Origin of the sequence: Amycolatopsis sp. A133, from assembly GCF_031082405.1 — a bacterium.
Classification (GTDB): Bacteria; Actinomycetota; Actinomycetes; order Mycobacteriales; family Pseudonocardiaceae; genus Amycolatopsis.
In genome coordinates, this window is record NZ_JAVHJU010000036.1 from 313,791 (window position 1) to 370,983 (window position 57,193).

50 protein-coding genes (1 of these 50 running past the window's edge) are annotated in these 57,193 nt (G+C 71.3%); 28 read left to right on the top strand and 22 right to left on the bottom strand.

Annotation, left to right across the window (positions count from 1 at the left end):
* The first annotated feature begins 229 nt into the window (after nt 1-229).
* Complete coding sequence (locus Q5425_RS24310; protein WP_308674598.1) at nt 230-4,111, top strand: carbohydrate-binding protein; 3,882 nt, start codon at nt 230-232, stop codon at nt 4,109-4,111.
* Nucleotides 4,112-4,163: 52 nt separating this feature from the next.
* Here Q5425_RS24310 and xylA read toward each other — a convergent pair whose 3' ends face one another.
* Entirely contained in the window at nt 4,164-5,312 is a 1,149-nt protein-coding gene (gene xylA / locus Q5425_RS24315; protein WP_308674599.1) for a xylose isomerase, read from the bottom strand.
* A gap of 98 nt (nt 5,313-5,410) precedes the next feature.
* Between xylA and Q5425_RS24320 the strand changes: the two genes are divergently transcribed.
* Entirely contained in the window at nt 5,411-6,574 is a 1,164-nt protein-coding gene (locus tag Q5425_RS24320; protein WP_308674600.1) for an ROK family transcriptional regulator, read from the top strand.
* Here Q5425_RS24320 and Q5425_RS24325 read toward each other — a convergent pair.
* Nucleotides 6,562-7,959: a discoidin domain-containing protein gene (locus tag Q5425_RS24325; RefSeq protein ID WP_308674601.1), complete on the bottom strand. Its 1,398-nt coding sequence runs from the start codon at nt 7,957-7,959 to the stop codon at nt 6,562-6,564. The genes Q5425_RS24320 and Q5425_RS24325 overlap by 13 nt on opposite strands.
* A gap of 168 nt (nt 7,960-8,127) precedes the next feature.
* A complete protein-coding gene (locus tag Q5425_RS24330; protein ID WP_308674602.1) occupies nt 8,128-11,361 on the bottom strand; it encodes a S8 family serine peptidase in 3,234 nt (1,077 codons plus the stop codon).
* 236 nt (nt 11,362-11,597) lie between these two features.
* Here Q5425_RS24330 and Q5425_RS24335 point away from each other — a divergent pair, with 236 nt between their 5' ends.
* The 5 genes from Q5425_RS24335 to Q5425_RS24355 all read left to right on the top strand — a co-directional run bounded on the left by Q5425_RS24335 (nt 11,598) and on the right by Q5425_RS24355 (nt 18,990).
* Nucleotides 11,598-12,218 carry a TetR family transcriptional regulator gene (locus tag Q5425_RS24335; protein ID WP_308674603.1) on the top strand — a complete coding sequence of 207 codons (621 nt, stop codon included), beginning with the start codon at nt 11,598-11,600 and terminating at the stop codon, nt 12,216-12,218.
* Nucleotides 12,219-12,220: 2 nt separating this feature from the next.
* Nucleotides 12,221-13,129, top strand: a complete 909-nt coding sequence (locus tag Q5425_RS24340) for an ABC transporter ATP-binding protein (protein WP_308674738.1) — start codon at nt 12,221-12,223, stop codon at nt 13,127-13,129.
* Entirely contained in the window at nt 13,126-14,688 is a 1,563-nt protein-coding gene (locus Q5425_RS24345) for an ABC transporter permease (protein WP_308674604.1), read from the top strand. The genes Q5425_RS24340 and Q5425_RS24345 overlap by 4 nt, the downstream gene beginning before the upstream one ends.
* A 424-nt stretch (nt 14,689-15,112) precedes the next feature.
* Complete coding sequence (locus Q5425_RS24350) at nt 15,113-16,561, top strand: amidohydrolase family protein (protein WP_308674605.1); 1,449 nt, start codon at nt 15,113-15,115, stop codon at nt 16,559-16,561.
* 77 nt (nt 16,562-16,638) lie between these two features.
* Nucleotides 16,639-18,990 carry a GH92 family glycosyl hydrolase gene (locus tag Q5425_RS24355; RefSeq protein ID WP_308674606.1) on the top strand — a complete coding sequence of 784 codons (2,352 nt, stop codon included), beginning with the start codon at nt 16,639-16,641 and terminating at the stop codon, nt 18,988-18,990.
* A 42-nt stretch (nt 18,991-19,032) separates the two neighbouring features.
* On the opposite strand, the gene Q5425_RS24360 is transcribed toward Q5425_RS24355, so the two are convergent.
* Nucleotides 19,033-20,403 carry an MFS transporter gene (locus Q5425_RS24360; protein ID WP_308674607.1) on the bottom strand — a complete coding sequence of 457 codons (1,371 nt, stop codon included), beginning with the start codon at nt 20,401-20,403 and terminating at the stop codon, nt 19,033-19,035.
* 125 nt (nt 20,404-20,528) lie between these two features.
* On the opposite strand from Q5425_RS24360, the gene Q5425_RS24365 reads away from it, so the two are divergent.
* A complete protein-coding gene (locus Q5425_RS24365) occupies nt 20,529-21,119 on the top strand; it encodes a TetR/AcrR family transcriptional regulator (protein WP_308674608.1) in 591 nt (196 codons plus the stop codon).
* On the opposite strand, the gene Q5425_RS24370 is transcribed toward Q5425_RS24365, so the two are convergent.
* Together Q5425_RS24370 and Q5425_RS24375 are read right to left on the bottom strand one after the other, a co-directional pair.
* Nucleotides 21,093-21,257: a DUF397 domain-containing protein gene (locus Q5425_RS24370; RefSeq protein WP_308674609.1), complete on the bottom strand. Its 165-nt coding sequence runs from the start codon at nt 21,255-21,257 to the stop codon at nt 21,093-21,095. The genes Q5425_RS24365 and Q5425_RS24370 overlap by 27 nt on opposite strands.
* Nucleotides 21,258-21,269: 12 nt before the next feature.
* Nucleotides 21,270-22,103, bottom strand: a complete 834-nt coding sequence (locus Q5425_RS24375; protein ID WP_308674610.1) for a helix-turn-helix transcriptional regulator — start codon at nt 22,101-22,103, stop codon at nt 21,270-21,272.
* Nucleotides 22,104-22,181: 78 nt separating this feature from the next.
* Here Q5425_RS24375 and Q5425_RS24380 point away from each other — a divergent pair, with 78 nt between their 5' ends.
* Genes Q5425_RS24380 through Q5425_RS24390 form a run of 3 tightly spaced genes read left to right on the top strand, consistent with a single transcriptional unit; the run spans nt 22,182 to nt 23,286 of the window.
* Nucleotides 22,182-22,376: a zinc finger protein gene (locus Q5425_RS24380; protein ID WP_308674611.1), complete on the top strand. Its 195-nt coding sequence runs from the start codon at nt 22,182-22,184 to the stop codon at nt 22,374-22,376.
* On the top strand, nt 22,358-22,786 hold the full coding sequence (locus tag Q5425_RS24385) for a hypothetical protein (protein WP_308674612.1): 429 nt from the start codon (nt 22,358-22,360) through the stop codon (nt 22,784-22,786). Before Q5425_RS24380 ends, Q5425_RS24385 begins: the two co-directional genes overlap by 19 nt.
* A gap of 26 nt (nt 22,787-22,812) precedes the next feature.
* Nucleotides 22,813-23,286, top strand: coding sequence for a DUF2127 domain-containing protein (locus Q5425_RS24390; RefSeq protein ID WP_308674613.1), 474 nt, complete (start codon nt 22,813-22,815; stop codon nt 23,284-23,286).
* A 3-nt stretch (nt 23,287-23,289) separates the two neighbouring features.
* Here Q5425_RS24390 and Q5425_RS24395 read toward each other — a convergent pair whose 3' ends face one another.
* Nucleotides 23,290-24,003 (bottom strand): serine/threonine protein phosphatase, encoded by a 714-nt coding sequence (locus Q5425_RS24395; RefSeq protein ID WP_308674614.1) that lies wholly within the window; start codon nt 24,001-24,003, stop codon nt 23,290-23,292.
* A 113-nt stretch (nt 24,004-24,116) separates the two neighbouring features.
* On the opposite strand from Q5425_RS24395, the gene Q5425_RS24400 reads away from it, so the two are divergent.
* Nucleotides 24,117-24,851 carry an AfsR/SARP family transcriptional regulator gene (locus tag Q5425_RS24400; protein WP_308674615.1) on the top strand — a complete coding sequence of 245 codons (735 nt, stop codon included), beginning with the start codon at nt 24,117-24,119 and terminating at the stop codon, nt 24,849-24,851.
* Here Q5425_RS24400 and Q5425_RS24405 read toward each other — a convergent pair.
* The 7 genes from Q5425_RS24405 to Q5425_RS24435 all read right to left on the bottom strand — a co-directional run bounded on the left by Q5425_RS24405 (nt 24,839) and on the right by Q5425_RS24435 (nt 31,202).
* Complete coding sequence (locus Q5425_RS24405; protein ID WP_308674616.1) at nt 24,839-25,585, bottom strand: hypothetical protein; 747 nt, start codon at nt 25,583-25,585, stop codon at nt 24,839-24,841. The two genes, Q5425_RS24400 and Q5425_RS24405, sit on opposite strands and share 13 nt — an antisense overlap.
* Before the next feature lie 142 nt (nt 25,586-25,727).
* The gene (locus Q5425_RS24410) at nt 25,728-27,575 is read right to left on the bottom strand and encodes a glycosyltransferase family 39 protein (RefSeq protein ID WP_308674617.1); all 1,848 of its coding nucleotides are present in this window, start codon (nt 27,573-27,575) and stop codon (nt 25,728-25,730) included.
* On the bottom strand, nt 27,575-28,831 hold the full coding sequence (locus Q5425_RS24415) for a bifunctional glycosyltransferase family 2/GtrA family protein (RefSeq protein ID WP_308674618.1): 1,257 nt from the start codon (nt 28,829-28,831) through the stop codon (nt 27,575-27,577). Before Q5425_RS24415 ends, Q5425_RS24410 begins: the two co-directional genes overlap by 1 nt.
* A gap of 94 nt (nt 28,832-28,925) precedes the next feature.
* Entirely contained in the window at nt 28,926-29,549 is a 624-nt protein-coding gene (locus Q5425_RS24420; protein WP_308674619.1) for a hypothetical protein, read from the bottom strand.
* Complete coding sequence (locus Q5425_RS24425; protein ID WP_308674620.1) at nt 29,546-29,818, bottom strand: hypothetical protein; 273 nt, start codon at nt 29,816-29,818, stop codon at nt 29,546-29,548. The genes Q5425_RS24420 and Q5425_RS24425 overlap by 4 nt, the downstream gene beginning before the upstream one ends.
* An 80-nt stretch (nt 29,819-29,898) precedes the next feature.
* Nucleotides 29,899-30,561, bottom strand: a complete 663-nt coding sequence (locus Q5425_RS24430; protein WP_308674621.1) for a Crp/Fnr family transcriptional regulator — start codon at nt 30,559-30,561, stop codon at nt 29,899-29,901.
* A 20-nt stretch (nt 30,562-30,581) separates the two neighbouring features.
* On the bottom strand, nt 30,582-31,202 hold the full coding sequence (locus Q5425_RS24435; RefSeq protein WP_308674622.1) for a hypothetical protein: 621 nt from the start codon (nt 31,200-31,202) through the stop codon (nt 30,582-30,584).
* A gap of 236 nt (nt 31,203-31,438) precedes the next feature.
* On the opposite strand from Q5425_RS24435, the gene Q5425_RS24440 reads away from it, so the two are divergent.
* Both Q5425_RS24440 and Q5425_RS24445 read left to right on the top strand, forming a co-directional pair.
* On the top strand, nt 31,439-32,506 hold the full coding sequence (locus Q5425_RS24440; RefSeq protein ID WP_308674623.1) for a helix-turn-helix domain-containing protein: 1,068 nt from the start codon (nt 31,439-31,441) through the stop codon (nt 32,504-32,506).
* Nucleotides 32,503-33,681, top strand: a complete 1,179-nt coding sequence (locus tag Q5425_RS24445) for a hypothetical protein (protein ID WP_308674624.1) — start codon at nt 32,503-32,505, stop codon at nt 33,679-33,681. The genes Q5425_RS24440 and Q5425_RS24445 overlap by 4 nt, the downstream gene beginning before the upstream one ends.
* On the opposite strand, the gene Q5425_RS24450 is transcribed toward Q5425_RS24445, so the two are convergent.
* From Q5425_RS24450 to Q5425_RS24460, 3 genes are all read right to left on the bottom strand, one after another.
* Nucleotides 33,626-34,183: a GNAT family N-acetyltransferase gene (locus tag Q5425_RS24450; protein WP_308674625.1), complete on the bottom strand. Its 558-nt coding sequence runs from the start codon at nt 34,181-34,183 to the stop codon at nt 33,626-33,628. The genes Q5425_RS24445 and Q5425_RS24450 overlap by 56 nt on opposite strands.
* Before the next feature lie 109 nt (nt 34,184-34,292).
* A complete protein-coding gene (locus Q5425_RS24455; RefSeq protein ID WP_308674626.1) occupies nt 34,293-36,137 on the bottom strand; it encodes a glycosyltransferase family 39 protein in 1,845 nt (614 codons plus the stop codon).
* A gap of 148 nt (nt 36,138-36,285) precedes the next feature.
* Entirely contained in the window at nt 36,286-37,824 is a 1,539-nt protein-coding gene (locus Q5425_RS24460; RefSeq protein ID WP_308674627.1) for a HAMP domain-containing sensor histidine kinase, read from the bottom strand.
* Nucleotides 37,825-38,000: 176 nt separating this feature from the next.
* Between Q5425_RS24460 and Q5425_RS24465 the strand changes: the two genes are divergently transcribed.
* Entirely contained in the window at nt 38,001-38,555 is a 555-nt protein-coding gene (locus Q5425_RS24465; RefSeq protein ID WP_308674628.1) for a hypothetical protein, read from the top strand.
* 111 nt (nt 38,556-38,666) lie between these two features.
* On the opposite strand, the gene Q5425_RS24470 is transcribed toward Q5425_RS24465, so the two are convergent.
* A complete protein-coding gene (locus tag Q5425_RS24470) occupies nt 38,667-40,775 on the bottom strand; it encodes a fatty acid desaturase (protein WP_308674629.1) in 2,109 nt (702 codons plus the stop codon).
* A 138-nt stretch (nt 40,776-40,913) separates the two neighbouring features.
* Here Q5425_RS24470 and Q5425_RS24475 point away from each other — a divergent pair, with 138 nt between their 5' ends.
* The 7 genes from Q5425_RS24475 to Q5425_RS24505 all read left to right on the top strand — a co-directional run bounded on the left by Q5425_RS24475 (nt 40,914) and on the right by Q5425_RS24505 (nt 47,406).
* A complete protein-coding gene (locus tag Q5425_RS24475; protein ID WP_308674630.1) occupies nt 40,914-41,504 on the top strand; it encodes a TetR family transcriptional regulator in 591 nt (196 codons plus the stop codon).
* Nucleotides 41,505-41,633: 129 nt separating this feature from the next.
* Nucleotides 41,634-43,025, top strand: a complete 1,392-nt coding sequence (gene tig, locus Q5425_RS24480; RefSeq protein WP_308674631.1) for a trigger factor — start codon at nt 41,634-41,636, stop codon at nt 43,023-43,025.
* Between the two features lie 138 nt (nt 43,026-43,163).
* On the top strand, nt 43,164-43,769 hold the full coding sequence (locus Q5425_RS24485; RefSeq protein ID WP_308674632.1) for an ATP-dependent Clp protease proteolytic subunit: 606 nt from the start codon (nt 43,164-43,166) through the stop codon (nt 43,767-43,769).
* A 25-nt stretch (nt 43,770-43,794) separates the two neighbouring features.
* Entirely contained in the window at nt 43,795-44,448 is a 654-nt protein-coding gene (locus tag Q5425_RS24490; protein ID WP_308674633.1) for an ATP-dependent Clp protease proteolytic subunit, read from the top strand.
* Nucleotides 44,449-44,676: 228 nt separating this feature from the next.
* Nucleotides 44,677-45,972: an ATP-dependent Clp protease ATP-binding subunit ClpX gene (gene clpX / locus Q5425_RS24495; RefSeq protein ID WP_004562779.1), complete on the top strand. Its 1,296-nt coding sequence runs from the start codon at nt 44,677-44,679 to the stop codon at nt 45,970-45,972.
* Nucleotides 45,973-46,022: 50 nt separating this feature from the next.
* Complete coding sequence (locus Q5425_RS24500; protein WP_308674634.1) at nt 46,023-46,433, top strand: hypothetical protein; 411 nt, start codon at nt 46,023-46,025, stop codon at nt 46,431-46,433.
* Between the two features lie 52 nt (nt 46,434-46,485).
* Nucleotides 46,486-47,406: an anti-sigma factor RsbA family regulatory protein gene (locus tag Q5425_RS24505; protein WP_308674635.1), complete on the top strand. Its 921-nt coding sequence runs from the start codon at nt 46,486-46,488 to the stop codon at nt 47,404-47,406.
* 33 nt (nt 47,407-47,439) lie between these two features.
* On the opposite strand, the gene Q5425_RS24510 is transcribed toward Q5425_RS24505, so the two are convergent.
* Nucleotides 47,440-48,393, bottom strand: a complete 954-nt coding sequence (locus Q5425_RS24510) for an alpha/beta hydrolase-fold protein (RefSeq protein ID WP_308674636.1) — start codon at nt 48,391-48,393, stop codon at nt 47,440-47,442.
* Nucleotides 48,394-48,470: 77 nt separating this feature from the next.
* A complete protein-coding gene (locus Q5425_RS24515; protein WP_308674637.1) occupies nt 48,471-49,178 on the bottom strand; it encodes a TetR/AcrR family transcriptional regulator in 708 nt (235 codons plus the stop codon).
* Nucleotides 49,179-49,248: 70 nt separating this feature from the next.
* Between Q5425_RS24515 and Q5425_RS24520 the strand changes: the two genes are divergently transcribed.
* On the top strand, nt 49,249-50,688 hold the full coding sequence (locus tag Q5425_RS24520) for a carotenoid oxygenase family protein (RefSeq protein ID WP_308674638.1): 1,440 nt from the start codon (nt 49,249-49,251) through the stop codon (nt 50,686-50,688).
* Here the strand turns inward: Q5425_RS24520 and fdhD are convergent.
* Complete coding sequence (gene fdhD / locus Q5425_RS24525; protein ID WP_308674639.1) at nt 50,685-51,509, bottom strand: formate dehydrogenase accessory sulfurtransferase FdhD; 825 nt, start codon at nt 51,507-51,509, stop codon at nt 50,685-50,687. The genes Q5425_RS24520 and fdhD overlap by 4 nt on opposite strands.
* A gap of 102 nt (nt 51,510-51,611) precedes the next feature.
* Between fdhD and Q5425_RS24530 the strand changes: the two genes are divergently transcribed.
* The 5 genes from Q5425_RS24530 (at nt 51,612) to Q5425_RS24550 (ending at nt 56,152) form a co-directional block, all read left to right on the top strand.
* Complete coding sequence (locus Q5425_RS24530) at nt 51,612-52,967, top strand: OFA family MFS transporter (RefSeq protein ID WP_308674640.1); 1,356 nt, start codon at nt 51,612-51,614, stop codon at nt 52,965-52,967.
* Nucleotides 52,967-53,092, top strand: a complete 126-nt coding sequence (locus Q5425_RS24535; protein WP_308674641.1) for a hypothetical protein — start codon at nt 52,967-52,969, stop codon at nt 53,090-53,092. The genes Q5425_RS24530 and Q5425_RS24535 overlap by 1 nt, the downstream gene beginning before the upstream one ends.
* On the top strand, nt 53,089-53,841 hold the full coding sequence (locus tag Q5425_RS24540; protein ID WP_308674642.1) for an SDR family oxidoreductase: 753 nt from the start codon (nt 53,089-53,091) through the stop codon (nt 53,839-53,841). Before Q5425_RS24535 ends, Q5425_RS24540 begins: the two co-directional genes overlap by 4 nt.
* Nucleotides 53,842-53,889: 48 nt before the next feature.
* Nucleotides 53,890-55,299, top strand: a complete 1,410-nt coding sequence (locus Q5425_RS24545) for an LCP family protein (RefSeq protein ID WP_308674643.1) — start codon at nt 53,890-53,892, stop codon at nt 55,297-55,299.
* A gap of 271 nt (nt 55,300-55,570) precedes the next feature.
* On the top strand, nt 55,571-56,152 hold the full coding sequence (locus Q5425_RS24550; protein ID WP_308674644.1) for a hypothetical protein: 582 nt from the start codon (nt 55,571-55,573) through the stop codon (nt 56,150-56,152).
* Here Q5425_RS24550 and Q5425_RS24555 read toward each other — a convergent pair.
* Nucleotides 56,143-57,193, bottom strand: the final stretch of a protein-coding gene (locus Q5425_RS24555; RefSeq protein ID WP_308674645.1) for an FdhF/YdeP family oxidoreductase. The gene runs 1,274 nt beyond the window's last position; only the last 1,051 of its 2,325 coding nucleotides appear in the window; the start codon falls outside the window, past its right edge; its stop codon occupies nt 56,143-56,145. The two genes, Q5425_RS24550 and Q5425_RS24555, sit on opposite strands and share 10 nt — an antisense overlap.

Genomic DNA, 57,193 nt, shown 5'->3' on the forward strand with positions numbered 1-57,193 from the left:
GTTGAGTTTGGTGTTCCCGACCCCCGACGACACGATGGAGTTCGGGCGGGCGCTCGGCCGCGTGCTGCGCGCGGTAAGGCGGGTTAGAACCCGCCTTACCACTCACGACAAGCCGCGGCAGACCATGAAACTTCTGTTCAACGGGTGACCGCCAGCCCCGTCGGAAGGTGATCGAAACCGGCTTCGCGCCACTCCGGGGCGAAGCACGCTCAAATCAGGAAGGATCCGCATGTCTCCGTCCCCACCGAAGTGGGCGAGGCTGTTCGGCACCGCGCTCCTGGGCGCCGGCCTCCTGCTCACCCTCGACACCCCGGCCCGCGCGGACATCCCACCCGCGGACTACCAGCAGGTCGCCCTCGCGACCGGCGCGGCCGAGCTGGGCGGCGAGGCGATGTCGCTCGCCGTGCTGCCGGACCGCTCGGTCGTGCACACCTCCCGCGACGGCACCGTCCGCGTCACCACCGCGGCCGGTGCGACGTCGATCGCGGGCAAGCTGAACGTCTACACCCACGACGAGGAAGGCCTCCAAGGCGTCGCCGCCGACCCCGGGTTCGCGGCGAACCGGTACATCTGGCTGTACTACTCGCCGCGGCTGTCCACACCGGACGGTGACGCGCCGACCGACGGTACCGAGGCGGACTTCGCGCCATTCAAGGGTGAGCTGCACCTGTCCCGGTTCGTCTTGAAGACCGACAACACGCTCGACCTGGCCGGCGAGAAGGTCGTGCTGAAGGTCGCCAACGACCGCGGCCAGTGCTGCCACGTCGGCGGCGACATCGACTTCGACGCCGCCGGCAACCTGTACCTGACGACCGGTGACGACACCAACCCGTTCTCCTCGGACAGCTACTCGCCGATCGACGAACGGACCACGCGCAACCCGCAGTTCGACGCGCAGCGCTCGTCCGGCAACACGAACGACCTGCGCGGCAAGCTGCTGCGCATCCACCCGCAGGCCGACGGGACCTACACGATCCCGCCGGGGAACCTCTTCGCGCCGGGCACCGCGAACACGCGGCCGGAGATCTACGCGATGGGCTTCCGCAACCCGTTCCGGATGAGTGTCGACAAACCGACCGGCGTCGTCTACCTCGGCGACTACGGCCCGGACGCCGGCACGACCGATCCGAACCGCGGGCCGCAGGGCCAGGTCGAATTCGACCGCATCACCGGGCCGGGCAACTTCGGCTGGCCGTACTGCACCGGCTCGAACACGACGACCGAGACGTACAACCACTACACGTTCCCGAGCGGGCCCTCGGGCGCGAAGTACGACTGCGCCGGCGGGCCGGTCAACTCCTCGTTCCGCAACACCGGCCTCGCGAAGCTGCCGGTGCCGAAGCCCGCGTGGATCAAGTACGCCGGTGACGAAGGCTCGCCGCCGGAGTTCGGCAGCGGCTCGGAGTCGCCGATGGGCGGGCCGGTGTACCGGTACGACGCCGCTTCGACGTCCACGGTGAAGTTTCCGCAGTCGTTGGACGGCAAGTACTTCGCGGGGGAGTACGGGCGGAAGTGGATCAAGGCGGTCACCGTCAACGGCGACGGCACCCGCGGGCCGATCGAGGACTTCCCGTGGACCGGAACGCAGGTCATGGACATGGCCTTCGGCCCGGACGGTGCTCTCTACGTCCTCGACTACGGCACCGGGGACGACAACCAGGCGCTCTACCGGATCGAGTACCTGGCCGGCACCAACCGCAACCCGGTCGCGAAGGCCGCGGCCGACAAGACGTCCGGACCCAATCCCTTGACGGTGAACTTCTCGTCCGCCGGCAGCGCCGATCCCGAGGGCGGGGCGCTGAGCTACCGGTGGAACTTCGGCGACGGAGCCACGTCGACGTCGGCGAACCCCGCGCACACCTACACCACGAACGGAACGTACTCGCCGACGCTCACCGTCTCCGACCCGGAGGGCCTGACCGGCACCGCGAGCCTCGTGGTGACGGTCGGGAACACGGCGCCTTCCGTCGCCCTCGCTTCCCCGATCGACGGACAGCTGTTCTCCTTCGGTGACACCGTGCCCTTCCAGGTGACGGGCAGCGATCCGGAGGACGGGCCGCTGGACTGCTCGAAGGTCAAGGTCACCTACCTGCTGGGCCACGACAGCCACGAGCACCAGATCACGCAGGCGACCGGGTGCTCCGGCTCGATCGCGATCCCGGTCGACGGTGAGCACGACGCCGCGGCGAACGTCTACGGCGTCTTCGACGCGCAGTACACCGACAAGGGCGGCCTGACCTCGCACAGCGTCCGCAAACTGCAGCCGCGGCACCGCCAAGGCGAGCACTTCGCGGCGCAGTCGGGGGTTCAGCTCGCCAGTCACGGCGCGGCGGAGGGCGGCCGGACGGTCGGGTACACCGACGACGGCGACTGGATCTCGTTCACGCCGTACGCGCTGGGCAACGCCACGGCGATCAGCGCGCGGGTGTCGTCCGGCGGGCCCGGCGGGACCCTGGAGGTGCGGGCGGGCTCGCCCACCGGCACGGTGCTCGGCTCGGCGGCCGTCGCCAACACCGGGGACTGGGACACGTTCCAGACCGTCACGGCGAACCTGGCGAACCGGCCGGCCGGGACGACGGCGCTGTACCTGGTGTTCAAGGGCGTGACCGGGCAGGGGAACCTGTTCGACCTCGACGCGTTCACGTTCACCACGGCGGCGCAGGCGGGCGCGATCGAGGGCGAGTCGTTCACGTCGGGCTCCGGCGTGCAGATCGCGCCGCACGCCGCGGCGAGCGGCGGCAGCACCCTCGGCTACCTCGAGGACGGCGACTGGGCCGGGTACGCCTCGGTGAGCACGGCGGGCGCGCGGACCTTCACCGCGCGGGTTTCGTCGGCGGGCGCCGGCGGGACGATCGAAATCCGGTCCGGTTCGGCGACCGGGACGCTGCTGGGGTCGGTGGCCGTGCCGTCGACCGGGGACTGGGAGACGTTCCGGGACGTGACGGCGTCGGTGTCGAGTGGCTCCGGACCGCTGTTCCTGGTGTTCCACGGTGGTGCCGGCTCCCTGTTCGACGTCGATTCCTTTACGCTGGGCGGTATGCCGACCCACGTGGACCCGTCGTACGACGTGCTGGTGTTCTCGAAGACGGCGGGCTTCCGCCACGATTCGATCCCGGCGGGGATCCAGGCGATCCGGGAACTGGGTGCCGCGAACGGCTTCACCGTGACGGCGACCGAGGACGCGTCGGTGTTCACCGCTGCTTCACTGGCGTCCTATGAGGCGGTCGTGTTCCTTTCCACCACGGGCGACGTCCTGGACGCCACGCAGCAGGCGGCGTTCCAGTCCTACGTGGAGGGTGGCGGCGGCTACCTCGGCATCCACGCGGCGGCCGACACCGAGTACGACTGGCCGTGGTACGGGCAGCTGGTCGGCGCGTGGTTCAAGAGCCACCCGGCGATCCAGCAGGCCCGGTTCGTGACGGAGGACGCCACCCACCCGGCGACGGCGCACCTGCCGCCGGTGTGGACCCGCGCGGACGAGCTGTACAACTACCGCACGAACCCGCGCGGCAGTGTGCACGTGCTCCAGACGCTGGACGAGTCGAGCTACGCCGGCGGCGAGATGGGGGCGGACCACCCGATCACGTGGTGCCACCCGCAGGGCAGCGGCCGGGCGTTCTACACCGGGCTCGGCCACACGATCGAGTCGTACTCGGACCCGGTGTTCCGGGCCGAGCTGCTGGGCGCGATCCGCTACGCCGCGGGTGCGGCCCCGGCCTCGTGCGGTGTGCCGTCCGCGTCCACTGTGGAGGGTGAGGCGTTCACGTCGGGTTCGGGTGTGCAGGTGGCGGAGCACGCCCCGGCGAGCGGCGGCCGGACGCTGGGCTACATCGAGGACGGTGACTGGGCCGGCTACGCGTCGGTGAGCACCGCGGGCATCACGCGGTTCAGCGCGGTGGTGTCGTCGGCGGGAGCGGGCGGCACGATCGAGATCCGCGACGGCTCGGCTTCGGGTGCGCTGCTGGGCACGGTGACGGTGCCGAACACGGGTGGCTGGGAGACGTTCCGGACGGTCTCGGCTGCGGTCACCTCGGGCTCCGGCCCGCTCCACCTGGTCTTCCGGGGCGGTGCGGGTTCCCTGTTCGACATCGACACGCTGACGGTGTCGTAAGCCCGGGAGGCCACATTGAGGGACGTCCAGTCCCTCAATGTGGCCTCCGCGGTCAGCGCACGCCGAGGAGGTGCTCCAGGGCGAGCTGGTTCAGCCGCGTGAAGTGGTAGCCGCGCTCGGCCGCCGCGTCGAGGTCGAACTCGTCGTTCAGCACGTCGTCGAACGTCTCGCCCGGCGCCAGCGTCGGCGTCGAGAGGTCCGGCACCCGCGACGCCGCCAGCGCCTCCGCGACCTCGGGGTCCTCGCGGTACTTGCGCGCCTTCTCCTTGAGGATCAGGTACGTCCGCATGTTCGCCGCCGCCGACACCCACACGTCGGCCGAGTCTTCGGTGCGCAGCGGCTTGTAGTCGAAGTGCCGCGGGCCGTCGTAGCCGCCGTTCTCCAGCAGGTCGACCAGGAAGAACGCGCTCTTCAGGTCGCCGTGGCCGAAGATCAGGTCCTGGTCGTACTTCGGGCCGTGCTGGCCGTTGAGGTCGATGTGGAACAGCTTGCCCTGCCACAGCGCCTGCGAAATGCCGTGCACGAAGTTGAGCCCGGCCATCTGCTCGTGCCCGACCTCCGGGTTCAACCCGAACATCTCCGGCCGCGCGAGCTGGGAGATGAAGCCCAGCGCGTGCCCGATCGTCGGCAGCAGGATGTCGCCGCGCGGCTCGTTCGGCTTCGGCTCGAGCGCGAACCGCAGCGAGTAGCCCTTCTCGACGACGTAGTCGGCGAGCAGGTCGAGGCCCTCCTTGTACCGGGCCAGTGCCGCGCGGACGTCCTTCGCGGCGTCGGACTCGGCGCCTTCACGGCCACCCCAGACGACGTAGGTTTCCGCGCCGAGCTCGGCCGCCAGGTCGATGTTCCGGCGCACCTTCCGCAGCGCGTACCGCCGGACGTCGCGGTCGTTGCTGGTCAGGCCGCCGTCCTTGAACACCGGGTGGGTGAACAGGTTGGTCGTCGCCATCGGCACCTTCAGGCCGGTCTCGGCGAGCGCCTTGCGGAACCGCTCGATCGCCCGGTCGCGGTCCGGCTCGGTGGCCAGCAGGTCGTCGTCGTGGAAGGTCACGCCGTAGGCGCCCAGCTCGGCCAGCCGGTGCACGCTCTCCACCGGGTCGAGCGGCGCCCGCGTCGCGACCCCGAACGGGTCGTTCGCGGGCCAGCCCACGGTCCAGAGGCCGAAGGTGAACTTGTCGGCCGGCTGGGGAGCGTAGTCGCTCATGACTGTCCCTTCATTTAGTTCACGTTGTAGACTAAATATGCGCCGCGGGGGTCCCCGGCGTCAAGGGGCCGGGTTACAGTGCTTCGCGGGAGGACACGATGACGCAGGCCGTGCGGCACGAAGAGATGCGCGCCCGCAACCTCGAGGTCGTGCTGGGCGCGGTCAGCCGCGGCGGCCCGCTCACCCGGGCCGCGCTCGCCGAGGTCACCGGGCTCACCAAGTCCACGGTCTCGAAGCTCGTCGGCGACCTGGTGGACGCGGGCCTGCTCGCCGAAACCGGGCCCGCCCGGGCCGGCGAACGCGGCCGGCCGGGCGTGGCGGTCGTGCTCAGCGGGGCGCGGGTGGCGTCGCTGGGGCTGGAGATCAACGTCGACTACCTCGCGGTGCGCGTGCTCGACCTCACCGGCGCGGTCCGGTTCGCCGCCCGCCGCGAGCGCGACAACCGCGGCTCGCGGCCGAAGAAGGTCCTCGGGGAGCTGCAGGACCTCGCGGTGGAGGCGCTCGCCGAGACCCACCGGCTCGGGCTCGAGGCGGCGGGCGCGGTGCTGGCGGTGTCCGGCCCGGTCGGCGACGGCGTCCTGTTCAGCGCCCCCAACCTCGGCTGGCAGGACGTCCGCCCGGCCGACCTGCTGCGGCTGCCGGTCCCGGTCGAGCTGGACAACGAGGCGAACCTCGCGGCGCTCGGCGAGCTCTGGTACGGCGACGGCGAACGCGACTTCCTGTACGTGTCCGGCGAAATCGGCATCGGCGCCGGCCTGGTCGTCAACGGCGTGCTGTTCTCCGGTGCGACGGGCCTGGCCGGCGAGCTGGGGCACGTGGTCGTGACCCCGGAGGGAGCGCCGTGCCGCTGCGGCGGCCGCGGCTGCCTGGAAACCTACGCCGGGCAGGAAGCCTTGCTGGCGGCGGGGAACGCCGCTTCGGTGCCGGCTTTGCTGAGCGCTCTCGAACGGGGTGACGGGACGGCGCTGGCGGCGTGCACGGCAGCCGGGCGGGCCCTCGGCGTCGCCCTGACGTCCGCGGTGAACCTGCTGGACCTCGACCGGATCGTCCTGGGCGGGATCTTCACGCAGCTGTACCCGTGGCTGTCGGAGCCGGTGTCGGAGGTGCTGACCACCCGGCTCGGCGGGCTGCGGGGCACGCCTCCGGTGCTCACGGCGTCCCGCCTGGGCGGCGACGCGGCCACCCTCGGCGCGGCCGGCCGGGTCGTGCACCGGGTGCTGGCCGATCCGGCACCGTTCGTCACCCGGGCTCAGGAGGCGTAGGCCGCCACTTCGGACACTTGACCCGCCGGCCACCCGGTGTTGCCGGTGAACGTCAGCCGCAGGTACCGGTCCGCCGAGGACACCGGGATCGTGACCGTGTTCCCGGTCGCCGGGTCGAACACGTACTGCGCGGGACCGCCACCGTTCACGCCGATCGTCTGCGTTCGGCGGCCCCACGACGGCGGTAGCGCGAGCACCACCCGGCCGACCGCGGCCGGTGCGCCGAAATCCACCGTCAAGGTCTGCGGGAAAGCGTTGTTCGAGCTCTCCCAGTAGCTGGAGACGTTCCCGTCGACGGCGTTCCCCGCCGGGTACCCGCCCTGCGCGCCGCTCGCGGTGACCGCCTTGCCCTGCGCCAGGTTGACCGGGGCGGGCGGTGGACCGCCGAGCTGCGCCGCCCAGTACCGCGTCCGGTCCAGGTAGGCGGTCTCCGAAGCCGCTCCCGAAGTCCCGTAGGCGCCGGAGAACGTCTCGTACGACCCGGAAGGCGGCGAAGAGCGGGCCGGTTCGATGACCGACCCTTCGTGCCACTCGTTGAACGACGTCACCGAAACCCAGTCGGCCCCGGAAGAAAGCGCGTTCTGCCATTCCCGGTCGTAGGTGGCCCCGCCCTCACGGGACAGCGTCGGCGTCGTGTTCCCCGGCACCGCGCGGTCGTCCACGTACCCCGGACCCACCGAAGGCGCCCAGACCAGCCCGTTCGCCTCGCAGAACGCGCCCGCCTCGCGCCAGCCCGGCGCGGTCGCCCCGGCTATCGCGTCGTAGGTGTACATCCCGCCGAAGTGCGCGACCTTGCTCGTGTCCGTGGTCTGCGCCAGCACGATCGCCGACGAGCGCACCTGGTCGAGGGCCGTCCAGTCGGTGATCCGCAGGCTTTCGAAGACGTAGAACGCGCCGCGGCCGCCCTCGCGGTAGAACGCCGGGCTCGAGCCGTACCGCCCCAGGAGGTAGTTCACGTCGGCCACGGTGGACGCCGCGGTCCGTCCGCCGTACGGCTCCAGGTGCCACGCGACCTTGATCCCGTGCCGGGCCGCGGCTTCGAGCACCCCGGCGGCCAGACCGTCCTCATAGGACCCCTGACCCCACCAGCTGTAGACGATCACCCCGGCACCGGACTGCTCGATCCACCGCATGTGCTGCTCCACAGCCCCGGCGAAGTCCCCGGAGTCGTATGCGCCGAGCACCGGGTAGAAGTTCGCGCCGACGTCGGCCGGCGGCGTGTGCCCGCCCTGCGCCCAGTGCCGGTAGCCGGTGGAACTGCCGCCGTACCACGGGTAGTAGAAGAGGTGGGTGCGGCTCGAAAGCGCCGCGGCGGCGTGCGCGACACCCGGGAAAGCGGCCGCCAGCAAGAGAAGCGCGGCGAAGAACGTCGAAATCCGTCGCATCGGGACTCCTCGGTGGGGTCGAAGTGTTCCAGACCATACGGACACCGCCCGAACGAGGGCAACACTTCACCGGATATCCGCAAACTTGCGTCGGAAACCCACCAGGACCTCCGTCGGGGAAACGAAAACCGCCCCGGGCGCACCCGGGGCGGTTTCCGTTGAGCGGGACTAGCTCACCGCGAGGATCTGCACCAGCGAGGAGCCGACCGTGACCCCGGTGTCGGTCTGCACGGTCAGCTGACCGCGCAGGGTCCGGCCCGCGGCCGGGACGGCGGTGGCCGTCACCGTCGCCGGCACGGTCCACGAGCTGCCCGACGCCCGCAGCGCGTTCGCGTCGGTCACCGCGACCGAACCGAACGCCGGGTTGGTGAACACGTCGAGGTAGTCGTACTCCGTGGTGCCGGCCGGCACCGCGTAGCCGTCGACCAGCGCGAGCCAGGTACCCGCGGCCGGGTTGGCGATGGTCACCGACTCCTCGGAGTCACCGTCCGCGCTCTGCCCGGCGACCACGCACGACCCGGTCGTGCAGTTGTACAGCACCAGGTCCAGGTCGGCGCCGACGTCGGACGTCTTGCCGATGGTGACCGTCAGCGCCGTCGAGCCCGGCGTCACCGGGATCTGGTACTGCTGCTGCGTGCCCTCGGCGATCGACGGCCGCTGTGTCTTGGCGCTGCCCAGCGTCGCCCCGGTGAGCTTGCCGGTGAACGCGCCGAGCGTGTTCTGCACGGTGTAGGACCGCGCGATCGGCGTGTTCAGCGTGGCCGAGGCGATGGTGTCCGGGTTCGGCGAGATCGCCGTGCCCAGCACCGCGGCCGACAGCTTGTACGGCGCTTCGGCCACATCGGACGTCCGCCGCGCTTCGACGGTGATCTCCCACACGCCCGGCAACGGGTTGGCGATGGTGCGGCTGGTCGGCGTGCCACCCGGGCAGCCGGCCCCCGCGTCGGGCAGGTAGCAGTACGTCGTGGAAGTGCTCGCCTCGGCCGGGACGCCGGTCGGGTCGTAGCGCAGGAACCGCACCTGGCCCTTGCCCGGGGCGCCGCCGCCGGCGTCCAGGTCCACCTTCAGCGCGCTGGCGCCCTGCGGCACCCGCACGAAGTAGCTGGTCGCCTGGTTGCGGGCGGCCTTGCCCGAGACGTCGACCTGGAAACCCTTGCCGGCGACGAACTCCTGCGGCGCGAAGACCGTGTTCAGGGTCTGCACGTCGATGCCGATGGTCAGCGGGTTGTCCAGGTAGAGCAGGGCCGAGTGGACCCCGGTGCTCTTCGGGTTGACCTTCACGTCGAACTTCACCGGCGTGTTCAGCGGCAGCGCCACCGTCGAACCGGAGGAGAACGTCCCGTCGTTGCCGACCCACCGCACGAAGTACGGCACCGGGTGCGCCGAACCCGTGGTGCGGGTGATCGTGTAGGTGCGGGTGTAGGCCTTGCCCGTGGTCACGCCTTCGCGGTCGTGGATGCCCACGCCCGTGTTCGGCTTGGCCAGCAGGCCCGACAGCGCCGTGTGCACCTCGACCGACGTCGAGACGGTGTCCGGCTTCGGGTTGAGCGAAAGCGCGACGAACGCGGCGGGCACGTTGAACAGGCCCGATCCCTGGGCGTACGCGCCGATGCCCGGCACGAACCGCGCGGTCGACTTGATCGCCGCGCGCAGCTGCGCCACCGGCGGCCGCTGTCCCTTGTGCGTCGCCTTGTACGCGCTCACCAGCAGTGCCGCCGCGCCGGTCGCCTGCGGCGCCGCCATCGACGTGCCCTGCAGCATCGCGTAGCCGGCGGGCAGGGGGTACGTGCCGGCCACCGGGGTCGGCACCTCCCACCGCGGGACGGTGGCGATCGCCGCGCCGGGCGCGATGATGTCCGGCTTGAAGCCGCCGTCCTCACGCGGGCCGCGCGAGGAGAACGGGTGCATCGACTCGGGGTTCTTGGTGACCGAGCCGTAGTTCGACAGCCAGGTCTCCTTGGTGATGTACGAGCCGACCGAGATCGCGTCCGTGGCCACCGACGGGTCGCCGACGGTGTTCGCCCCGGCACCACTGTTGCCGGCCGAGATGAAGATCTGGACGTTGTACTCGGCGATCGTGCGGTTGTAGAGCTCCGCACGGGCGTTGTTGCCGTCGTTGAGGGCCGGCAGGCCGCCGATCGAGATGTTGATGACGTCGGCGCCGTGGCTCGCGGCGTAGACGACACCGTCGATCAGGCCGGACGAGGTGCAGCCGGCACTGGTGAGGCAGACCTTGACCGCCAGGACCTTCGCGCCCGGAGCCGCGCCGTCCATCTTGCCGCCGAACAGGTCGTTGCCGGCGGCGATACCGGCGACGTGCGAGCCGTGCTCCGCACCGGCGATGCCGATGCCGACGAAGCCCGGCTTGTCGGTCTGGACCACGAAGGCCATCCGCTCGGCGATGTCGGTCGCCGGGTTGTCGGTGCCGAAGAAGCCGACGTCGTACTTCTTGTTGTAGTCGGTCATCGGCTTCTCGTCGGTGAAGTCGCCGTTGCCGTTGAGGTCGACCCGGACCTCCTTGGTGGCGGGGTCGAGCAGCACGCCCCAGGAGTCGGCGCGGTCGCCGTCGCGGTTGAGGTCACCGCCGGTCTCGCTGTCCGCGGCGCCCAGGTCGCCGGCGGTCTCGCCGAACAGGCCGAAGGTGTACGGGCCACCGGTCGCCGGGGCCGTCCAGGTCTTGCCGTTCGAGGTGAAGGTGCCGGTGTAGGTCTGGGTGGACTGCTTGACCCAGGTGCCGTCGCCGGAGTTGGTGGCGTTGGCGTTGTACCAGTCGACGATCTTGCGTTCGCCGTGGCTGGTGGTGGCCAGCGCCGGGGAGTCGAGGTCGACGCCGGAGTCGAGCACCGCGACCGTGGTGTCCTTGCCGTCCCAGTTGGGCAGGACCTGGCCGAACTGCGCCGCGTAGGTGTCCCCGGTCGGCAGGTACGGGTTGACGCGCGGGGTGTCCTTGCCCGGGGCCGGCTGCGGCAGCGGCGTGGCCGCGCCGTCGGGCTTCGGGTCGTCGCGCACGATGAGCCCGTCGACGTCGACGGCGTTCACCGACTTGAGCTTCGCGGCCTTCTCGGCCTTGGCGGTGGGGATGCTGACCTTGACGTAGTCCAGCTTGGTGTCGGTGGACTGGACGACCCCGCCGAGGGCCTTGAGCTCGTTCACGGCGGTGCCGGTCTGGCCCTTTTCCGCGGCGATCAGCAGCGTGACGTCGGGCTTCCCGGCCTTCTCGGCTTCGGCGACGAGCGCGCGGTCGTGCTCGTCGAGGGTCTTGCCGTCGGCCGCGCCGTTGGTCGGCGGGGCCTGCTGGGCGGAGGCCACCGGGACGGCCACGCCGAGGACGGAGGCGCCGAGTGCGGTGGCGAGGACGGTGATCCCGGCCCGCCGTCTCCAGCGCGATCTGTGCTGTGTCACTGAAACGACCCTTCGTGAAGATGTGCGTCCGTGCAGTACACAGGGTGGGATCTTCCGCAGCAATAAGACAGTTAGCCCATAAACCGCAATTGGTTGCGAGCCAAATGGCCTAATGCACTGCCCGGTTAGGCCGTCGCCGGATGCGGAGCTTTCACGTGAAAGCTCCGCCTTGCTACACGTGCGTGTAGTGGGCTATATTCCTGTGTAGTCGACTACACGTACGTATAGGACTGGTGATGAACGCCGAAGACCTCACCGCCCGCGCCCGGATCCGGGACGCCGCCATCCGGCTGTTCACCGAACGCGGCATGGAAAAGACGTCGATCCTGGACATCGCCGAGGAAGCCGGCGTGTCCGGCGGCCTGATCCGGCACCACTTCGGCTCCAAGGACGGCCTGCGCGAGGCCTGCGACACCCACGTCCACGACGAACTGCTGAAGTTCAAGCTGGAGGCGCTCGAGAAGGGCACCGGGACCACCGGCTTCCTGCCGACGTTCGACCCGCGCCAGCTGCTGCTGCGGCGTTACCTGGGCCGGGCCATGATCGACGGCTCGGCGGCCGCGGCCCGGCAGTTCGCCGAGGTCGTCGACGAGACCGAGGCGTACCTCCGCGCCGCGGACGCCGGGGGGCCCGATCCGCGCGCCGCCGCGGCCGCGCTCGTCGCGATGACCGGCGGCCTCTTCGTCTTCCACGGCCCGATGGCCGACGTGCTCGGCGAGACGCCGAACACCCACGAGGCCACCCTGCGGATCATGGCGGCCGCCGGGTACCTGCTGACCCACCCACCCGCCGCGCCCGAGCTGCTGGACAAGGCGCGCGCCGCTCTGTCCGAAATGGACACCGAAGGAAAGGGATGACGATGGCCGAAGCGATCACCGCCGACGGCCTCACCAAGGCGTTCGGTGCGGCGAAAGCCCTCGACGGGCTCGACCTGACCGTCCACACCGGCGAGGTGCACGGCTTCCTCGGGCCCAACGGCGCCGGCAAGACCACCACGATCCGCGTCCTGCTGGGGCTGATGCGGGCCGACGGCGGCCGCGCCACCCTGCTCGGCGGCGACCCCTGGACCGACGCCACGGAGCTGCACCGGCGCCTCGCGTACGTGCCCGGCGACGTCACCCTCTGGCCGAACCTCACCGGCGGCGAGGTCATCGACCTGCTCGGCCGGCTGCGCGGCGGCCTCGACACCGTTCGCCGCGCGGAGCTGATCGAGCGCTTCGACCTCGACCCGCGCAAGAAGGGCCGGACGTACTCCAAGGGCAACCGGCAGAAGGTCGCGCTCGTCGCGGCGCTGGCGTCCGAGGTGGAACTGCTGGTCCTCGACGAGCCGACGTCCGGCCTCGATCCGCTGATGGAGGAGGTGTTCCGGGAAGTCGTCGACGAGGAGCGGCACCGCGGCGACCGGACGGTGCTGCTGTCTTCGCACATCCTCTCCGAGGTCGAGGCGCTGTGCGACCGCGTCACGATCATCCGGGCCGGCCGCACGGTCGAGTCCGGCACCCTGGACGAGCTGCGCCACCTGGGCCGGATCACGATCGACGCGTCGCTCGCGCACGTGCCGGCGGACCTGGCGGTGCTGCCGGGCGTCCACGACCTGAGCTCGTCCGGCTCGCACGTCCACCTGTCCGTCGACCAGACCGCGCTCGACGACGTGATGCGGCACCTCGCCAAGGCCGGGCTGCGGAGCCTGGTGAGCCGCCCGCCGACACTCGAAGAGCTGTTCCTGCGCCACTACCGGCAGGGCGAACCGGCCGGAGCGGCGCGATGAGGGGCACCGGGGCGCTGCTGCGGCTGGTGCTGCGCCGCGACCGGCTGCTCATGCCGATCTGGATCCTCGGCCTCACGCTCGCGCCGGTCGGTTACCTGTCGTCGATCGATGCGGCGTACCCGGATGCCGCGTCACGGCAGCACTTCTACGACCTCAACGCTTCGAGCGCGACCTTCGTGGTCCGCAACGGCCCGCTGTACGGTTCGTCGGCCGGCAACCTGCTGGCCTGGCAGTGCGGGTTCGTCCCGGTGGTCGCCGGGTTGATCGCGCTGCTCACCGTGGTCCGGCACACCCGCACCGAGGAGGAAGCGGGACGCCGCGAGCTCACCGGCGCCACCGTCGTCGGCCGGCACGCGGGGCTGGCCGCGGCGGTGCTCGCCGCCTGCGGTGCGTGCCTGGTGTTCGGTCTGCTGGCCGGGATCGGGATCGCCGCGCAGGGCGTCCCGGTGGCGGGCGCGCTGGCGCTGGGAGCGGGGTTCGCGTTGGCAGGCTGGGTGTTCGCCGGGGTCGGCGCTGTCGCCGCCCAGCTCACCTGGGGTGCGGGTGGCGCGCGGGGGATCGGCATCGGTGCGTTGGTGCTGGCGTTCCTGCTGCGCGCGGCGGGGGACAGTAGCGCCTCGGCGGGCGGGCTGGTGTGGCTGTCGCCGATCGGCTGGGCCCACCGGCTGCGGCCGTTCGCGGGGGAGCAGTGGTGGGTGCTCGCGCTGGGCGTCTTCGCGACCGCGGCGCTGGTGGCCGTGGCCGTCGCCCTGTCGGCCCGCCGGGACCTCGGTGCGGCGCTGCTGCCGGCGCGGCCGGGCCGGGCGACGGCGAAGGCGTCGTTGCGGTCGCCGCTGGCGCTGGCCTGGCGGCTGCAGCGGGGGACGCTGCTGGTCTGGACCGTCTGCCTCGGGCTCGTCGGGTTGCTGATGGGCGGGGTGGCGCAGAACGTCGCGGACATGATGCGGGACAACCGCGCGGTCGCGGACGTGTTCTCCCGCGTGGGCGGCGGTGGCGCGGTGACGGAGGCGTACCTGGCGGGGACGATCACGTTGTTCGGCTTGGCGGCGGCGGGTTACGCGGTGCAGGCGACGCTGAAGCTGCGCGCTGAAGAGGCGGCGGGCCGGGCGGAACCGGTTCTGGCGACGGCGGTCGGCCGCCTCGGCTGGGCGCTGGCCCACCTGACGTTCGCCGTGGTGGGTTCGGCGGTCGTGCTGGCGGTCACGGGCTGGGCGACGGGCCTGGCGTACGGCTCGGGCTTCGGCCTGGTCCCGGCGGCGCTGGCCCAGCTACCGGCGGTGTGGGTCTTGGCGGGCCTGGCGGTTTCCCTGGTCGGCTTCCTCCCGCGTTTCGCGGCGGGGGCTTGGGGTCTGCTGGCGGCGTTCCTGCTGCTGTCGCTGGTGGGATCGGCGTTGCAGTGGAACGACGCGGTGCTGGGGATCTCCCCGTTCCAGCACCTGCCGAGGCTACCGGGCGGAACGTTCTCACCGGCACCGGCCCTGTGGCTGGTTCTGATAGCGGCGATCGCCGGAGCGGGCGGCCTGCTTGCGTTGCGGCGCCGCGACATGCCAGTGGGCTGACCACCAACGGGACAACGGCCGGTTCGCGGCGCACCGGCGGGAATGCCGGCGACTTGACCACCCAACGACACACACCCGCGGGTTGCGCGGCACAAGACGCCGGCGACCTGACCGCCCAACGCGACCACAGCCGGGGGTCCAGGGGGCTTGCCCCCTGGCGGGGGCCTGGGGGTTCGACCCCCAGGAGACACCGCGAGGCGAGGCCCGGTGCGCGCTTTCCGCGCACAGACCTCACCCCGAGCATCGCGAGCGGCAACCGAGGGAGTCGAACCCTGCGCGGCTTGTGAAGGCGGCGCCCATGGACCGGCCCTGACCCTTCGGCGGGCGACGGCTGCCATCTTCTGCAACGGTAGCTGGTACCCGGGTATTTCCCATCTCAAGCCGTGCTTCACCCGGACGGGGTCGGGCTGGCATGGTGGTGCGCATGGATGATCTCCTGCTGCGCCGCGTCCGGCCGGGTCTCGGTGGTGACCTCGCCGATGTGCGGGTGAACGACGGGCGGGTCACGTCGATCACCGAACCGGGTTCCGGCGGGTTCGCCGCGCGCGTGGTCGACGGGCACGGCGGGACGCTGCTGCCGGGGCTGGTCGACGCGCACGTCCACGTCCTGCAGTGGGCGACGTTCCGGCGGCGCATCCCGCTGGATGCGGCGCGTTCGGCGGCGGAGGCGATCGAGTTGCTGCTCGCGCACCTGCTGGCGACGCCGGCGCCGCAGGCGGAACTCGTTGTGGGCGCGGGGTTCCGCGATGGGCTGTGGCCGGACCGGCCGCACAAGGACATGCTGCAGCGGGCGCTGCCCGGGCGGGCGGTCGCGTTGTTCGGCGCGGACCTGCACACGCTCTGGCTGAGTCCCGCGGCGCTGAAGCTGATCGGCCGCGAGCACCCGACGGGTGTGCTCCTGGAGGGCGACTGCATGAGCGCGACGGCCCAGTTGCCGACGGCGGCGATCGACGTCCAGGACCGGTGGGTGGCGGAAGCGGTTTCCGCGGCGGCCGCGCGGGGCGTGACGCAGATCGTCGACTACGAGTACGCGGACACGGTGGCGGACTGGACGCGCCGGGGTGCCCCGCCCGCGCGGATCTCGTGCGTGATCGCGAAGCACCTCCTGGACCAGACCATCGAGCGCGGCCACCGCACGGGTGACGTCCTGCCGGATTCCGGCGGGCTGCTGACGGTCGGGCCGTTCAAGCTCTTCGTGGACGGGTCGCTCAACACCCGCACGGCCTACTGCCACGACCCGTACCCTGGCGTGGATTCGCCGGGGTCGCTGGAACTGCCGCCGTCTTCGCTGGTTCCCTTGATGGAACGGGCTTTCGCGCACGGGCTGCTCCCGGCGGTGCACGCGATCGGCGACCGGGCGAACACGATCGCGCTGGACGCGTTCGAGGAGGTCGGCTGTCCCGGCCGCATCGAGCACGCGCAGCTGCTTTCCCCGGCCGACGTCCCCCGGTTCGCTTCCCTCGGGGTGATCGCGGCGGTCCAGCCGTCGCACCAGCCCGACGACCGGGACGTCGCGGACCGCCACTGGCACGGGCGCACTTCGCGGGCGTTCCCCTACCGCTCGCTGCTGGAGTCCGGTGCCCGTCTCGAGTTCGGTTCGGACGCCCCGGTGGCCCCGCTGGACCCGTGGGACGGAATCGCGTCGGCGATTTCGCGCACGGACGACGACCGCCCGCCGTGGCACCCGGAGCAGGCGATCCCGTTCACCGACGCGCTGGCGGCTTCGTCGGGTGGCCGTCGCGCGGTGGCGGTGGGCGACGTCGCGGACCTGATGGTGACGGCGGCGGACCCAGCCGTCCTGTCGCCCGCGGACCTGCGCAACCTCCCGGTGACGGCGACGATCCTCGACGGTCGCGTCACGCACCAGGTCTGATCTGGGGGCTTGATTTGTCCACCGGACAACGGAAAAGATCCCACCGTGCATGTGACAACGTTGTCAGGAGGACACGGATGAGACGGTTCACCTCACCAAGGCGGACGCGCGTCCTGGCCACCCTGCTTGCGGGAGCCACGACGATGGCGCTCGCCACCCCCGCCGAAGCCCACAGCGGCCCCCGGTTCGCCGACGACCCCACGACCCTCGTCGACACCTCGATCGGCAACAACGGCGACGGCACCACCTTCCCCGGCGCCACCACGCCCTTCGGGATGGTCCAGCTCAGCCCGGACACCCAGCTGAAGAAGTACGCGTCCTACGACTACGCGCAGGACACCACCCTCGGCTTCAGCCACACCCACCTCTCCGGCGTCGGCTGCCAGACGATGGGCAACTTCCGCTTCATGCCCACCACCGGCGCCGTCACCACGAGCGACCCCGCGAAGTACGGCGCCAAGTTCAGCCACGCCGACGAGACCCGCCAACCCGGCTACTACGGGGTCGAGCTCGCGAACGGCATCGGCGCCGAGCTGACCGCCACCCAGCGCACCGGCCAGCACCGCTACACCTTCCCGAGCGGCGCGACCAGCGAAAACGTCCTCATCGAGGTCGGCGAGAGCAACGGCTACACCTACGCCGGTGACGTCCACGTCGTCGGCGACGACACCGTCGAGGGCTGGCTGCAGGGCGGCAACTTCTGCTGGGAGACGCAGAAGGAGCGTTACAAGGTCTTCTTCAGCGCCAAGTTCGACCGCAAGTTCACCAGCTTCGGCACCTGGACCGACAGCAAGCTGACGCCGAACCAGCGTGACGCGAAGCTCGGTAGCCAGCGCACGGGCGCCTGGCTCACCTTCGGCACCGACAAGAAGCAGGTCGGCGCCTCGGTCGGCCTCTCCTACACCTCGATCGACGGGGCGCGGCTCAACCGCGGCGCCGAGCAGCCCAAGTCGTTCGACAAGGCGCGCAAGGCCGCCCACGACACCTGGCGCGACGAGCTGAACCGCATGCGCGTCGCCGGCGGGACCACCGCCGACCAGCGGACCTACTACAGCGCGCTGTACCGGTCGCTGCTGCACCCGTCCGTCGGCTCCGATGTGGACGGTTCCTACCGCGGCTTCGACGACGCCGTCCACCGCAGCCGCGACACCTACTACCAGATGTTCTCGCTGTGGGACACCTACCGCTCGCAGAACCAGCTGGTCGCGCTGCTGCACCCGGACAAGGCCGCGGACATGACCAAGTCCGTCCTCAAGATCTACCAGGACGGCGGCTGGGTGCCGCGCTGGGCGCTCGCCGGCGGCGAGACGAACGTGATGAGCGGCGACCCCGTGACACCGTGGGTGGTCGACAACTACCGGCGTGGCCTGCTCGACGACCGGACCGCACGTCAGTTGTTCGACGCGTTGTGGCGCAACGCCAACGAGGTGCCGCAGGACCAGTCGATCTTCCGCGGCCGCGACGGCAACCCGACCTACGTGAAGAACGGCTGGATCGGCTACCAGGACCTGCCCGGCTACACCTACGGTGACACGCGCCAGGCCGGTTCGGCGACGCTCGAGTACGCCCTCGCCGACTGCGCGCTGTCCACCATGGCTTCCGGGCTGGGCTACGGCGACAAGGCGGCCACCCTGCGGACCCGCTGCGGCAACTTCGCGAAGCTGTGGGACACCAGCGTCGAATCCCACGGTTTCACCGGGTTCCCGCGCACGAAGGCCGCGGACGGCACCGGCGTCGGCGACCCCGACCCGGCGAAGTCCACCGGCTTCCACGAGGGCACGCCGTGGCAGTACCAGTGGCTCGCCCAGCAGGACACCGCGAAGCTGTTCGGCCTGATGGGCGGCCCGGCGCAGGCGGAGAAGCGGCTCGACACGTTCTTCGACCTGCCGCTGCTGCTGACCGACCCGGCGAAGGCGGCCAAGGACTCCTGGGTCCACGGCGCGTACGACTACCACAACAACTTCGCCTTCAACCCGAACAACGAGCCCGACCTGCACGCGCCCTGGATGTACAGCTGGACGGGCGCGCCGTGGAAGACCTCGGCCGTGCTGCGCGCGGCGCGGACGCTGTTCACCGACACGCCCTACGGCATGCCGGGCAACGACGACCTCGGCACCATCTCGTCGTGGCTCGTCTTCGGGATGGCCGGCGTCTTCGAGGCCCAGCCCGGTACCGGGACGTACCTGCTCAGCACGCCGATGTTCGAGAAGGTCGAGATCCGGCCGGACGGCGGGCGCAAGATCGAGATCGAGGCGCCCGGCGCGAGCGCGTCGAAGCTGCAGTACACAACGGACGTCCGGATCGGACACCGCGGTTACGACCGCAGCTGGATCTCGCACGCGGACCTGCTCCGCGCGGGCAAGATCCAGTTCCGCCTGAGTGACACGCCCACGGCGTGGGGGACGGCCTCGGCCCCGCCCGCGATGTGACCCGTGACGGCCTCCCCGGCACCCGGGGAGGCCGTCACGCTTTCAGGCGCGACGCAGGGCCGGGAGCATCGCGGCCACCCCGAGCGCGGCCACGATCAGCGGGACGACGAGCGCGGCTCGCAGGCTGCCGGTGGCGGTCACCGCCGAGACGACGCCGAGCGTCAGCGCCGGCCCGATCTGGAACGCCGTGTTGACCAGCCCGCCGGCCAGGCCCTGGTCGGCCGCCGGGACGCTGTCCGCGGCCGCCATCGTCAGCGGGCCGTACGTCAGCGTGAAGGCCAGTCCCACCAGCAGGAACGCCGGCAGCATCAGGGTCGCGTAGCCGCTGGAGGCGTCCAGGAACTGCAGCAGCGCGTACGCCGCCACCGAAGACGTGAGCCCGGCCAGCGCGACGCGCCCCGAGCCGTACCGGCCGACCAGCGGCGCGGCGATCCGCGGCGCCAGTACCGCCACGACGATGCCGCTCGGGCACACCGCCAGCCCGGTTTCCAGCGCCGACCAGCCGCGGACGCCCTGCAGGTACAGCGTGACGATGAACAGCGCGCCGACCCAGCCGCCGAGCAGCGACATCGCCGCGACGTTCGCCCGCACCAGCGGGCCGGACCGCAGGATCCCCAGCCGCAGCAACGGGCTCGCGACCCGGCGTTCGATGACGACGAACACGGCGAGCAGCGCCGCGACGGCGACCAGCGAACCGAGCGTCCGCACCGACGCCCAGCCGGCGTTCGGCGCCTCGACGAGCGTGAACACCAGCAGGAGCATGGCCGCGGTGACGGTCGCGGACCCGGCGATGTCGAACCCCCGGCCCGGCGCGGCGGCCGTGCGCGGGACGACGGCGAGTGCGCCGGCCAGCGTCACGAGCGCGACGAGCACCGGTGCGTGGAACACCCAGCGCCAGCTCAGTTCGGTGAGCAGCCCGCCCGCGACGAGCCCGAGCGAGAAGCCGGTCGCGCCGGTGGCGGTGTAGATAGACAGCGCTTTGTTGCGGACCGGGCCGTCGGCGAAGCTCGTCGTGATGATCGAGAACCCGGCGGGCGCGCTGAAGGCGGCGCTGATCCCGGTGACGAACCGCGCGGCGATGAGCAGCGGGCCGCTGGTGGCCAAGCCGCCGAGCGCGGTCGCGACGGCGAACACGGCGAGCGCCCCGATCAGCATCCGGCGGCGTCCGAGCAGGTCGGCGGCGCGGCCGCCGAGCAGCAGGAACCCGCCGAAGCCGAGGACGTAACCGCTGACCACCCACTGCAGGGAGCCGGTGGCCATGCCGAGTTCCGCCCCGATGGAGGGCAGCGCAACGCCCTTCATGGAGACGTCGAGGGCGTCGAGGAAGAGCGCGCCGCAGAGCACAAGCAGCAGCCCGCGGGCGCGCGGGGTGAGGCGGTCGTGGACCGCGGACGGATGGGCGGAGACGGTCAAGGCAACCCCCAGGTGAGTCGGACCGATCGGTCCGGGACCGAACGGTCCGAATCATGGCGGGGCTTGTTCCGGGTTGTCAACCGGGAACCCACGATATGGACCATTCGGTCCGGTACGATTCCCCCATGCCCCGCAAGCCGACACCGGATGCACGTGAGCGCATCCTCGAGACCGCCACCCGGCTGTTCAACCGGCACGGGGTGCACGCGGTCGGGATGCAGCAGATCATCGACGAGTGCGAGTGTGGCAAGAACCTGCTCTACAGCCAGTTCGCCAGCAAGGACGACCTGGTGGTGGCGTACTTGAGGCGCTGCAGCGGGGATTGGGACACCATCGTCGCCGACGCGAAGGCGGCGGTATCGGAGCCCGGTCGGCAGCTGGTCTCGCTGGTGCGCGAGGTGGGGGTGCGGGTGAGCGAGCCGGGCACGCGGGGGTGCCCGCTGCGCACGACGTTCGCCGAGTTCCCGGACCGGGAGCACCCGGCGCACCGGGTGTCGATGGACCACTTCGTGCGGGTCCGGGCCCAGCTGCGCGAGCTGGCGGCGGAGACGCCGGCGCCGGACCCGGAGAGGCTGGCGGACCGGATCATGTTCATCATCGACGGGCTGTACACGAACGGCCCGATCTTCGGCGGTGAAGGGTCGAAGGTGGCGGTCGCCTTCGCGGAGGACGTGGTGAAGGTGGAGACTTCAGCGAAGCCGGCGCAAGGCGGCTGACCAGGCTCGACGTGAGACGGTGAGCTGGCCGGCGGAGGGGGCCTTGCTGTCCCGGATGCCCACGGTGCGCTCGACCGCCACCTCGACGCACTCGGAGTTTCCGCCGCTGTGGCTCGACTTGCGCCAGGTGGCTTCCATTCGGTCCTCCGGCTATCTTGCCGCCTCGGCGATCAGGGTCCGCGAGGCATCTTCGCTCAAAGCTCTTCCCGACAACACCTTAGCAAGCCGGAAGTAAGCGCGGATGTGATCCTCTTCGTAGAGAAAGGCGCTCGAGTACGCATGTTCGAGCAAGGCGATCGGCAGAGTGTCGCCGTATTCGTAGAGGAAGAATGATCCGAGCATGCCCGGGTGGTACGAGCCGTCGGTGGTCAGCACCCGCAGCGAGACATTGGGCCTCTTCGTGACTTCGAGCAGGTGATCCATCTGGTCCGACATGACGCCTTCGTCGGCGATCGGCTCGCGGAGAGCGCGCTCGCTGATGATCGCCCGGTATTGGACCGGTTCCGGCCGGGAGAGGATCCGCTGGCGATTCAGCCGCGTGACGAGATGTGTGTCGGCCTGGGTCGGAGCCAGATCGGAATTGCTGAGAATGGCCCGCGCGTAGTCTGCCGTCTGCAGGATCCCGGGAATGATGGTGAAGGCCCATGCGGTGATCTTCGTGGCAGATCGCTCGCATTCCAGCAGTCCGGACAGTTCGGGAGTGATCTCGGGCGAACCGGGCGTGACCCAATCGCGCTCGCGGGCTGTCCTCGCCAATTCCAGGAGATGCTTCTGCTTCTCTCCTCTCACCTCGAAGAAGCCGAGGATGAGCGCCACGTCTGCCACCGTAGGCAGCCTCAAGCCCTTCTCCCACAGTGATAGCGCCTGTGGTGCAAAGCCGAGTATTCGAGCCAGCTTTCTCAAGCCCATTCCATGCGCTTCGCGAAGTTCGCGCAGTCCCGCGGCCAACGCGCGAGCTCGCGGCGTCGAAGAAGTCGGTTTCATGTCCCGATACTACAAACCCGGCCCATCACTCCCTCGACGTGTTGGTGTCAACGGATCGAGACAGTTCTAATGGACAGCATGTTGAGGTGGCAGCAAGCGGAGGGAAAGCGCCACGCGCTCGACGGGCCGTTCCCTCCGCGTCCGGAGGAACGGTTCGTGACTTTGTGCGGGGAAGAAGTGACCGTCGCGGTGCGGGATGTTCCGCAGCTCGGCGGGAATTGGTTCGACCCGACCTGTGTCGAATGCGAGTCGGCGTGGCTGGCGCGGTGCTGATCGATGCCGGGCGGGACCTGCGGCTGCTGGAGCGCATCCGGGACCTGCACGCGTCGCTCGTGCCCGACCTGGCGTGGCTGGCCAGGACCGTCGGGGAGGAGCTGCCGCGGCCCGACATCCTCCGGGATCTGGGGGAGCGGCTCGCCGATCTCGGCGCGGACCTGGTCACCCGGGCCGATGAGCTGGACGCCCAGGTCCGGGCCGGGCTCCCGGAACACGGCTGGCTCCCCGAAGCGGGCGCACGGCGGCGCGCACTGGCCGTCGCCCACCAGGTCGGCCCGCACCCCCTCCGGTGCGGGCCGATCTTCCTCGCCGTCTGCGGCGCGGCCTGCTTCCCCTTCTACGGGACGGACCCGACCGGCCGGACAGCTCGCCACGAAAGGTGCGAAAAGTGCCTCCACGTGCACTGATCCGCCGTTTCTGCTGAGCTGGGGGCATGCAGAACACGACGGCGACCGAGCGGTTCTTCCGGATCGCGATCGCGCTCAAGGGCCTCGACGGCGTCCTGCAGGTCGTCGGGGCGCTGGTCCTCGCGTTCGTCCCGGCCTCGACGGTCAGCGGGTTCACCCACGCGGTGATCACCCGGGACCTGCTCGGCGACCCGTCGGGCACGCTGGCGCGCCACCTCGAGTCGGCGACGGAGAACTTCCTCCACGGCGACACCAAGACCTTCGCCGTCGCGTACCTGCTCGCCCACGGCCTGATCAAGCTCGCTCTGGTGTGGGCGCTGGCCCGCAAGATCGTCCGCGCCTACCCCGTCGCCGCGGTGATCCTGGCCGCGTTCGTCGTCTACGAGATCGTCCGCGCGGTGCACACCCACTCGATCGCGCTGCCGTTCTTCGCCGCGCTCGACGTTGTCATCATCGTGCTCGTCCTGCGGGAGTACCGGCAGCTCAAGCGCGCCGCCTAGGGTTCACGCGGCGACGGGAAACCGGACCGTCGTGCTGCCGACGACCTCCGAGGGCTCCACGTAGAGGGCGGTCGCGTTGTCCGAGCCGCCGCGGGCGAGGGCGGCTTCGACGAGTTCGGCGGCGCCCGCGCCCGGCTGGGCCAGCACCGCGCGGATGCCGCTGCCGGTGAGGGGCTTGTGGACGCCGTCGCTGGTCAGCAGCAGGCCCGCGCTCGTGGTCTCCGCCGTGCCGATCTCGTGCGTCTCGGCGGTGCGGACGCTGGTGGTGACCACGTGCTCCATCCGCGGCGTCACCGGCTGGTGGCGGGCGCGGAAGAACTCGGCGAGCGTGTGGTCGGTGGTGAGCCGGTTCAGCGTGGTGCCGTCCCAGGCGTACGCGCGGGCGTCGCCGACCCAGGCGATGCGGTACCCGCCGTGCTCGGCGGGCATGGCGACGACGAGCACGGCGTCCCCGCGCGGCTGCTCGCGAACCGCGCGCTGCGCGGCCAGCACGGCCTCGACGGGTCCTTTGTGGATCGGTGTGCGCGCGGCGGCCGCGGCGGCGGTGCGGGCGGCACGGGCGGCGGCGGGATCGTCGCCGACGCCGTCGGCGAGGGCGAACGCGATGCCAGGCCCGCCGGCGGCGGCGTACGCCCCGACGGCGTCGGCGTTGAGCGAGCGCGGCCCCTGCGCGCTCGCGGTGTGCCAGCGCGGGTAACCCTGACGTGTGGTGCTCATCGCGGCCTCCTCGTCCCCCTCCGACCTCCATGATCCGCGCGGAACCTAAGGGCGGGCTGAGACTTTCCTGTGCCGTCGGTGCCGGTCCGCGTACGGTGGGAACGGGGTGGGGAATGGAGTTCCGGATTCTCGGGCCGCTGGCGGTGTCGCGCGCCGACGGCCGCCCGGCCGCGCTCGGCGGGCGCAAGCCGCGGACGCTGCTGGCGGCGTTGCTGCTGGCCCGCGGCCGGGTGGTGCCCGACGAACGGCTGATTTCGCTGCTGTGGGAAGGCGACCGGCCGTCGACGGTCGACGCGCAGGTGTGCACGTACGTCTCCCGCCTGCGAACGGCCCTCGGACGGCCGGCCCGGCTCGTCCGGACCGGCGGCGGGTACCTGCTGACGCCGGGCGGGACCGTCGACGCCGAGGAGTTCTCCCGGCTGGCGTACCTGGGCCACGACGAGCTGCGCGCGGACCGGCCGGCCCGCGCGGCGGGGCTGTTCCGCGCCGCGCTGGAGCTGTGGCGCGGTCCGGTGCTCGCCGACGTCGCCGAACCGCTCCGCGCGGGCGAGGCGGCGCGGTTCGACGAGCTGCGGCTGGCGGCGCTGGAGGGCCGGATCGAAGCCGAGATCGCGTCGGGCGACCACCTGCGCGCGGTGCCCGACGCGACCGCGTTCGTCCACGAGCACCCGATGCGCGAACGCGCCCGCGCCCTGCTCATGGCCGCCCTCTGCGCGAGCGGACGGCCGGCGGACGCGGTCGCGGTGTACCACCGGGGCCGCCGCCTGCTCGACGAGCGGCTCGGGATCGCGCCGGGCCCCGCGCTGCGGACGGCGTACCAGCGGGTGCTGGACGCTCAGGCGGGGTAGGGCGCCGACTGGAAGTCCCGGTCGAGCTGGGCGGGCGAGCGCGGCAGCCAGTACCGGGCCAGCGCGCGGACCTGCTCCCGCGGCAGGCCGGGATTGACGTGCCGGTGGTCGGGCTTGGCGATGGACTGCAGCGCCCAGGCGAAGCCGAGCAGCGGGTCGATCCGCGCCCACCGGTGCCGGTCGATGCCGAGGAACATCTGCCCGCGCAGGATGACGTGCCAGAAGTGGTAACCACCGGGCGGGTTGCCGTTCATGGTGTGCACCTCCGACTCGACCGGCTCCCGCCGCGGGTCGAAGAGGATGCCCTGCCCGAAGGCGGCGAAGGCGGTGACGAGGCCGGCCTCGTCACCGCGGTAGAAGCGGTCGAAGTTGTCGAGCTGCAGCGTCGAAAGGACCCGCAGCGGCTGTTCGACCGGCTTGACGAACTCGGCGTAGTTCTCCGGGTAACCCGGTTCCCCGCTCAGCTCCCGCCACTTCTCGTACAGGCCTTCCGGAGCGTTCTCCTGGACGAAGCGGATGAGCGCCGAGAAGGCGTCCTGGACTTCCGGGGAGCGGTTGTACAGCGAGATTTCGTCGAGCTGGTACCAGACTTCGTTGGCCCGCCGGTCCCCGAGCATCCCGGGCACGGGCGGCAACCCGGTGCCGGCCGACGCGATCCCGGTTCCGGTGAGCACGGTTGTCCCGGCAACGGCGGCCGCGCCGGCGGTGAGTTTGAGCAGACTGCGGCGATCCACGGTGTACCCCCTTGCCCGGCGACCCCCTGCCGCCGTTCGCCGCCAAGGTACGGAAGATTTCTATACTTTCTCTGTAAGAGCCGCTCCGAGCGGTCACGCGCGAAGGGGCCGTGAGCGGACTCACGACCCCTCCACACGCTCTTCAGCTCTGCAAGTCGTAAACCGTCTGCCCATCCACGGTGGTGGCGGTGAAGTTCGCCGTCACCCAGGCCGTGATCTCCGACGATCCACCGCCCGGGCCGCCGCCACGGCCGCCCTCGAGGTAGTACTCGACCTCGCCGGCCGCGACGTACGCCTTGAACTCCGCCAGTGTCGGGGCCGGGTCCGAACCGCTCCAGCCGCCGATGCCGATCACCGCCTTGCCACTGGCCAGTTCCAGCGAAGCCGCGTTCTGCGAACCCGTCGTCGCCGCGGCCCACTTCGTCGTCGTCTTCGCCAGCAGCGCGCCGATCGCGCTCGAAGACGCGTCCTCGCCGCCGGGACCGCCGCCGAAACCGCCGCCCATGGCGCTCGACGTCGGGCCGGACGTCGGGATCGAGCCGCTGTGCGCCACCGACGCCGTCTCGACGCCGTACGCCGCGGACGACACGCCGATCGTCAGCACCAGCGCCGCCGCGACCACCGCGGCCGCCCGGCGGACGCCGGGGACGCCCATCACCAGCACCGTCCCGGTCAGCACCCCGAGCACCGCGACGATCCAGCGCAGCGCCGGAAACCACTCCGGCGTCCGGTCGAGCAGGATGAACGACCACACCGCCGTCGCCACCACCATGCCGGCCAGCACGGCCCGCGGCGCCGCGTGGGCCCGGCCCTGCCACAGCGCGCGGCCCGAAATCGCGACCAGCGCCGCGATCGCCGGGGCCAGCGCCACCGAGTAGTACGGGTGCACGATGCCGCTCATGAAGCTGAACACCAGCGCGGTGCCGACCAGCCAGCCGCCCCACAGCACCAGCGCCAGGCGCGTCCGGTCGGTGCGCGGCGCCCGGCGGGTGAACCACAGCCCGGCGACCAGCCCGATCAGCGCGGCGGGCAGCAGCCACGAGATCTCCGTGCCGAAGCTCGAGCCGAACATCCGGAACAGCCCGGCCGCCCCGCCGAAGCCGGTGTTCCCGCCCCCGCCACCGCCGGGGCCGCCGCCCGCACCGCCGCCGAAGATGCGCCCCAACCCGTTGTAGCCCAACGCCAGTTCGAGCAGGCTGTCCCCTTCGGACCCGCCGATGTACGGCCGCGACGACGTCGGCCACAGGTCGGCCAGCGCGATGTACCAGCCCGCCGAGACCACCAGCGCCACCACCGCGCCGCCGAGGTGCAGCAGCCGCTTGCCCAGCGACGCCGGCGCCGCGATCAGGTACACCAGGCCGAACGCCGGCAGCACCAGGAACGCCTGCATCATCTTCGTCAGGAAGCCGAACCCGATCGCGACGCCGGCCAGCGCCAGCCACCGCGGGCTCGCCTTTTCCGTGGCCCGCACAACGAAGTAGGCACCCGCGACCATGAGCAGCACCAGCAGCGCGTCCGGGTTGTTGAACCGGAACATCAGCGCCGCGACCGGCGTCACCGCGAGCACCGCGCCGGCCAGCAGACCGGCGGCCGGGCCGGAAGTCCGCTTCACCGTCAGGTAGAGGATCCCGACGGACGCGACGCCCATGAGCGCCTGCGGGGCCAGCACGGTGAAGCTGGAGAACCCGAAGATCCGGGCGAACGCCGTGGCGACCCACAGCGCCGCGGGCGGCTTGTCGACGGTCAGTACATTGCCGGAGTCCAGCGACCCGAACAGCCAGGCCTTCCAGCTCTGCGTGCCGGACTGGACGGCGGCGGCGTAGAACGAGTTGCCGTAGCCGGACGCGGTGAGGTTCCAGAAGTACAGCACCGCGGTCGCGGCCAGCAGCCCGAACACCGCCGGGCGGACCCACCGCGGCGGTGGGTCGACGCCGGGTTCCTTGCGGTGCTTCGGTTGCTCGGTGACCGGGGTGGACAGGACGGCGGTCATCAGTACTCCTTCTTCAGCGCGGCCTGGCGGCGCGGGTTGAACACCCAGCCGCGCAGGAGCAGGAACCGCAGCACGGTGGCGGCGAGGTTCGCCAGCACCAGCACGGTGAGCTCCAGGACGAGGCCGGGGGTGGTGGATCCGTTGAGCAGCGCCAGCGATCCGCTGGTCAAAGCGAGCCCGAGGCCGAACACGAGCAGCCCTTCGAACTGGTGGCGCCCGGCGCCGGCGCGGCCCCGGATGCCGAACGTGAGCCGCCGGTTCAGCGCGGTGTTCCCCACCGCCGTCACCAGCAGCGCGGCGAAGTTGGCCGGCTGCGCGCCGACGACCGTCCGCAGCAGCAGGAACAGCACGAGGTAGGCGAGCGTGCTGCCGACGCCGATCGCGGCGAACCGCACCAGCTGCGTCACCAGCCGCGGCGGCACGCCCGGCGCGTCGACCCCGATCGGCTGCCGGCCCAGCTGCTCGCGCAGCCTGCTGACCGGGATTTCCCCGGTGAACGTGGCTTTTGTGACGCGGGCGATGCCCTTGAGGTCCGCGACGGCCGTCTTGACGATGTGGACCGACGAGTTCGGGTCGTCGACCCAGTCGACGGGCACCTCGTGGATCCGCAGCCCGGCCCGCTGCGCCAGCACGAGCAGCTCGGTGTCGAAGAACCAGCCGGTGTCTTCGACGTGTGGCAGCAGTTCGCGGGCGACGTCGGCGCGGATGGCCTTGAAGCCGCACTGCGCGTCGCTGAACTTCGCGGCGAGCGTCGAGCGGAGGATCAGGTTGTAGCAGCGGGAAATGAACTCGCGCTTCGGGCCGCGCACCACTCGCGCCCCCCGGGCGAGCCTGCTGCCGATGGCGAGATCGGAGTGCCCGGACAGCAACGGCGCGACGAGCGGCCCGAGCGCGGCGAGATCGGTGGAGAGATCGACGTCCATGTAGGCGAGCACGGCGGCGTCGGAGGCCTGCCAGACGGCGTTGAGCGCGCGGCCGCGGCCCTTCTCGCCGAGGTGGTGGACCGCGACCTCGGGGAACTCCCGGGCCAGGCGTTCGGCCACCTGCAGCGTCGCATCGGTGCTCGCGTTGTCGGCGACGGTGATCCGGTACGGGTAGGAGACGTGCTCGGCCAGGTGGGCGTGCAGCCGGCGGATGCACGGTTCGAGGTCGGTCTCTTCGTTGCAGACCGGGATGACGACGTCGAGAACGGGCTGCGGGCCGGCCAGATCGACCGGGACGGTCCCGGGCCGCGACGCGGAGGCGGTGGCTGTCATGCCCCTACGGTCGCGGCTGCCGCTTTGGTGACCGTGTGATCTCTCTGTGCGGTTCCTGTGCGGTGCCCGGCGCGCGGCCGGGCACCGGCGGGGTTCAGCTGTGGGCCCGCAGCGGGACCACGTTGCTCGGCAGGGAAGCGCGACCCGGCTCGTGGTGCGCCTCGGTCGGGCTGATCGTCAGCGTCACCAGGCTCGCGTACCGCGGGTGGCGGTCGACGTACACCTCGGGCACCGAGCAGGCGGCGGCCAGCACCGAACGGTGGCGGTGGAGGTGCTCGAACGCCTCGCGGCCGTACAGCGACACCACGATGTCGCCGCCGCGGGGCCGGCTCCACAGGATCGCGGGGTGGCGGCCGCCGGGCAGGCGCAGCTGCGGGAAGACCGCCCGCAGCCGGTGCTGCAGGCGGATGGCGTGCACCCGCGCCTGCACGCGGCGGCGGCGCAGCACGGCCAAGCCGAGCGCGCCGGCGAAGACCGCCGAGGCCCACAGCGGACCGGCCCACAGGGCGAACGTCACCACGACGTAGGGGAGCAGCGTCACGGCCAGGATCTCCCACCGCCAGTGGTAGACCCGCAGCGGGAAGGTCGGTGGCGTGCTGGTCATTTCCGTGCTCCTTTCGGGCGGACGGCGGCGGAGGAGGCCGCCGAGGTGGCGCAGGAGACGTCCGGTGCCGGCGGCCACCACGAGGGCGGCGACGATCACCGGCCCGGACGTCATGTCGGGATCCGGGTCTTGGGTGCGGGCTCGGGTTTGCGGTCCCGGTCGCGGCCGAGCTGCCAGGTCCAGCGCCAGCCGGCCCAGATCGCGACCGCGGAACCCAGCAGGACGAGGACGAAGGCCTGACCCACCAGCCCGTTGAGCGGCGCGAGCCGCAGCAGCACCAGCAGCGCCCAGAGCTGCGAAGCGGTGAAGGGGATGACGAGACCGGCCGCGTAGACGCCACGGCGCCAGCGGCTCGGGCGCGGGGCGGGGGTGTAGGGGTCCATCGGTACGCCTCCTCTGCTGTGGATCCAGGAAACCTCCGGCTCGCCGTGCCCTGTGTGTCAGTTGACACACACCGCGGGATTCAGCTCGCCAATCGTCGAAGTTCGGCCAAGCGGTGGATCGTCACCTGTCTTCTGCCGGTGCTGATCACCCCCTGCCGGCGCAGGTCGCGCGTCACGCGCGCCCAGGACTCACGGGAGATCGCCGCGGTCATCGCCAGTTCGGCCTGCGTGGCCGGGACCGCGATCCGGATGTCGTCGCCGCGCGGTACGCCGTGCTGGACGGCCAGCTGCATGAGCTGCGCCGCCACCCGGCGTGCCGCGCCTCCGCCGCCGACGTCCAGCCACTGCCTGCCGACGGACCGCAGCCGGGCCGAAAGCACGAGCAGCAGCGCCCAGGAGATCCGCGACCGCGCCCGGCACAGCGCGGCGAACCGGTCGCCGGGGATCTCGAGCACGTCGAGGTCGTCGAGCGCCTCGACGGTCGCGGAACGCGGCAGGTCGTCGATCGCGGCCAGCTCGCCGACGACGTCACCCGCACCCCGTACCCCGGCGACGACTTCGCGCCCGTCCGGGGTGCCGTGGACGATCCGCACGTGCCCGGCCAGCAGCACCAGCACAACGCTGGAGAGGTCGCCTTCCCGGCACACGGTTTCGCCGCGCCGGTAGGTCCGCCGCGCGGCGGACTCCGTCAGCTTGCGGCGATCGGCCGGGGCCAGTCCGGCCCAGAAGCCCGTCGGTTCCACTGTCCCCACCTCGTCCCGTGCTACGCGGTCATGCCCTCCCGGCTGCGGGTGGCTTCCGGGGTGTGGATCCACCCGCGGAGCCGCTGAGTGCCGACCTTGATGTGCACCGCCTGGGCGAAGGCGCCGTGATCGATCCCCGGGTAGCCGTGCCGGACGACCGACCGGTGCATCTCCTGCGAGATGACGAGCACGAGCTGAGCGGCCGTGATACTCAATTGCCGCCGGAGTTCGCGTGCGTCGACGAAGCGGCAGGCGATGTCGACGTCCTCGCCGTACGGGCCACGCCTGTCGTAGTGCACCTCGCCGGCGTGCACGGCGACCCGGAGCCGGAAGGCGAGCTCCGGATGGCTCTCGGCGTGCCTGTCCAGCAAGGTCGCCAGCGTGGGGACGACGGTGGTGAGCAGCACCGGCTTCGGCACCTGGTCGACCGGCCGGACCAGGCACAGCGCGCCGTCACCCCGGTCGACGAAACCGTCGCGGAACTTCCTGGTGATCCCGCCGGCCACGAGGGCTTCGTCCAGCAGCTCGAAGAGGACGGTGCGGAGCTGAGCCCTGGCCGGGTTGGTCCGCGTCGTCGAGCCTTCGATGTCGACCGCCACGATGGCCCGGTGGAGGGGGACGTGGTGCGCTGGAGTACTCATGGCCTGCTCCTGCCTTCAGATCAAAACTGAAGTTCAGTCAAGGAGACTGTAAGCCCGTGAAGTACCCCGGATCAACTGAGATGAATCGGTGTTATCCGTTCGGTGTGAGGACGTTGTGCTGGGCGTAACGTTTCAGTCCCGGCTCCGGCGGGCCGTCGGCCGAAACGTCAGTGACAGGGAGTACTATCAGTGCCCTCGTCGGGAGTACTGAAATTTCCTGAAGGGCGGCCCGAGTCGTGTCCCCAGTCCACCAGCCTCGGCCTGCGCTCGCCCGCCGCCTGCGCGCGCTGCGCGAGACGCGCTGGCCCGAAGCCGGTATCACCCAGGCTCAGCTCGCCCAGGCGCTCGGCGGGCTCAGGTCGCTCAGCATCTCGCTGATCTCGTCCTGGGAGAACCCGGACAAGCCGGTCGCACCGCCCAGCAGACGGCTCGAGGCCTACGCGACGCTGTTCGCGACCCGCCGGTCGCTGGACGGCGGCACCCTGCGTGTCCTCCCTGCCGAACAACTGACGGACGAGGAGCGGACCCAGCGCGATGAGCTCCTGCAAGAGCTGCTGTGGCTCCGCGAAGGAGAGGAACTCGCCGGTCCGGGGCCGGCGGCCGACATCTGGACGTTCGACGAGGACCAGAACATCACGATCGTCTGCGCCCGGCTGCCGGAACAGTACCGGCGGCACCTGTCCTATGCGGACCCGGAGAGCGCCGACTTCGTCTCGCTGTACACCTACGCCGACCCGGACGCGCTGATCGAGCTGTTCGGGCACATCCGCGCGCGCAACCCCGGCAACAACGTCAAGTTCTGCACCAGCGAGGAGCTGACGGCGGACGACTACACCAGCCACCTCGTCCTGCTCGGCGGGGTGGACTGGAATTCGGTGACCCGGGACGTGATCGAGCGGGTGGACCTCCCGGTGGAGCAGGTCGCCCGGGAGGACGACGCCGAACACGGCGGGTTCCGGGTGCACTCGGGCGGCCGTCCGAAGCTGTTCGAGCCCAAGCTCGACCGCGGGGGGCGCCTGCTGGAAGACGTCGCCCACTTCTACCGCGGGGAAAGCCCGTTCAACCGGAAGCGCACCGTGACCGTGTGCAACGGTATGTACGGTCGTGGCACACTCGGCGCGGTTCGCGCGCTGACGGACGCGCGCTTCCGGGACCGCAACATCGCATACGTGCGTGCGCGGTTCGGCGATGTGGAATCGTTCAGCATCATCAGCCGGGTGCCTGTCGTCGGCGGACAGGGCATCACTCCCGACTGGACCCTCGAGGAGAACCGGTTGCACGAGTGGCCCGAGGCTGCCGGGTGAACCCGCGGCAACACGAGTCGCACCAGGACCTCCTGGCGCACTTCGACCCGGCGGACGTCTCCGGTGCGGCGATGGACGCGATCATCGTGCCCACCGCACGACCCGCCGTCTACCTGCGGCAGGCGATCGCCGCGGCCAAGGACCGCAACGTCTTCCTCCTCCTGCTGTGCAGCCTCCGTTCCACCGCGTCGAGTGCGGCCCTCGAGGCGAAGAACGCCGGGGTCCGCGCGCTCGCCATCGACACCGACCTGCTGAACCCCGGGCTCGTGCCGGAGTTCGCCACGGACCAGGTCCTGCGCTTCACCCGCTTCCAGCGGCAGACCGACACCAGCTTCAAGCGGAACCTGGGGCTGCTCATCGCGGTGCTCGCCGGCTGGAAGCGGATCCTCTTCCTCGACGACGACATCGAGCTGCCGCATCCCGCCGACCTCGACGTCGCCGCCGGTCTGCTCGGCGAATACCCGGTGGTCGGGCTGGCCAACGTGGGCATGCCGGACAACTCCGTGGTGTGCCACGCGATCCGGGACGCCGGGCAGAAGCAGGACACCTTCATCGGCGGCGGTGCGCTCGCGGTCGGCGAAGCCGCGTTCAGCTCGTTCTTCCCGAACGTCTACAACGAAGACTGGTTCTTCATGCTGGACGGCATGAGGCTGCGGCCGTCGGCGAGCACGGGAACCGCGGTCCAGAAGCCCTACGACCCCTACCGCGACGCCCGGCGCGCCCGCAGCGAGGAACTGGGCGACACCCTCGCCGAAGGCGTGTTCGGGCTGTTCGACAGCCACCTCGGCCTGGCGCACGCCAGCAAGGCGTACTGGCGGGACTTCCTCGCCGACCGGCGGCGGATCATCCGGGACACCATCAAGCTGGTGCAGGCGTCGCCGATCGAGGCGGGCCAGCAGGCGCGGATGGTCAGCGCGCTCAGAGCGGCGATCGGCCGCAGCGAACTGATCAAGCCGGAATTGTGCGTGCGCTACCTCCGGGCCTGGCAGGAGGACTGCGTGCGCTGGCGGCAGCGGATCACCGATCTCCGGCGCGACCACCACGGCCGCTCGGGTATCGAGCACGCCGTCGCCGCGCTGGGCATCCCGCCGGAGGCCCGCTCCGGTACCGACGTCGAGCTCACGACGGGTACGAAGCCCCGATCGGCCGCGCTTCCGTCCGCGGCGCCGGTGTGACCGGCACCAAGTCCTTGACCCGCACGAAACAGGGTTCGGCCTCGGTCACGACCGAGCCGTCCGGCGAGATCGCCCGCGCGTAGCAGACGACCACGCCGTGGCCCCAGTCCCGGTAGCCGAGCCGTCGGTAGAGGCGGGCGGCGTCGTGGTTGTCCGTCCGCACCGCCAGCGCGACCCGCTCGTGGCCCCGCTCGACGAGGAGGTGCTCGACCGCGCCGACCAGTGCCTGGCCGACACCGAGGTTCCGCAGGTCCCGGCGGACCTCCAGGTGCGTGATCAGCGGGACGCGCGGCAGATGCCAGCGGATGGGCCGCTCCTCGGCCTCTTCCAGCCACAGGTACACGGCGCCCGCGGGCTGAAGGCCCAGCCAGGCGAGGAACAGCTCCCCGAGGCCTTTCCGCTGCCGCTCGAAGCGATCTTCGAAGAATTCGCGGTCACCGAGGGCTGCGGCGAACGATTTCAGGTCTGCGAAGCGGGCCGACCGTACGTAAGGCTCGGGCATCGGCAGTGACTCCTCTTCGCCTGGGCACCACACAGTGTGCCGGAGTGAGCCGGTCCTTGACCAGGTTGCCCGGGGCCGGACCGGCGTCACACCCTGCTTTCGTCGTGTCTCACGCCGTCGCAGCCAGGTCGTACACCGTTACACCGTCCACAGTGGAGGCCTCGTGGTGGGAAGCGACCCACTCGGCGATCTGCTGGGCCGCGTCCGAGCCGGTCGTGCCCTGCATCGTCATGCCTTCGCCGAGGAAGTAGTGGATCCGGCCCTGCGCCACGTACTGCTGGAACTGCGCCAACGTCGGGTACGGGTCCGTTCCGTTGAACCCGCCCACCGCCATCACCGGGGCTCCGCTCGCCAGCTGGTAGCCCGCCGCCGCGTTCGACAGCACCGTTGCCGCCGTCCAGGTGTAGCTGGATGCGTCCTGCCGGAGGAGGGCGGTGAGGGAAGCGCCCGGCGTTGTCGTGCTCAGCAGCGAACCCGGGCCGCCGCCGCGGCCGCCACCACCGAAGCCGGGGCCGCCGCCGGGTCCGCGGCCGCCGAAGCCCGACACCGGGCCGGCCGACGGGATGGCGCCGCTGTGGGACGTCGCCGCCGTGGCGAGCGTGTACGCGCCCGTGCCGGACACCAACACCACCAGGGCGAACGCCGCTGCGACCGATGCCGCCCAGCGGGTCAAGTGCGTGGCGAAGAACAGCGCCACCGCCGCCAGCAGGCCGCCGACCAGCACCGCCGGGGCCAACCACGGCTGCCACGAGGAACCCAGCAGCAGGTACGCCGTGAGCGCCGTCAACGCCACTCCGCCGCTGAGCAGGCCGGACGCCGCCGGGTGCGCGCGCAGCCGCCACAGCTGGACGGCCGCCGTGCCGGCCAGTGCCGCCACCGCCGGGGCCAAGGCCACCGTGTAGTACGGGTGGATGATCCCGCCCATGTAGCTGAACACCAGCGCCGTCACCAGCAGCCAGCCGCCCCACAGCAGCAGGGCCGCGCGGGAGGCGTCCGTGCGCGGGGCCCGGCGGGTGAACCACAGGCCCGCGCCCAGCGCCAGCAGCGCCGCCGGCAGCAGCCACGCGATACCGCCCGCCATTTCGCTGCCGAACAGGCGGGTCAGGCCCGTCGAGCCCCAGCCGCGTCCCGCGCCGCCGCCCACGCTGCCGACCTCGTCGCCGGTGATGCGGCCGAAGCCGTTGTAGCCGAACACCAGCTCCCACAGCGAGTTCGTCTGCGACCCGCCGATGTAGGGCCGCGAAGCCGCCGGCCAGAGCGCGACGACCACCAGGTACCAGCCCGCGGCGGCGACCGTCGCTCCGAGCGCGCCGAGCAGGTGCAGCAGCCGCTTGCCGAGCGACACCGGTGCCGCGACGACGTAAGCGAGAGCGAAGGCGGGCAACACCAGGAACGCCTGCAGCATCTTCGCCAGGAACCCGAATCCGACCGCGACGCCGGCCAGCGCGAGCCAGCGCGGGCTCGCCTTCTCGCAAGCACGCACCACGCAGTACGCGCCCGCCACCAGCAGCAGGACGAGCAGCGCGTCCGGGTTGTTGAACCGGAACATCAGCGCCGCGGCGGGTGTCAGTGCCAGGATCAGACCCGCGACGAGCCCCGCCGTCGGGCCGGACGAGCGGCGGACGGTCGCGTGCAGCAACCAGACCGAGCCCACGCCCATCAGCGCCTGCGGTACCAGGATGCTCCACGCGTTGACGCCGAACAGCCGCGCCGACAGGCCCAGCACCCACAGCGCGGCCGGGGTCTTGTCGACGGTGATCGCGTTGGCCGCGTCGCTGGAACCGAAGAACAGCGCCTTCCAGCTCTGCGCTCCCGCCTGGGCGGCCGCGGAGTAGAAGGCGTTGGCCCATCCGGAAGCACCGAGATCCCACAGGTAGAGCACGGCGGTCCCGAGCAGGAGCACGGCAAGGGCCGGCCGGTGCCACGAACGGCGGGTGGGTACTGACGGGGTCACCACGGTTTCGCGTGCCGCGAGTGCGGCTTCTTCCCGGTGGTCCCCGGCCCGGGGCGAAGCCCCGGATGTCACGGCTTCTTTGCGGGGGCTCCGGGTGGCGGAGCCCCCGGCCCGGGGCGAAGCCCCGGATGTCACAGCGGTCATGATCTCAGCTTCCGGTGCCGAGCTGGGGCCGGGTTGTGCCGATGCTGTGCACCCGCTGTGCGGGCACGGCCACGGGCAGGCGCACCGCGAATTCCGTCCGCCCGGGCCGGCTGTGCACCTCGATCGAGCCGTGGTGGGCGACGACGACGGCGGAGGCGATCGCCATCCCGAGCCCGGTGCTGCCGGCGTGGCGGGAGCGCGACGAGTCGCCGCGGGCGAACCGCTCGAAGACGTCCGGCAGCAGGTCGGCAGCGATGCCGGGGCCGTCGTCGGTCACCGTCAGCACGGCGCTGCGGGTGTCCTTCGTGCGGGCCAGCGCCGTCACCACCGTCGTGCCCGGCGGGGTGTGCGTGCGGGCGTTCGCCAGCAGGTTCGCCAGCACCTGGTGCAGGCGCTGGACGTCGCCGAACACGAGCACCGGCTCCGGCGGCAGCTCCAGCAGCCACCGGTGCCCGCGCCCGGCGACCCGGGCGTCGCCGACGGTGTCGGCGACCAGCCGGGTGAGGTCGACGTCGCGGACGTCCAGCGGACGGCCCGCGTCGAGCCGGGCGAGCAGCAGCAGGTCCTCGACCAGCGCCGTCATCCGGACGGCCTCGGACTGGATCCGGCCCATCGAGTGCGCCACGTCCGGCGGCACCAGCGCGCTGCCGCGGGCGGCCAGCTCGGCGTACCCGCGGATCGCGGCCAGCGGGGTCCGCAGCTCGTGGCTGGCGTCGGCGACGAACTGCCGGACCCGGATTTCGCTGTCGTGGCGCGCTTCCAGTGCCTGCGCGACGTGGCCGAGCATCAGGTTCAGCGCCGAGCCGACCTGGCCGACCTCGGTCCGCGGGTCGGTGTCGGCCTCCGGCACCCGGATGGACAGCGCCACCTGGCCGCGGTCGAGCGGCAGCTCGGTGACGCGGCCGGCGGTGGCCGCGACGCGCTCGAGCGGGCGCAGCGTGCGGCGGACCGCGAACGCGCCCAGGACGGCCGCGCCGAGCACCCCCGCGGCGGCGACGCCGAACAGGATCAGCCCGACGGTGAGCAGCGTGTCGGTGACCGGCTTCATCGGCAGGCCGGTGACCACGACGTCGGACGTCCCGGCGACCGGCAGCGCCATCAGGCGGTACTCGCCGAGGTCGGCGAACGACACGGTGTGCGGCTTGCCGTCGGCGGGCACCGAGAGCAGGACGGCCTGCTGGTCCGCGGTGAGGTTCAGCCGGCCGCCGTGCTCGGAGATGCTGTCGTCGCGCACGAGCTGCCGGCCCGAGAAGGTGCCGCTCACCGTGCCGACGTTCTGCCCGAGCGGGTGCTGGCCCAGGTTTTCCGGTGGCGGGCCGCCGTTCGGCGGCTGGGCGTTGCTCGCGAAGACGAGCGAGCGGTTCGCCGCGGCCGACAGCTGCTGGTCGACCTGGCGGGTGAGGAACACGTCGAGCGCGAACTCGCTGACCACCCCGACGATCAGGCACACCACGGTGAGCAGCACGACCATCGAGCCGGTCAGTTTCGCGCGCAGCGAAAGCCGCCCCCGGCGGGGGCGGGGCGAGGTGGTTCGCGCGGCCATGGATCCAGCGTCCGTCCGCGCCGTGTGTGCGGGTTGTGTGCTGCCTGTGAGGCGGCTGTGGGGTGACCGGCCCGCGCTTCCGCCGGTCACAGGAACGGCTGACGGCAGGCACAGTCCGCACACAGCGGCCGGCTCCACCGTGGATCGCACCGAAGGATCTCGTTGAGGAGCAAGACATGACCACACCGCAGGCACCGTCCACTCCGGACCAGACGTGGGGCGCCGCGCCCGCACCGGGCACGCCACCGCGCCCGGCCCGGTCCCCGGGCAGGAAGATCGCGGCGGGCGCCGTCGCGGCGGTGATCGTGGCCGGCGGGGGAGCGGCGATCTGGGCCGCATCGTCGTCGTCGGCGGCCACCGACGCCCAGGCCGGCCCGGGCGGCATGCCGGGCGGCGCGGGCGCCTTGGGTTCGGCGCTGCACGGCGAGTACGTGTCGTCCGACGGCAACGGCGGTTACGTCACGAAGATCATGCAGACGGGCGAGGTGACGGAGCTGAGTGCGACGTCGCTGACCGCGAAGAGCGACGACGGCTTTTCGAAGACGTACACGATCACGTCGGACCAGGCGACCGGCCTGGCGACGGGCGACACGGTCACGGTGGTGGCCACGGAGTCCGGCAGCACGGCAACGGCGACGTCGGTGACCGACGGCGAGTCGGGCGGCCAAGGCCGGCCGCCGGGCAGCGGCCAGGGAACACCACCCTCGGGAGCCCCGACCCAGACCGGCTGACCCCGGCTCCCAAGCGCCCCAATGTGGCGTTGGGTGCGTTGGACGCACCGAACGCGGCGTTGGGTGCGTTGGACGCAACCAACGCCACATTGGGGCGCTCTGGGCCGGGGGTCAGCGGCGGTCGTAGTCGACCGTCACCTCCGGGGTCGTCGCGCGGGAGCGGCACGTCAGGATCCGGCTCGCCGCGACGTCGTCCTCCGTCAGCGCGTACCGGACGTCCATGTCGACCTGGCCGTGCCGCAGCGTCGCCCGGCACGTTCCACACGCGCCGCCCGTGCACGAGTACGGCACTTCGAGCCCGGCCCGCAACGCCGCGTCCAGGACCGTCTCGCCGGCTTCGGCCGCGACGCACGTCGTCGTGCCGCCCAGCGTCACCGCCACCTTCGCCGCCGTGCCCGCCGGGTCGCGCGGGGGTGCCGCGCCGCGGAACAGTTCGAAGTGGACGTTCTCCTCCGGGACGTCCGCGTCGGCCAGGGTGCGGCGGGCCACCTCCAGCAGGCCACGCGGCGCGCACAGGAACCACTCGTCGACCTTCGCCGGGTGCAGCCGGTTCTGCAGCAGCGCGCGCAGCCGCGTCCCGTCGAGCCGGCCGCGCTGGTAGCGCTCGTGGGAGATGGCGAGCGCCTCGCCGATCGTGTCGAAGTGCCGCGGCCGGTGCGCGTGCAGGTCCGGGTCGCGCTCGTCGGTGCGGTAGTGGACGACGTGCAGCCGCCCGCCGAACCCCTCGGCGAGCGCGCTCAGCTCCGCCGCGAACAACGTCGTCGCGCCCGACGTGTTGACGTACAGCAGCGTCGCCCGGCTGTGCGGCTCCGCGGTGAGCGTGCTGACCAGGATGGACAGCACCGGCGTGATACCGCTGCCGGCGGCCAGCGCCACGTAGTGCGCGGTCCGCGCCGGATCCGGGGTGTGCGTGAACGCGCCGGAGGGCGGCAGCACGTCGAGGACGTCGCCCTCGGCCAGCGTCGTGGTCGCGAAGCCGGAGAACGCCCCGCCCGGACGCCGCTTCACCGCGATCCGCAGCCGGCCCGAATCCGACGGCGCGCAGATCGAGTACGTCCGCCGCACCGGGTGGCCGTCGACCACCGCGCGGACCGCCACGTGCTGGCCCGGGGTGAACCGGAACTCCGCCGCCAGGTGCGGCGGGACGTCGAAGGTGATCGCGACGGCGTCGGCGGTCAGCGGCCGGGCTTCCCGCACCCGCAGCCGGTGGAACCGGCTCGGCCAGAGCGGCGGCGGCTCGGGGCCGGGCTCCTGGTCGCCGAGGTCGTCGGCCAGCCGCCGCCACGCGCGGTACTCCGCCGGGGTCAGCTCCCGGCCCCACGCCGTGATGATCGGGACGTCGCGGGCCAGGTACGCGTCCCGGTTGTCCCGCCACGCCCGCAGGTAGCGGTAGAACGGCACGGCGGGGTGGAGGTGGTGGACCAGGTGGTAGTTCTGGAACAGCATCATCGGCGTCATCAGCCACTCGAGCCCCACCCGCACCCGCGTGGTGCCGAACTTGTCCCGCGGCTTCGCGGCCGGCAGGCCGTGGTGCGGCAGCCAGTCGAACCACCACGCCAGCACGGCCAGCCCGATCCGCTGCGGCAGCAGGTACCCCAGCAGCAGCTCCCGGCCGTGACCGCAGGCGATCAGCGTCGCGGCCGCGACGAACGCCAGCGACAGCGCCACGATCGTCTCCGCCCGCTCCGGGGCCGGCCGGGTGCGCACGCGGGCGGTGTAGAAGCGCGCGTACCAGCAGTCGATGGTGAGCCAGCGGAACGGCAGCGACCACCAGGCTCCCTGCGACGTCCATGCGTCGGGATCCGTGTGGGAGTCCGCATTCGTGTTGCGGTGGTGTTCACTGTGGATGAACCGGAGCAGCGGGAACGCCGCGTACGCCGCGACGAACGGCATCGCCAGCCGGCCGAGCACCTCGTTGACCCATGTCAGCTTCCCTGCGGCGTGGTGGGCCGATTCGTGCACCACGGTGAACATCGTGAAGGTGACGATCGCGTGCAGCGGCACGGTGTACACCGGCGGCGCGATGCCGGCCAGCAGCAGCCAGGTCGCCGTGGCCCACAGCGCGGCGCCGCCGGTGAACAGCAGGAGGGTCGGCACCGAGAGGCGGGGCAGCGGGATGCGGGGCGAGGGCACCGAGCGCGGGGCCGGCACGCCGGTCGCGGGCGACGGTGCCGCTCCGGACGTCCGGGAGCCGCGCGGCGGGGTATCGACGACGGGCATCGAGCGGTCTCCTCGGTCGAGAAGCTCCTGGCGAGGCGGGAGTCACCGTAGACAACCCGCCGGGCTTTGTAAACGTTGCGCCACGCTTCGAAAAAAGGTCCCGGCCAGCAGAACGCAAGCGCTGGGTAAGCTGCCCATGTGAAGGCCGTCACCCACCCCGCCCCGGCGCGCACCCGGGACCGGCTGCTGGACGCGGCCGCCGATCTCATCGCCGTCGACGGCTGGACCGCGGTGACGATGGGCAAGCTGGCCGCGCACGTCGGCGTCAGCAGGCAGACCGTCTACAACGAACTCGGCTCCAAGGCCGAACTGGCCGAGGCGCTGGTGCTGCGCGAAACCGAGCGCTTCGCCGAACGCGTGGCCGAGGTCGTCGCCGCCCACCCCGGCCGCCCGGTCGACGGCGTCACCGCGGCGTTCCACCGGACCCTCGAAGCCGCCAGGGCCAACCCGCTGCTGCTGCTCGCGCTCGGGTGCCCGAAGGGTGGCCGCGACGATTTCCTCCCGCTGCTCACCACCCGCCCCGAGGGCGTGCTCGAGCGCTCGGTCGACACCGTGGCGGCCCTGTGCGCGCGGTGCTACCCGGAGGCCGGGCTGACCCCTTCGGAGTGGACGGTCGCCGTCGAGACCTTCGTCCGGCTGCTGCTCTCCCACCTGGTTCAGCCCACCGGGTCGGTGGCGCACGCGAGCGGCCAGATGCGCTGGGTGATCGGCCGGATGCTAGGCCGGTGACCTCGCAGGTGGCCCCCGGCCCGGTGGCGCGGGCCACTGGCCTAGACTCGGACGTCCCGGCCTGCACGTGGGGCGGGGCCATTTCCGCAGGATTGTCCACCACAATCGTTACCGCTCGAGGAGAAGACCTTGAAGAGCACCGTCGAGCAGCTGAGCCCGACGCGAGTCAAGATCAATGTCGAGGTGCCGTTCGACGAGCTCAAGCCGAACTTCGACCGCGCCTACCGCAAGATCGCCCAGCAGGTGCGCATCCCGGGCTTCCGGCCCGGCAAGGCGCCCGCTCGCGTCCTGGAAAGCCGGATCGGGCGCGGCCCGGTGCTCGACGAGGTCGTCAACGAGGCCATCCCGGCCAAGTACATCGAGGCCGTTCGCGAGAACGAGGTCCGCACGCTCGGCAACCCCGAGTTCGACGTGACCAAGCTCGAGGACCGCGACGTCCTCGAGTTCACCGCCGAGGTCGACGTGCGCCCGGAGATCGAGCTGCCCGACCTCGAAGGCTTCGCGGTCACCGTCGACGACGTCGAGCTGACCGACGCGGAGGTCGACGAGCAGCTCGACGAGCTGCGCGCCCGCTTCGGCACGCTGACCGGCGTCGAGCGCCCGGCCGAGACCGGCGACTTCGTCTCGATCGACCTGGCCGCGACCGTCGACGGCGAGGCCGTCGAGGAGGCGAGCACCACCGGGCTGTCCTACGAGATCGGCTCCGGCCAGCTCGTCGACGGCATCGACGAGGCGATCGTCGGGGCCACCGCCGGCGAGACCAAGACGTTCACCACCCAGCTCGTCGCCGGGGAGCACGCCGGCAAGGACGCCGAGGTGACCGTGACCGTCCAGTCGGTGAAGACCCGCGAGCTGCCCGAGGCCGACGACGAGTTCGCCCAGATGGCGAGCGAGTTCGACACGATCGAAGAGCTCAAGAACGACCTTCGCGAGCGGCTCGGCCGCGTCAAGAAGATGCAGCAGGGCGTCCAGGCGCGCGACAAGGTGCTCGACGAGCTCCTGGAGCGCACCGAGGTGCCGATCCCGGAGAAGGTGCTCGACGCCGAGATCGAGAACCGCAAGCACGACGCGATCCACCCGTTCGACCACGACGAGGCGCAGTTCGCGCAGGCGCTCGAGGCCGAGGGCCGCACGCTCGAGGAGTTCGACGCGGAGACCCGCACCGAGTCGGAGAAGGCCGTCCGCACGCAGCTGCTGCTGGACACCATCGCCGACAAGGAAGAGGTGTCGGTCAACGACGGCGAGCTCACCGAGCGGATCATCTACCAGGCCCAGCGCTTCGGGATCAGCCCGGACGAGTACGTCCAGCGCGCCCAGCAGTCGGGCCAGCTGACCGCGATCTACGCCGACGTCCGGCGCGGCAAGGCCCTCGCCTCGGTGGTCCGCAAGGCCACCGTGACCGACGGCTCGGGTGCCGAGGTCGACCTTTCGGAGCTGTTCGGCAGCGACGAGCCGGCCGCCGACGCGGCAACCGAAGAGACGCAGGTCACCGACGAAACGGCGAAGACTCCGGCGGAGTGAAGCTGTGAGCGAACTTGGGCGGTGTCAGGCATTCTGCGCCGCCCAAGTTCGTTAGGGTCGGATACAAGATCTCAAGCATCTGAAACGACAGCGGCGGCCGTCAGCACCGGGCCGCTGCCGGCGAAAAGGCAGGCAGACGTGACGCAGCACACGCCCGAGGCGCGGACCGGCACCGCAGGGCTCACCCTCACCGACTCGGTGTTCGAGCGATTGCTCCAGGAGCGCATCGTCGTCCTCGGTTCCGAGGTCAACGACGAGATCGCCAACCGCATCACCGCGCAGCTGTTGCTGCTCGACGCCGACGACGCCGAGTCCGACATCCGCTTCTACATCAACTCGCCGGGTGGCTCGGTCACCGCCGGGTTCGCCATCTACGACACGATGCAGCTGATCCGCCCCGACGTCGCGACCTACGCGATGGGCATGGCGGCCTCGATGGGGCAGTTCCTGCTCTCCTCGGGCACGCCCGGCAAGCGCTACGCGCTGCCGCACGCCCGCATCCTGATGCACCAGCCGTCGGCCGGTGTCGGCGGCACGGCGTCGGACATCGCGATCCAGGCGGACCTGTTCAACAAGTGGAAGCGCGAGCTGGCGCAGATCACCGCGGAGCAGACCGGGCAGACGGTGGAGCAGATCATCAAGGACGGGGACCGCGACCGCTGGTTCACCGCGCAGGAGGCGAAGGACTACGGGTTCGTGGACCACGTCCTCACCGCCGACATCGCCCGTCCGGGCTCCCGCTGAGCCCGAAGCACCAAGGAGACTTTCGATGAGCAACTTCAGGCTCCCGGGTGACTTCCGGGCCCCGAACATCCCCCAGTCGCGGTACATCCTGCCGTCCTACGTCGAGCGCACCAGCTACGGCGTCAAGGAGTCGAACCCGTACAACAAGCTGTACGAAGAGCGGGTCATCTTCCTCGGCGTGCAGGTGGACGACGCGTCGGCGAACGACGTCATGGCCCAGCTGCTGCACCTCGAGCACGAGGACCCGGACCGCGACATCCTGGTCTACATCAACTCGCCGGGTGGCTCGTTCACCTCGCTGATGGCGATCTACGACACCATGCAGTTCGTCCGCCCGGACATCCAGACGTACTGCCTCGGCCAGGCCGCCTCGGCCGCCGCGGTGCTGCTGGCGGCCGGCACGCCGGGCAAGCGCTACGCGCTGCCGAACTCGCGCGTGCTGATCCACCAGCCGGCCACCGAGGGCACCTACGGCCAGGTCTCGGACCTGGAGATCCAGGCGAACGAGATCCAGCGGGTGCGGCGCCAGATGGAGGTCATCCTGGCCAAGCACACGAACAAGGACCCGGACCAGATCCGGACCGACATCGAGCGCGACAAGATCCTGACGGCCGAAGAGGCCAAGACGTACGGCATCATCGACGAGGTACTCCCGTACCGCAAGGCGTCGGCTCTGTAGTTCCGCCAGGCCGGTGTGTGTCGAGAAGACGACACACACCGGCATCCTGGTTTAGGGTCGTCCTCTGACGTGCTCCCGGAACTCGTGGGTGTTCCCGCCCGCGGCATCGGACGGGTACCGTCAGTGGCAATGTGTGGGGCTCCGCTCGGTCAGCTGTGACCGGGGGTCGCACCGTCGCAACACAGTCAGGCGCGGAAACCCGCGCCGGAGGGGACGAGGTCAACGGCCATGGCACGGATCGGTGACGGCGGAGACCTGCTGAAGTGTTCTTTCTGCGGGAAGAGCCAGAAGCAGGTGAAGAAGCTCATTGCCGGCCCCGGGGTCTACATCTGCGATGAGTGCATCGACCTCTGCAACGAGATCATCGAGGAGGAGCTGGCCGAAGCCGGCGACGTCAAACTCGACGAGCTGCCCAAGCCCGCCGACATCCACGAGTTCCTCGAGCAGTACATCATCGGGCAGGAAGACGCCAAGCGGACCCTCGCGGTAGCGGTCTACAACCACTACAAGCGGATCCAGGCGGACGACAAGGCCGGGCCGAAGGACTCCAAGGAAGAGTCGGTCGAGCTCGCCAAGTCGAACATCCTGATGCTCGGCCCCACCGGGTGCGGCAAGACCTACCTGGCGCAGACGCTCGCGAAGCTGCTGAACGTGCCGTTCGCCATCGCGGACGCCACGGCGCTGACCGAAGCCGGCTACGTCGGCGAGGACGTCGAAAACATCCTGCTCAAGCTCATCCAGGCGGCGGACTACGACGTCAAGCGGGCCGAGACCGGGATCATCTACATCGACGAGGTCGACAAGATCGCCCGCAAGAGCGAGAACCCCTCGATCACCCGGGACGTCTCCGGCGAGGGGGTCCAGCAGGCGCTGCTGAAGATCCTCGAGGGCACCACCGCCTCGGTTCCGCCGCAGGGCGGCCGCAAGCACCCGCACCAGGAGTTCATCCAGATCGACACGACGAACGTGCTGTTCATCGTGGCCGGCGCGTTCGCCGGGCTGGAGAAGATCATCAACGAGCGGGTCGGCAAGCGTGGCCTCGGCTTCGGCGCGGAAATCCGCACGAAGTCCGAGATCGAGGAGAGCGACGTCTTCTCCGACACCATGCCCGAGGACCTGATCAAGTTCGGGCTGATCCCGGAGTTCATCGGCCGGCTCCCGGTCGTGGCGACGGTGAACCACCTGGACAAGGACTCGCTGGTCAACATCCTCACCCAGCCGCGCAACGCCCTGGTGAAGCAGTACAAGAAGCTCTTCGAGATGGACAACGTCGAGCTCGAGTTCACCAAGACCGCCCTCGAGGCCATCGCCGACCAGGCGGTCCTGCGGGGCACGGGTGCCCGCGGGCTGCGCGCCATCATGGAAGAGGTGCTGCAGCCGGTCATGTACGACATCCCGAGCCGCGACGACGTGGCGAAGGTCGTCATCACCGAGCAGACCGTCCGGGAGAACGTGAACCCGACGATCGTCGCCCGGCAGCCGACGCGGCGCGCGCGCAGCGAGCGCGGCGAGAAGTCGGCCTGAGGCCGGGCGTCTCCGGGCCGCCCGGCCCGGAGACCCGACAGGAAAGCTGAATGACTGCTGACTCTTTCCCGGGTTCCGGGGCCGCTCCGGGCGGTGGCGTGCAGGCGCCGCCGCCGCCGGCCCCGGAACCCGCCGGCACCTCTCCGGCCGGGCCGGTCCTGGGGTTCCGCGAGCTGAGCGAACGCGTGATCGCGTCCGTCGCCGACCGGTACCCGTGGCTGAACCGTGTGCTGATGGGGATGCTGGCGGTGTTCACTGGCACGTGCGTCGTGGCCGTGGTGGCCCGGCTTTCGCCGTTGCCGCTGATTCCCGTGCCGTTGTTCGTCGTGGCGGCGTACGCGCTTTGGCGGGCCCACGGCGTGACCGCGCGGCGTCAGCTGTTCAACTGGGTGCTGCTGTTCGCCCTCGCGACCATGGTCGGCTTCTGGCTGATTTCCGTGGTCGGCCGTTGGGTGGAGTGAATTCCGACTTCCGTAGGGTTTGAAGCCGTCACCACCTGGGTAAGCCCCACCTGTGGTAGATGCCCTCAGACCGTTTCGGCATCCGGCACTCTTCTATCGTGGTGACACCGAGTATCTGGATGGTGTCATTCCGTACCTCCTCGAAGGTCTCGACCGGGGTGAGCCCGCGGCCGTCGCCGTTCCCGGCCGCAACCTGCTGCTGATCGAGAAGGCCCTGGAGAACCGGGCCGCCGAAGTGCGGCTCATCGACATGCAGCGGGCCGGCCGCAATCCCGGCGCCATCCTGCCGTCGGTGCTGCACGCCTTCGCCGGTGAGCACGACGGTCCGGTGCGCATCGTGGGGGAACCGATCTGGGCCGGACGGACGGACTCGGAGTACCCCGCGTGTGTGGTTCACGAGGCCCTCATCAACAACGCTTTCGCGGGGCGTGACCTGGCGGTGCTCTGCCCGTACGACGTCGGCGCCCTGCCGCCGCCGGTCCTGGCCGACGCCGAGCGCACCCACCCCGAGCTGTGGGGCCTGGCCGGGCCGTTCATCAGCGCGCGCTTCGACCCCGACGGTGTGCGCGCGGACTTCACGCGGCCGCTCGAGGCGCCGCCGGGTGCCGTCGAGCGTGGGTTCGACCTCGGTCAGCTGGCGTCGCTGCGCGGCTTCGCGGAGATCTGGGCCGCCCGGCACGGCCTGCGCCGCCCCCGCCGCGACGACTTCGCGCTGGCGATCGCCGAGCTGACGACGAACAGCGTGCTCTACGGCGGCGGCACCGGCGTGCTGCGGCTGTGGGCGGAGCCGTTCGAGGTGGTCGCCGAAGTGAGCGACGACGGCACGATCGCCGAGCCGCTGGCCGGCCGCATCCCGCCGTCGGCGAAGACGCTGGGCGGCCGCGGTCTCCTGCTGGTCAACCGCCTGGCCGACCTGGTCCGCACGCACTGGGTCCCGGGCCGCACGACGACCCGCATCCACTTCACCCGCTGAGCGAGCTCGCGTACCCGCTGAGTCGGGTACGGATCAGCCGGCGCGGGGGACGTGCTTGCCGAGGAAGCTGATCAGGCTCGGCACCACCGTGCGGTTGAACGGGTCGCCGTGCTTGCCGTGCGCCGTGTGCGCGACCGCCGGGCGGGCCGCGTCGATGTAGCGGCGGACGCCGGTGATGAACGAGTCCTCCGTGCCGCACCAGATGCCGTTGGGCACGCCCTTGGTCTCGTCGATGTGCCGCAGCGGGTCGAGCGCCGTCCAGTCCTGGATGCCGGTGAAGATGTGACGCTTGGCCATCTCCGGCCACGACGTGATCAGCGCCGGGGCCAGCGTCGCGACGGCGGCGGGCGGCTGGCGCCGCTCGACGCGGCGGCGGGTGTACACCAGCGCGCCGAACCCGCCCATCGACGCACCCGTGCAGGCGAACGGCTGCCCGGTGGGGCCGGCGAAGCCGCGGGCCCGCAGCCACTGCGGGACCTCCTCCAGCAGCATCGCCATCGGGTCGTCGCCGGGGTGCACCTGGTGCCAGTAGTTGTCGCCGCCGTCGACGGCGACGAAGCCGAACGCCGGGACCGCCTTGCGGGCGACGTCGCTGGCGAGCTGCTTGAGCGTGCCGGTCGGGGCCGCGCTCCGGGCGTTGCCGTGCAGGCCGTGCAGCATGAGCGACATCGGCAGCCCCTTCGGCGGGGTTTTCGACGGCAGGATGAACACCAGGTCGACCATCCGGCCGCGGGCCGCGGAGTAGACGCGCTCGACGCGGGTGCTGCCCAGCTGGGTCGTCGGGTTCGACGACGTCACGCCGAGCGTCCGCTGCAGGGCCTGGCTGAACGGCAGCTTGCCGGTCGCGGTGCCGACGGCCAGGCCGGTCACGGCCAGCCCGGACGCGCCCGCGATCAGCACCGAACGGCGGCTCAGCCACCGCCGGGCGCCCTGGACCGCCTCGGCGACCGCCCCGGCGGGCTCCGCGTCCCGGTTTTCCTCGTTCACCCTGTCTCCATCCCCCTGGCCCCTCACTAGGACGCCGCGCACCCGCTCCGCGTTCCCTCGCGTCCGCCTTCACCGGGTTATTCGTTCCCACCCTGCCCGGCGTTTCCGGCCCGCGCCCGCCAGGCCGCCTTCGCCGCTTCGGCCGAGCGTCCGGCCCGGTCCACAGTGTCCCCGAGACCCACCGCCATGGTGATCCCGAGGGGGATCAAAATGTGGTCGATGCCCTGTTCACCGGGGCCGAAGTGGCCCGACGCCTCCAGCGTGACGAACCCGTGCAGCGCGCTCCACAGCTGGGCCGCGGCCTGGTACTCGTCCGCGGGCCGGAACCGGCCGGCCCGGATGGCCCGCTCGGCCGCCCGGACGATGTGGGCGAACGCCTCCAGTCCCTCCTGAGCGGCTTCTCGGCCTTCCGCGGTCGTGAGGTCGGACAGCGTCGCCCGCTTGCCGCCGGGCGCGGACTGGCCGAACGTCACCGCGAACAGCTGCGGCTGCTCGGCGACCGCCTGCCGGTAGGTGCGGGCCAGGCTGAAGATGTCCGCCACCGGGTCGTCGGTTTCGCCGACCTCGGCCAGCCATGCCGACAACCGGAGGAAGCCGGCCCGCGCGACCTCGTCGACCAGCGCCGCCATGCCGCCGAAGTGCGTGTAGACGGCCATCGTGGAGACGCCGACCTCCGCGGCCAGCTTGCGGGCCTGGAGGGCTTCGGGGCCGCTCTCGTCGAGCAGCCGGATGGCGGCTTCCACGAGCCGGGCCTTGACGTCGGTAGCGCGCGGTTTCGGGCTCATGCTTGCCAGTGTCTCATAACCCTGTTATACCTGTACTCATAACCGAGTTATAGAACCCTGGAGGGGTCGCATGGGCAACAAGTTCCTCGAAGGAAACTTCGCCCCGGTCAGCCGGGAGCACACGATCACCGAGCTCGCCGTCACCGGGCGGATCCCCGCGTTCCTCGACGGCCGGTACCTGCGCAACGGCCCCAACCCGCTGTCCGAAGTGGATCCGGCGGCCTACCACTGGTTCATGGGCGACGGCATGGTCCACGGCGTCCGCCTCCGCGACGGCAACGCCGAGTGGTACCGCAACCGGTGGGTGCGCAACCCCGCCGTCGCGGCGGCGCTGGACGGCGAGGACGCGAGCCGGTTCTGCGGGCTGGACGCGCTCGGCGCCAACACCAACGTCATCGGCCACGCGGGCAAGACCCTCGCCCTGGTCGAAGCGGGTGCGCCGATCTACGAGCTGACCGACGAGCTCGACACCGTCGGCCGCTGCGACTTCGACGGCACGCTGCCCGGCGGGTACACCGCCCACCCCAAGCGGGACCCGCGCACCGGGGAGCTGCACGCCGTCTCGTACTTCTTCGGCATGGGCAACAAGGTCCAGTACTCGGTGATCGACGCGCAGGGGCGTGCCCGCCGCACGGTCGACGTCGACGTCACCGGGTCGCCGATGATGCACGACTTCTCGCTGACCGAGAACCACGTCGTGTTCTACGACCTGCCGGTGACGTTCAACGCTGAGATGGCGGTCGCCGCCAGCGTGCCGGGTGCGCTGCGCACGCCGGCGAAGCTGGTGGTGTCGGCCATGGTCGGCAAGGTCCGCGTGCCGGACCCGGTCACCGCGATGATGGCCCGCAAGATCGGCGCGAACGGCGGCCTGCCCTACCGCTGGGACCCGAAGTACCCGGCGCGGATCGGCGTCATGCCGCGCGAGGGTGGCAGCCGGGACGTCCGGTGGTTCGACGTCGAGCCGTGCTACGTCTTCCACCCGCTCAACGCCCACGACGACGGCGACAGCGTCGTGCTCGACGTCGTCCGGCACCCGCGGATGTTCGACCGCGAGCTGCACGGCCCGGACGAGGGCGGCCCGACCCTGGACCGCTGGACCGTCGACCTGACCGCGGGCAAGGTCCTGGAGGAGCGGCTCGACGACCGCGGCCAGGAGTTCCCGCGGGTGGACGAGCGCCTGGTCGGCCGCCGCCACCGCTACGGCTACACGATGTCGGCCGACGGCGGCGCGCAGCCCGGCGGCTCGCTGTTCAAGCACGACTTCCGGACGGGCTCGCGGGCTGAGCGCGCGTTCGGCGCGGGACGCCAGCCCGGCGAGTTCGTGTTCGTGCCGCGCCACGACGAGGCGGCCGAGGACGACGGCGTCCTGATGGGCTTCGTGTTCGACCCGGGGACCCAGCGCAGCGACCTGACGATCCTGGACGCGGGCACGCTGGAGACGGTGGCCGCGATCCACCTGCCGGACCGCGTCCCGAACGGCTTCCACGGCAACTGGGTCGCCTCGGTCTAGGTCAGGATGCGGTGATCACCGGTGTAGAGGTTCATCGAGTCGCCGCGCAGGAAGCCGACCAGGGTCATGCCGTTCTCCTCGGCCAGCTCCACCGCCAGCGACGACGGTGCCGAGACCGCGGCCAGCAGCCCGATGCCCGCCATCGCGGCCTTCTGGACCAGCTCGAACGAGGCGCGCCCGGACACCAGGAGGCCGTGGCCGGGCGCCGGGATCCGGCCTTCGAGGACCGCCCAGCCGAGCACCTTGTCCACCGCGTTGTGCCGGCCGACGTCTTCGCGGACGACGTCGATCTCGCCGTCCGGGGTGAACAGGGCCGCCGCGTGGAGGCCGCCGGTGCTGGCGAACACCTTCTGGCGGGCGCGCAGCGCGTCCGGCAGGGCGGACAGCGTCTCGCTCTTCACCGCGAAGGCGGCCTCGGCGGGGGAGAAGCGGGTGCGGAGCTTGACCGCGTCGAGCGCGGCCTTGCCGCAGACGCCGCACGACGAAGTGGTGTAGAAATTGCGCTCGACCCCGGTGTCCGGCGGCGGGACGCCGTCGGCCAGCGCGATGTCCAGCACGTTGTAGGTGTTGCGGCCCTGGTCGTCGACGCCGTCGCAGTAGCGGGCGACCGCGATGTCCTCGCGGCCGCCGATCACCCCCTCGGACAGCAGGAAGCCGTGGGCCAGTTCGACGTCGTGCCCGGGTGTGCGCATGGTCACCGCCAGCGCCCGGCCGCCGACCCGCAGCTCCAGGGGCTCTTCGGCCGCCAGCGCGTCGGGGCGGCGCCGATCCCCGGTCGCGGAAATCCGCCGCACCGGCCTGCGCACGGTCACCCTGCCCATCGGCACACCTTTCCCTGCCCGGAAGTTCGACACCCGTATGGTGCAACACCGGGTATTTAGTAATACATTCCCTCCATCATCCCCAGAATACGGAGGGAACCGATGGCTCTCGGCTTCCTGGACCGATCCCGGATCGTGGCACCCCCAGGCTGGACGCGCTGGCTGGTGCCGCCGGCGGCCCTGTCGGTACACCTGTCGATCGGGCAGGCCTACGCGTGGAGCGTCTTCAAGACCCCGCTCGAGAAGACGATGCACCTCAACGGCACGCAGAGCTCACTGCCGTTCCAGCTCGGCATCGTCATGCTCGGCCTGTCCGCGGCCTTCGGCGGCACGCTCGTCGAGAAGAACGGCCCGCGCTGGGCGATGTTCGTGTCGATGTGCTGCTTCGCCAGCGGATTCCTCATTTCCGCGCTCGGCGTGGCGACCGGGCAGTTCTGGCTGGTGGTGCTCGGCTACGGCGGCATCGGCGGCGTGGGGCTGGGCATCGGCTACATCTCGCCGGTGTCGACGCTGATCAAGTGGTTCCCGGACCGGCCGGGCATGGCCACCGGGATCGCGATCATGGGCTTCGGCGGCGGCGCGCTGATCGCCTCGCCGTGGTCGTCGTCGATGCTCGGCACCTCGCCGACGACGAACACGATCGCGACGGCGTTCCTCGTGCACGGCCTCGTCTACGCGGTGTTCATGTCGATGGGCTGGCTGCTCGTGCGGGTGCCGGCCGACGACTGGAAGCCGGCGGGCTGGGAGCCGAAGACCGACCACGGCAAGGCGATGATCAGCACGGCCAACGTCTCGGCCGCCAACGCGATCAAGACGCCGCAGTTCTGGTGCCTCTGGGTCGTCCTGTGCTTCAACGTGACCGCGGGCATCGGCATCCTCGAAAAGGCGTCGCCGATGATCCAGGACTTCTTCAAGGGCACGTCGACGCCGGTGGGCGTGGCCGCGGCGGCGGGCTTCGTCGCGCTGCTGTCGCTGTGCAACATGCTCGGCCGGTTCGTCTGGTCGTCCACATCGGACCTGGTCGGCCGCAAGAACGTCTACCGCACCTACCTCGGCGTCGGCGCGCTGCTGTACCTGGTGATCGCGCTGACGCAGAACTCGTCGAAGCTCGTGTTCATCCTGTGCGCGATGGTGATCCTGTCGTTCTACGGCGGCGGGTTCGCGACGGTCCCGGCCTACCTGAAGGACCTCTTCGGCACCTACCAGGTCGGCGCGATCCACGGCAGGCTGCTCACCGCCTGGTCGGTGGCCGGCGTGCTCGGCCCGCTGATCGTCAACCGCATCGCCGACGGCGAAAAGGCGGCGGGCAAGTCCGGCCCGGACCTGTACACGACGTCGTTCTACATCATGATCGGCCTGCTCGTGGTCGGTTTCGTGGCCAACGAGCTCGTGCGCCCGGTCAAGGAGAAGTTCCACGAGCCCGCCGCGGCGGGCGAGGCCGTGAGGAGCGAAGCGTGATGGCGGAGCAGGAAACCCGGCCGAACCGCGTGCCGCTGATGGTGCTGGCCTGGGCGTGGGTGGTGATCCCCTTCGGGTACGGGGTGTACCAGCTGTTCCTGAAGCTGGTGCAGCTGTTCGGATGAGCAGGGGAGTTCTCGTCACCGGCGCGTCCCGCGGGATCGGGCGCGCCGTGGCCACGGCGTTCGCGGCGCGGGGGGACCGGGTGGCCGTCCACTACGGACACCGCGCCGCGGACGCCGAGGAGACGCTGAAAGCGCTGCCCGGCGACGGGCACGTGCTGATCGGCGGCGACCTCGCCGATCCCGAGGCCGCGCGGCGCATCGCGGACGCGGCCGAAGCCGGGCTGGGCGGGGTCGACGTGCTGGTCAACAACGCCGCCGTCGCGACGTCGCCCGAGACCGCGCACGCGATCGCCGACGTGTCCTATGCGGACTGGCAGCGGATCTGGCGGCGCACCGTCGACGTCAACCTCGTCGGCGCGGCGAACCTGAGCTACTGCGTCGCCCGGCACCTCATCGGGCGCGGCGTTCCGGGCCGGATCGTCAACATCGGCTCGCGCGGGGCGTTCCGGGGCGAGCCCGACCATCCCGCGTACGGGGCGAGCAAGGCCGCGCTGCACGCGCTCGGCCAGTCGCTCGCCGTCTCCCTCGCGCCCCACGGGATCTCCGTGACGTCGGTGGCTCCGGGCTTCACCGCCACCGAGCGCGTGGCGGACCGGGTCGACGACGCCGTGCGCGCCCAGAGCCCGTTCGGCCGGGTCGGCACACCCGAGGAGGTCGCCGCGGCCGTGGTCTACCTGGCCTCGCCCGAAGCGACCTGGGCCTCCGGGACGATCCTCGACCTCAACGGAGCCTCGCACCTGCGGATGTGACCCCGCTCACTCGTGCAGCGGATCGCGGGCCCCGGGCGTCGAGAGGGCGTGCATCCAGTGGGGAAGATCGTCGTCGCCGGGCTGGCCCTGGTCGTGTTCGGCGGCACGGCGTACGGCTACGTGAACCTCAACGCACTCGACGAGGTGACGCGCGACAGCGTGATCGACGGGGCGACCGAGACGCGACCGGGGGAACAGCCGGCCGACGGCTCGCTCGACGTCCTCCTGGTCGGCCGGGACTCCCGCAGCGACAACCAAGGCCACCCGCTCCCGCCGGAGGTCCTGCGTGAGCTGCGGGCCGGCGCCAACGGCGACGACCTCACCGACACCCTGATCGTGCTGCGGATCCCGAACGGCAGCAAAGAGGTGAAAGCGTTTTCCATCCCCCGCGACAGCTACGTGTCGATGCCGGGCGGGAAGGGGAAGATCAACGCCGCGTTCGGCCGCGCGAAGGCGGCCGAGGCGCGGCGCCTGCGCAATGCGGGCGAATCCGACAAAGCGAAGATCGACCAGGGCGCCCTCACCGCCGGACGGCGCGCGACGCGCCAGGCGGTCGAGGACCTCACCGGGGTGAGGATCGACCACTTCGCCGAGGTCAACCTGCTCAGCTTCTACGACATCAGCAACGCCATCGGCGGCGTCGACGTCTGCCTGAAGGAAGCCACCAAGGACAAGAACTCGGGCGCGGACTTCCCGGCCGGCCCGCAACGCGTCTCGGGTGCGGACGCGCTGGCGTTCGTCCGGCAGCGCGACGGCCTCCCGGGCACCGACTTCGCCCGCGTCCGGCGCCAGCAGGTGTTCCTCGCCGGGCTGGCCCGGCAGGTGCTGTCGGCGGGCACGCTGGCCGATCCGGGGAAGCTGTCGGACCTGATCGGCGCGGTGAAGCGCTCGGTGGTGCTGGACGACTCGTGGAACCTGCTCGACTTCGTCGCCCAGATGCGCGGGGTCAGCGGCGGTGGCATCCGGTTCGCGACGATCCCCGTCGTCAACGTCGACTACCGGTACAGCACCACCGACCCGCGCGCGACGGCGGTGCAGGTCGACCCGGTCGCGGTGCGGGCCTTCGCGGCGAGCCTGATCGGGAGCGCGGCTCCGGCCAAGCCGGCGACGCCCCCGGTCACCGTCGACGTTTCCAACGCGAGCCCGCGGGCGGGGCTCGCGGCCCGCGTGGCCGGGTTCCTGGTCCAGCACGGGTTCACCCAAGGCGGTACCGAGAACGCCGCCACCCGGCGGACGTCGCTGGTCCGCTTCGGACCCGGCCTCGCCGAGCGCGGCGCCGAGGTGGCGAAGCTGCTGGGCGGGCTGGCGACGCAGCAGTCCGCGTCGGTGCCGGCCGGGCACATCGAGGTGGTCCTCGGGACGGTCTACGCCGGCCCCGGTGTGGCCGCCGGCGGCGGCGCCCCCGCCGGCGAAGGGGACGAGCCGATCACTTCGGACGGGGTCGTCTGCGTGAATTGATCGACGGCGGAGGGCCGGATTTTCCGGTAAATCCCGGAAATGCGCGGAAAATTCCCGCGAGTACCGCCCACTGGACCACGGTGGACCACCGGGGTCAGTGGTCTTGACGCTGCCGCACTGGTGAGGCAGGGTGCGGGGACCGCCGACGGGGCAGGACCCGTGGGCGGCCGGAAAGTTCACCCGATCGGTGAGGCGATCCGGTAACTCAATTTCAGGGAATACGGAAAGTCCGGAATTTATGCGCAGCAGCGTCGCCCGGGGTGGGTGGATCTTGCCCGTCCTCGCCTCAGCCGTTCTTTGTGCCGGGTGCCAGTCGGCGTCCGCTTCGGTGCACTACCCGGGCGCGATAGACGCCTGCCGGCTGCCCGGGCCGAACGCGCAGGCCCAGCTCGCGCCCGGCACCGTCGAGATCCCGCCCGAGTCGGTGAAGGCCGCCGAGGCCAAGGTCGTCCCCGACGACCACGCCAGCGACGGCAACGAGATCACCACTTGCCGCCGCCTCTTCGCCCGCGACCTCGGGGGCGGGAAGGCCAACCTGCAGGACTACCGGGTGGTCACGATCGCCGTCGTGCGGTTCACGCAGTCCGATGCGGACGATGCCGCCGCCAAGGCCAGCCAGCTGATGACCGACGCGCTCGGCGACCACTCGGGCGTCCGGCTCGCCACCGGGGTCGGCGACGAGGCCGGGTTCTCCGAGCAGTGGGCCGCCGTGCGCACCGGGAACGTCGTGCTGGGCCTGGCCGTCGCCGACGGCGGCACCGAGGCCGCGCTGATCCCGCCCGCCACGCTGGACAGCGTGCAGGCCGTGGTCACGGACATGACCGGCACGCTGCAAAAGGACTTTCAGGGCTGAGGTTCGGCCCGTACCGGTTCGAGCCGCACCACGATCGCCTTCGACACCGGCGTGTTCGACTTGTCCGCCACCGAGTCCAGCGGCACCAGCGCGTTCGCCTCCGGGAAGTACGCCGCCGCGCAACCGCGCGCGGTCGGGTAGGCGACGACCCGGAACGCCGGGGCGCGACGATCCGGGTCGTCGCGCCACTCGGAGACGAGGTCGGCCAGCCCGCCGTCGGACAGGCCGAGTGCGGCGATGTCGTCCGGGTTGACCAGCACCACGCGGCGGGCGTTCTCGATCCCGCGGTAGCGGTCCGAGAGCCCGTAGATGGTGGTGTTGTACTGGTCGTGGCTGCGCATCGTCTGCAGCAGCAGCCGGCCCTCGGGCACCTGCGGGTACTCCAGCTCCGAGACCGTGAAGTTGCCCTTGCCGTTCGCGGTGCCGGTGAACTCGCGGGAGTCGCGCGGCGCGTGCGGCAGCACGAAGCCGTCCGGCTCGCGGACGCGGCGGTTGTAGTCCTGGCAGCCCGGCACGACCCGCGAAATCCGGTCGCGGATCAGGTCGTAGTCGGTCTCGAACGTCCGCCACGGCACGGCGTGGCCCGCGCCGAACAGCTTCTCGCCCAGCCGGCAGACGATGGCGACCTCCGAGAGCAGGTGCTCACTCGCCGGCTTCAGGCGCCCGCGCGAGGTGTGGACCTGCGACATCGAGTCCTCGACGGTGACCAGCTGCTCGCCGCTCGCCTGGACGTCGCGTTCGGTGCGCCCGAGCGTGGGCAGCACCAGCGCGGTGCGGCCGTGCACGACGTGGGAGCGGTTCAGCTTCGTGGACACGTGCACGGTCAGCGAGCACGAGCGCAGCGCCCGCTCGGTCAGCGCCGAGTCCGGCGTCGCCGCCGCGAAGTTGCCGCCGACGGCGAAGAACACCTTGCCGCGGCCGTCGCGCATCGCGCGGATCGCGTCGACGGTGTCGAAGCCGTGCTTGCGCGGCACCTCGATGCCGAACTCGGCGGCGAGCGCGTCCAGGAAGGACTGCGGCATCTTCTCCCAGATGCCCATC

Excerpts from the sequence above, each read along its gene's own strand:
- Q5425_RS24310 (WP_308674598.1), top strand. The coding sequence starts at position 230 with ATGTCTCCGTCCCCACCGAAGTGGGCGAGGCTGTTCGGCACCGCGCTC.
- xylA (WP_308674599.1), bottom strand. The coding sequence starts at position 5,312 with ATGAGCGACTACGCTCCCCAGCCGGCCGACAAGTTCACCTTCGGCCTC.
- Q5425_RS24320 (WP_308674600.1), top strand. The coding sequence starts at position 5,411 with ATGACGCAGGCCGTGCGGCACGAAGAGATGCGCGCCCGCAACCTCGAG.
- Q5425_RS24325 (WP_308674601.1), bottom strand. The coding sequence starts at position 7,959 with ATGCGACGGATTTCGACGTTCTTCGCCGCGCTTCTCTTGCTGGCGGCC.
- Q5425_RS24335 (WP_308674603.1), top strand. The coding sequence starts at position 11,598 with ATGAACGCCGAAGACCTCACCGCCCGCGCCCGGATCCGGGACGCCGCC.
- Q5425_RS24340 (WP_308674738.1), top strand. The coding sequence starts at position 12,221 with ATGGCCGAAGCGATCACCGCCGACGGCCTCACCAAGGCGTTCGGTGCG.
- Q5425_RS24345 (WP_308674604.1), top strand. The coding sequence starts at position 13,126 with ATGAGGGGCACCGGGGCGCTGCTGCGGCTGGTGCTGCGCCGCGACCGG.
- Q5425_RS24350 (WP_308674605.1), top strand. The coding sequence starts at position 15,113 with ATGGATGATCTCCTGCTGCGCCGCGTCCGGCCGGGTCTCGGTGGTGAC.
- Q5425_RS24355 (WP_308674606.1), top strand. The coding sequence starts at position 16,639 with ATGAGACGGTTCACCTCACCAAGGCGGACGCGCGTCCTGGCCACCCTG.
- Q5425_RS24365 (WP_308674608.1), top strand. The coding sequence starts at position 20,529 with ATGCCCCGCAAGCCGACACCGGATGCACGTGAGCGCATCCTCGAGACC.
- Q5425_RS24370 (WP_308674609.1), bottom strand. The coding sequence starts at position 21,257 with ATGGAAGCCACCTGGCGCAAGTCGAGCCACAGCGGCGGAAACTCCGAG.
- Q5425_RS24375 (WP_308674610.1), bottom strand. The coding sequence starts at position 22,103 with ATGAAACCGACTTCTTCGACGCCGCGAGCTCGCGCGTTGGCCGCGGGA.
- Q5425_RS24380 (WP_308674611.1), top strand. The coding sequence starts at position 22,182 with ATGTTGAGGTGGCAGCAAGCGGAGGGAAAGCGCCACGCGCTCGACGGG.
- Q5425_RS24390 (WP_308674613.1), top strand. The coding sequence starts at position 22,813 with ATGCAGAACACGACGGCGACCGAGCGGTTCTTCCGGATCGCGATCGCG.
- Q5425_RS24395 (WP_308674614.1), bottom strand. The coding sequence starts at position 24,003 with ATGAGCACCACACGTCAGGGTTACCCGCGCTGGCACACCGCGAGCGCG.
- Q5425_RS24400 (WP_308674615.1), top strand. The coding sequence starts at position 24,117 with ATGGAGTTCCGGATTCTCGGGCCGCTGGCGGTGTCGCGCGCCGACGGC.
- Q5425_RS24410 (WP_308674617.1), bottom strand. The coding sequence starts at position 27,575 with ATGACCGCCGTCCTGTCCACCCCGGTCACCGAGCAACCGAAGCACCGC.
- Q5425_RS24415 (WP_308674618.1), bottom strand. The coding sequence starts at position 28,831 with ATGACAGCCACCGCCTCCGCGTCGCGGCCCGGGACCGTCCCGGTCGAT.
- Q5425_RS24420 (WP_308674619.1), bottom strand. The coding sequence starts at position 29,549 with ATGACGTCCGGGCCGGTGATCGTCGCCGCCCTCGTGGTGGCCGCCGGC.
- Q5425_RS24425 (WP_308674620.1), bottom strand. The coding sequence starts at position 29,818 with ATGGACCCCTACACCCCCGCCCCGCGCCCGAGCCGCTGGCGCCGTGGC.
- Q5425_RS24435 (WP_308674622.1), bottom strand. The coding sequence starts at position 31,202 with ATGAGTACTCCAGCGCACCACGTCCCCCTCCACCGGGCCATCGTGGCG.
- Q5425_RS24450 (WP_308674625.1), bottom strand. The coding sequence starts at position 34,183 with ATGCCCGAGCCTTACGTACGGTCGGCCCGCTTCGCAGACCTGAAATCG.
- Q5425_RS24460 (WP_308674627.1), bottom strand. The coding sequence starts at position 37,824 with ATGGCCGCGCGAACCACCTCGCCCCGCCCCCGCCGGGGGCGGCTTTCG.
- Q5425_RS24465 (WP_308674628.1), top strand. The coding sequence starts at position 38,001 with ATGACCACACCGCAGGCACCGTCCACTCCGGACCAGACGTGGGGCGCC.
- Q5425_RS24470 (WP_308674629.1), bottom strand. The coding sequence starts at position 40,775 with ATGCCCGTCGTCGATACCCCGCCGCGCGGCTCCCGGACGTCCGGAGCG.
- Q5425_RS24490 (WP_308674633.1), top strand. The coding sequence starts at position 43,795 with ATGAGCAACTTCAGGCTCCCGGGTGACTTCCGGGCCCCGAACATCCCC.
- clpX (WP_004562779.1), top strand. The coding sequence starts at position 44,677 with ATGGCACGGATCGGTGACGGCGGAGACCTGCTGAAGTGTTCTTTCTGC.
- Q5425_RS24500 (WP_308674634.1), top strand. The coding sequence starts at position 46,023 with ATGACTGCTGACTCTTTCCCGGGTTCCGGGGCCGCTCCGGGCGGTGGC.
- Q5425_RS24515 (WP_308674637.1), bottom strand. The coding sequence starts at position 49,178 with ATGAGCCCGAAACCGCGCGCTACCGACGTCAAGGCCCGGCTCGTGGAA.
- Q5425_RS24520 (WP_308674638.1), top strand. The coding sequence starts at position 49,249 with ATGGGCAACAAGTTCCTCGAAGGAAACTTCGCCCCGGTCAGCCGGGAG.
- fdhD (WP_308674639.1), bottom strand. The coding sequence starts at position 51,509 with ATGGGCAGGGTGACCGTGCGCAGGCCGGTGCGGCGGATTTCCGCGACC.
- Q5425_RS24530 (WP_308674640.1), top strand. The coding sequence starts at position 51,612 with ATGGCTCTCGGCTTCCTGGACCGATCCCGGATCGTGGCACCCCCAGGC.
- Q5425_RS24535 (WP_308674641.1), top strand. The coding sequence starts at position 52,967 with ATGGCGGAGCAGGAAACCCGGCCGAACCGCGTGCCGCTGATGGTGCTG.
- Q5425_RS24540 (WP_308674642.1), top strand. The coding sequence starts at position 53,089 with ATGAGCAGGGGAGTTCTCGTCACCGGCGCGTCCCGCGGGATCGGGCGC.